General features: G+C 42.7%; 40 protein-coding genes and 4 tRNA genes. 29 read left to right on the top strand and 15 right to left on the bottom strand.

From position 1 onward, the window contains the following. Window positions 1–143: 143 nt before the first annotated feature. From bglX to QWZ17_RS02340, 8 genes are all read left to right on the top strand, one after another. Entirely contained in the window at window positions 144–2,453 is a 2,310-nt protein-coding gene (bglX, locus tag QWZ17_RS02375; RefSeq protein ID WP_290303274.1) for a beta-glucosidase BglX, read from the top strand. Window positions 2,454–3,369: 916 nt separating this feature from the next. Next, window positions 3,370–6,621 carry a SusC/RagA family TonB-linked outer membrane protein gene (locus QWZ17_RS02370; RefSeq protein ID WP_290303273.1) on the top strand — a complete coding sequence of 1,084 codons (3,252 nt, stop codon included), beginning with the start codon at window positions 3,370–3,372 and terminating at the stop codon, window positions 6,619–6,621. A 26-nt stretch (window positions 6,622–6,647) separates the two neighbouring features. Further along, window positions 6,648–8,423, top strand: coding sequence for a RagB/SusD family nutrient uptake outer membrane protein (locus QWZ17_RS02365; RefSeq protein ID WP_290303272.1), 1,776 nt, complete (start codon window positions 6,648–6,650; stop codon window positions 8,421–8,423). A gap of 82 nt (window positions 8,424–8,505) precedes the next feature. Then, window positions 8,506–12,123: a VCBS repeat-containing protein gene (locus QWZ17_RS02360; RefSeq protein ID WP_290303271.1), complete on the top strand. Its 3,618-nt coding sequence runs from the start codon at window positions 8,506–8,508 to the stop codon at window positions 12,121–12,123. A 10-nt stretch (window positions 12,124–12,133) separates the two neighbouring features. After that, entirely contained in the window at window positions 12,134–13,453 is a 1,320-nt protein-coding gene (locus tag QWZ17_RS02355) for a vanadium-dependent haloperoxidase (protein ID WP_290303270.1), read from the top strand. Window positions 13,454–13,467: 14 nt separating this feature from the next. Beyond that, window positions 13,468–15,024 carry an FG-GAP repeat domain-containing protein gene (locus tag QWZ17_RS02350; protein ID WP_290303269.1) on the top strand — a complete coding sequence of 519 codons (1,557 nt, stop codon included), beginning with the start codon at window positions 13,468–13,470 and terminating at the stop codon, window positions 15,022–15,024. Window positions 15,025–15,363: 339 nt separating this feature from the next. After that, on the top strand, window positions 15,364–16,923 hold the full coding sequence (locus tag QWZ17_RS02345; protein WP_290303268.1) for an FG-GAP repeat domain-containing protein: 1,560 nt from the start codon (window positions 15,364–15,366) through the stop codon (window positions 16,921–16,923). A 160-nt stretch (window positions 16,924–17,083) separates the two neighbouring features. Beyond that, window positions 17,084–19,876: a glycoside hydrolase family 2 protein gene (locus QWZ17_RS02340; RefSeq protein WP_290303267.1), complete on the top strand. Its 2,793-nt coding sequence runs from the start codon at window positions 17,084–17,086 to the stop codon at window positions 19,874–19,876. A gap of 223 nt (window positions 19,877–20,099) precedes the next feature. Here the strand turns inward: QWZ17_RS02340 and QWZ17_RS02335 are convergent, their stop codons facing one another. Next, entirely contained in the window at window positions 20,100–21,167 is a 1,068-nt protein-coding gene (locus tag QWZ17_RS02335; RefSeq protein ID WP_290303266.1) for an agmatine deiminase family protein, read from the bottom strand. A gap of 117 nt (window positions 21,168–21,284) precedes the next feature. Further along, on the bottom strand, window positions 21,285–22,154 hold the full coding sequence (locus QWZ17_RS02330; protein WP_290303265.1) for a carbon-nitrogen hydrolase: 870 nt from the start codon (window positions 22,152–22,154) through the stop codon (window positions 21,285–21,287). Between the two features lie 204 nt (window positions 22,155–22,358). Here QWZ17_RS02330 and QWZ17_RS02325 point away from each other — a divergent pair, with 204 nt between their 5' ends. The 4 genes from QWZ17_RS02325 (at window position 22,359) to QWZ17_RS02310 (ending at window position 27,709) form a co-directional block, all read left to right on the top strand. Next, window positions 22,359–23,303 (top strand): lysylphosphatidylglycerol synthase transmembrane domain-containing protein, encoded by a 945-nt coding sequence (locus tag QWZ17_RS02325; protein ID WP_290303264.1) that lies wholly within the window; start codon window positions 22,359–22,361, stop codon window positions 23,301–23,303. A 60-nt stretch (window positions 23,304–23,363) separates the two neighbouring features. Continuing rightward, window positions 23,364–25,136, top strand: a complete 1,773-nt coding sequence (locus QWZ17_RS02320; protein ID WP_290303263.1) for an aromatic amino acid hydroxylase — start codon at window positions 23,364–23,366, stop codon at window positions 25,134–25,136. A gap of 347 nt (window positions 25,137–25,483) precedes the next feature. Next, window positions 25,484–26,188, top strand: coding sequence for an SDR family oxidoreductase (locus QWZ17_RS02315; RefSeq protein ID WP_290303262.1), 705 nt, complete (start codon window positions 25,484–25,486; stop codon window positions 26,186–26,188). A 66-nt stretch (window positions 26,189–26,254) separates the two neighbouring features. Beyond that, complete coding sequence (locus tag QWZ17_RS02310) at window positions 26,255–27,709, top strand: PAS domain S-box protein (protein ID WP_290303261.1); 1,455 nt, start codon at window positions 26,255–26,257, stop codon at window positions 27,707–27,709. A 9-nt stretch (window positions 27,710–27,718) separates the two neighbouring features. Here QWZ17_RS02310 and QWZ17_RS02305 read toward each other — a convergent pair whose 3' ends face one another. Continuing rightward, window positions 27,719–29,452: an ATP-binding protein gene (locus QWZ17_RS02305; RefSeq protein ID WP_290303260.1), complete on the bottom strand. Its 1,734-nt coding sequence runs from the start codon at window positions 29,450–29,452 to the stop codon at window positions 27,719–27,721. Window positions 29,453–29,673: 221 nt separating this feature from the next. On the opposite strand from QWZ17_RS02305, the gene katG reads away from it, so the two are divergent. Beyond that, window positions 29,674–31,914, top strand: a complete 2,241-nt coding sequence (katG, locus tag QWZ17_RS02300) for a catalase/peroxidase HPI (protein WP_290303259.1) — start codon at window positions 29,674–29,676, stop codon at window positions 31,912–31,914. Window positions 31,915–31,986: 72 nt separating this feature from the next. Here katG and QWZ17_RS02295 read toward each other — a convergent pair whose 3' ends face one another. The 3 genes from QWZ17_RS02295 to QWZ17_RS02285 form a co-directional block, all read right to left on the bottom strand. Continuing rightward, on the bottom strand, window positions 31,987–32,427 hold the full coding sequence (locus tag QWZ17_RS02295) for a DUF1016 domain-containing protein (RefSeq protein ID WP_290303257.1): 441 nt from the start codon (window positions 32,425–32,427) through the stop codon (window positions 31,987–31,989). Further along, the gene (locus QWZ17_RS02290) at window positions 32,412–33,056 is read right to left on the bottom strand and encodes a DUF1016 N-terminal domain-containing protein (protein ID WP_290303256.1); all 645 of its coding nucleotides are present in this window, start codon (window positions 33,054–33,056) and stop codon (window positions 32,412–32,414) included. The genes QWZ17_RS02295 and QWZ17_RS02290 overlap by 16 nt, the downstream gene beginning before the upstream one ends. Window positions 33,057–33,277: 221 nt before the next feature. After that, window positions 33,278–33,616 (bottom strand): single-stranded DNA-binding protein, encoded by a 339-nt coding sequence (locus QWZ17_RS02285; RefSeq protein ID WP_290303255.1) that lies wholly within the window; start codon window positions 33,614–33,616, stop codon window positions 33,278–33,280. A 152-nt stretch (window positions 33,617–33,768) separates the two neighbouring features. On the opposite strand from QWZ17_RS02285, the gene QWZ17_RS02280 reads away from it, so the two are divergent. Further along, window positions 33,769–34,146, top strand: coding sequence for a hypothetical protein (locus QWZ17_RS02280; protein ID WP_290303254.1), 378 nt, complete (start codon window positions 33,769–33,771; stop codon window positions 34,144–34,146). 33 nt (window positions 34,147–34,179) lie between these two features. Here the strand turns inward: QWZ17_RS02280 and QWZ17_RS02275 are convergent, their stop codons facing one another. After that, entirely contained in the window at window positions 34,180–34,542 is a 363-nt protein-coding gene (locus QWZ17_RS02275) for a hypothetical protein (protein WP_290303253.1), read from the bottom strand. 127 nt (window positions 34,543–34,669) lie between these two features. Between QWZ17_RS02275 and QWZ17_RS02270 the strand changes: the two genes are divergently transcribed. The 6 genes from QWZ17_RS02270 (at window position 34,670) to QWZ17_RS02245 (ending at window position 41,580) form a co-directional block, all read left to right on the top strand. Continuing rightward, window positions 34,670–34,885 (top strand): addiction module protein, encoded by a 216-nt coding sequence (locus QWZ17_RS02270; protein ID WP_290303252.1) that lies wholly within the window; start codon window positions 34,670–34,672, stop codon window positions 34,883–34,885. After that, window positions 34,878–35,168: a type II toxin-antitoxin system RelE/ParE family toxin gene (locus tag QWZ17_RS02265; RefSeq protein WP_290303251.1), complete on the top strand. Its 291-nt coding sequence runs from the start codon at window positions 34,878–34,880 to the stop codon at window positions 35,166–35,168. The genes QWZ17_RS02270 and QWZ17_RS02265 overlap by 8 nt, the downstream gene beginning before the upstream one ends. Window positions 35,169–35,437: 269 nt before the next feature. Further along, window positions 35,438–37,351, top strand: a complete 1,914-nt coding sequence (locus QWZ17_RS02260) for a S9 family peptidase (RefSeq protein WP_290303250.1) — start codon at window positions 35,438–35,440, stop codon at window positions 37,349–37,351. A gap of 332 nt (window positions 37,352–37,683) precedes the next feature. Further along, window positions 37,684–39,213, top strand: coding sequence for a glutamine-hydrolyzing GMP synthase (gene guaA / locus QWZ17_RS02255; protein ID WP_290303249.1), 1,530 nt, complete (start codon window positions 37,684–37,686; stop codon window positions 39,211–39,213). Then, window positions 39,170–40,414, top strand: coding sequence for an ABC transporter substrate-binding protein (locus QWZ17_RS02250; RefSeq protein ID WP_290303248.1), 1,245 nt, complete (start codon window positions 39,170–39,172; stop codon window positions 40,412–40,414). The genes guaA and QWZ17_RS02250 overlap by 44 nt, the downstream gene beginning before the upstream one ends. Further along, entirely contained in the window at window positions 40,411–41,580 is a 1,170-nt protein-coding gene (locus tag QWZ17_RS02245; RefSeq protein ID WP_290303247.1) for an RsmB/NOP family class I SAM-dependent RNA methyltransferase, read from the top strand. The genes QWZ17_RS02250 and QWZ17_RS02245 overlap by 4 nt, the downstream gene beginning before the upstream one ends. Window positions 41,581–41,680: 100 nt before the next feature. Here the strand turns inward: QWZ17_RS02245 and QWZ17_RS02240 are convergent, their stop codons facing one another. Genes QWZ17_RS02240 through QWZ17_RS02230 form a run of 3 tightly spaced genes read right to left on the bottom strand, consistent with a single transcriptional unit; the run spans window position 41,681 to window position 43,436 of the window. Further along, window positions 41,681–42,016: a hypothetical protein gene (locus QWZ17_RS02240; protein ID WP_290303246.1), complete on the bottom strand. Its 336-nt coding sequence runs from the start codon at window positions 42,014–42,016 to the stop codon at window positions 41,681–41,683. Further along, window positions 42,013–42,597, bottom strand: a complete 585-nt coding sequence (locus tag QWZ17_RS02235; RefSeq protein WP_290303245.1) for a hypothetical protein — start codon at window positions 42,595–42,597, stop codon at window positions 42,013–42,015. Before QWZ17_RS02235 ends, QWZ17_RS02240 begins: the two co-directional genes overlap by 4 nt. 53 nt (window positions 42,598–42,650) lie before the next feature. Next, a complete protein-coding gene (locus tag QWZ17_RS02230) occupies window positions 42,651–43,436 on the bottom strand; it encodes an SGNH/GDSL hydrolase family protein (protein WP_290303244.1) in 786 nt (261 codons plus the stop codon). Window positions 43,437–43,781: 345 nt separating this feature from the next. Here QWZ17_RS02230 and QWZ17_RS02225 point away from each other — a divergent pair, with 345 nt between their 5' ends. The 4 genes from QWZ17_RS02225 to QWZ17_RS02210 all read left to right on the top strand — a co-directional run bounded on the left by QWZ17_RS02225 (window position 43,782) and on the right by QWZ17_RS02210 (window position 50,933). Continuing rightward, window positions 43,782–44,369, top strand: a complete 588-nt coding sequence (locus QWZ17_RS02225; protein ID WP_290303243.1) for a sigma-70 family RNA polymerase sigma factor — start codon at window positions 43,782–43,784, stop codon at window positions 44,367–44,369. A gap of 442 nt (window positions 44,370–44,811) precedes the next feature. Then, window positions 44,812–45,798 (top strand): FecR family protein, encoded by a 987-nt coding sequence (locus QWZ17_RS02220; protein ID WP_290303242.1) that lies wholly within the window; start codon window positions 44,812–44,814, stop codon window positions 45,796–45,798. A 146-nt stretch (window positions 45,799–45,944) separates the two neighbouring features. Further along, window positions 45,945–49,295 carry a SusC/RagA family TonB-linked outer membrane protein gene (locus tag QWZ17_RS02215; RefSeq protein WP_290303241.1) on the top strand — a complete coding sequence of 1,117 codons (3,351 nt, stop codon included), beginning with the start codon at window positions 45,945–45,947 and terminating at the stop codon, window positions 49,293–49,295. Between the two features lie 24 nt (window positions 49,296–49,319). Continuing rightward, the gene (locus QWZ17_RS02210; protein ID WP_290303240.1) at window positions 49,320–50,933 is read left to right on the top strand and encodes a SusD/RagB family nutrient-binding outer membrane lipoprotein; all 1,614 of its coding nucleotides are present in this window, start codon (window positions 49,320–49,322) and stop codon (window positions 50,931–50,933) included. Between the two features lie 575 nt (window positions 50,934–51,508). Here QWZ17_RS02210 and QWZ17_RS02205 read toward each other — a convergent pair. The 5 genes from QWZ17_RS02205 to QWZ17_RS02185 form a co-directional block, all read right to left on the bottom strand. Then, a complete protein-coding gene (locus QWZ17_RS02205) occupies window positions 51,509–51,778 on the bottom strand; it encodes a hypothetical protein (RefSeq protein WP_290303239.1) in 270 nt (89 codons plus the stop codon). A gap of 58 nt (window positions 51,779–51,836) precedes the next feature. After that, complete coding sequence (locus tag QWZ17_RS02200; RefSeq protein WP_290303238.1) at window positions 51,837–52,772, bottom strand: alpha/beta hydrolase; 936 nt, start codon at window positions 52,770–52,772, stop codon at window positions 51,837–51,839. 64 nt (window positions 52,773–52,836) lie between these two features. Continuing rightward, window positions 52,837–53,337, bottom strand: coding sequence for a peptide-methionine (S)-S-oxide reductase (locus QWZ17_RS02195; RefSeq protein ID WP_290303237.1), 501 nt, complete (start codon window positions 53,335–53,337; stop codon window positions 52,837–52,839). 93 nt (window positions 53,338–53,430) lie between these two features. After that, window positions 53,431–53,514 (bottom strand) — tRNA-Leu (locus QWZ17_RS02190). A 144-nt stretch (window positions 53,515–53,658) separates the two neighbouring features. Next, window positions 53,659–53,742: transfer RNA gene (locus tag QWZ17_RS02185), tRNA-Leu, on the bottom strand. A 139-nt stretch (window positions 53,743–53,881) separates the two neighbouring features. On the opposite strand from QWZ17_RS02185, the gene QWZ17_RS02180 reads away from it, so the two are divergent. The 5 genes from QWZ17_RS02180 to QWZ17_RS02160 all read left to right on the top strand — a co-directional run bounded on the left by QWZ17_RS02180 (window position 53,882) and on the right by QWZ17_RS02160 (window position 57,396). Next, window positions 53,882–54,889, top strand: a complete 1,008-nt coding sequence (locus QWZ17_RS02180; protein ID WP_290303235.1) for a WD40/YVTN/BNR-like repeat-containing protein — start codon at window positions 53,882–53,884, stop codon at window positions 54,887–54,889. A gap of 133 nt (window positions 54,890–55,022) precedes the next feature. Further along, window positions 55,023–55,095, top strand: a tRNA-Lys gene (locus tag QWZ17_RS02175). 95 nt (window positions 55,096–55,190) lie between these two features. Continuing rightward, a tRNA-Lys gene (locus QWZ17_RS02170) sits at window positions 55,191–55,263 on the top strand. 278 nt (window positions 55,264–55,541) lie between these two features. Beyond that, window positions 55,542–56,840, top strand: coding sequence for a site-specific integrase (locus tag QWZ17_RS02165; RefSeq protein WP_290303234.1), 1,299 nt, complete (start codon window positions 55,542–55,544; stop codon window positions 56,838–56,840). A 25-nt stretch (window positions 56,841–56,865) separates the two neighbouring features. Then, the gene (locus QWZ17_RS02160; RefSeq protein WP_290303232.1) at window positions 56,866–57,396 is read left to right on the top strand and encodes an ORF6N domain-containing protein; all 531 of its coding nucleotides are present in this window, start codon (window positions 56,866–56,868) and stop codon (window positions 57,394–57,396) included. The last annotated feature ends 275 nt before the right edge of the window (window positions 57,397–57,671 follow it).

The raw sequence follows: 57,671 nt of genomic DNA, 5'->3' as shown, positions 1-57,671 counted from the left end.
ACTAAATACACAATTGTAATGTTGTTGTAACCTAACCAATTAAAGCGATAATTTTTTAATTAAGCAATTATTTAAAGGCGAATGACGCTTTTTTAGAGGGCTATTTTTTGCCAAACACTATTTATACTATATAAATTAAAAAAATGAACAAGTATTTTTCAACTCAGCTTTTTGCCAGGGTTATCCCACTTTGTGTGGTGTTGCTGCCATTTAGTAAGGTATCGGCACAAAATAAAACCGAAAATGCCAAAATGAATGTTTTTGTGAGCGGTCTACTAAAAAAGATGACTCTCGACGAAAAAATTGGCCAGCTAAACCTGGTAACTATCGGCGCCCCAACAACAGGCTCGGTGGTAAATAAAGGTGTGGCGGAAAAAATTAATAAAGGAGCCATTGGCGGTGTGTTTGGTATCTGGGGTGCAAAAAATACCAAAGAAGTGCAGGAAGCCGCGGTTAAAAACTCGCGTTTACATATCCCGCTTATTTTTGGCTTGGATGTAATTCACGGTCACCGTACTATTTTTCCTATTCCGTTGGGCATGTCGGCAACGTGGGATATGGACTTGATCAAACAATCGGCCCATATTGCAGCTAAAGAAGCGACTGCCGAAGGTTTAAGTTGGGTGTTTTCGCCAATGGTTGATATTGCCCGCGACCCACGCTGGGGCCGCATCTCTGAAGGATCGGGCGAAGACCCATGGTATGGCAGCCAGGTTGCTAAAGCCATGGTGCAGGGTTACCAGGGGGCAAGCATGAAAAATGCCGATGCTGTAATGGCCTGCGTAAAACACTTTGCTTTATATGGCGGTGCCGAGGCCGGTCGTGAGTATAACACGGTTGATATGAGCCGTATTAAAATGTACCAGGATTACCTGCCACCTTATAAAGCCGCGGTTGATGCAGGTGCCGGTAGTTTCATGAGTTCATTTAATACCGTTGATGGCGTACCCGCTACAGCCAACCAATGGCTGTTGACAGATCTGTTACGCAAGCAATGGGGTTTTAATGGTTTCGTAGTATCTGATTATACAGCCGTTAACGAAATGCAGGCGCACGGTTTAGGCGATTTGCAAACCGTATCGGCCCTGGCCCTGAAAGCAGGCCTCGATATGGATATGGTTGGCGAAGGCTTTTTAACCACCTTGAAAAAATCACTAAAAGAAGGTAAAATAACCCAGGCCCAAATTGACCAGGCTTGCCGTCGTGTGCTGGAAGCCAAATACAAATTAGGCTTGTTTGCCGATCCTTATAAATCAATGGATGTTGCCCGCGAAGAAACAGATGTTTTATCTGTAGCTAACCGGAGTGCCGCCCGCGAAATTACCAAACACTCATTTGTGTTGTTAAAAAACGATGCGCAAACTTTGCCACTCAAGAAAACAGGTTTAAGCATCGCCTTGGTTGGTCCGCTGGCCGATAATCACCGCGATATGCTGGGCACCTGGGTAGTTGCCGGCGACTGGGAAAAATCGGTAAGTGTTTTAGAAGGTATTAAAAACGTTGTTGGAAACGGCGTTACTGTTAACTACGCCAAAGGATCAAACATCACTGAGGATACCGAATTTATTAAAAGGCTGAACTTTGGTCCGGGTATGATTTCTATCGATCCAAAATCAGCCGATGAGCTATTGAAGGAAGCTGTAGAGGCTGCAAAAAAATCTGATGTGATTGTTGCCGTAGTAGGGGAGTCGCAAAGTATGTCGGGCGAATCATCAAGCCGCTCTGATATCAGCATTCCCGAACCACAGGAAAATATGCTGAAAGAGTTATCAAAATTAGGCAAGCCATTAGTTGTTGTGTTATTTAACGGTCGCCCGCTTACCCTAACCTGGGAAAACGGCCACGCCAACGCTATTTTGGACGTTTGGGCACCGGGTACCGAGGCGGGTAACGCCATTGCCGATGTTTTATTTGGCGAGTATAACCCGGCAGGTAAAATTACCGCGACATTCCCACGCAGCGTAGGTCAGATACCTATTTATTATAACCATAAAAACACTGGCCGTCCGTATAGCAGTGGTCCAACTAAATTTAAATCAAACTATCTGGATATTTCAAATGATCCGCTTTATCCGTTTGGTTATGGTTTAAGTTACACAACATTTAGCTACAGTGGTGTAAAGCTTAGCAAAACCAAGTTAAAAGGTAATGAAACGCTTACCGCTACGGTAACCGTAACCAATACCGGCAAATACGCGGGCGAAGAAGTGGTGCAGCAATACATCAGCGATCCTGTTGCCAGCATAAGCCGTTCTGTTAAGGAATTGAAAAATTATAAGAAAATAAACCTGCAACCGGGCGAAGCCAAAGAAGTAACTTTTGCCATTACGCCAGAGCAGTTGAAATTTTACAACAGCCAGCTAAAATATGATTGGGAACCGGGCGAATTTGTGGTACAAATTGGTACAAATTCAAGTGATACTCATTCGGCATCTTTATGGTGGAGTAAATAAAATATAAAAGCCTTATATGTTTATAAATAATATATGATGTGAAATTGTGCCGCCATAATTGCGGTAATCAGCAAAGTGCTATGCATGTTAAATGCATAGCGCTTTTTTTGCTTTAAAGCCATTTTTATGACGAATATGTCAGGGCGTTTTCTACGTTATAAATGTAGTTTAAACATTTATTATTGTTGTTTATAAATGTTTAAACTACATTTATAAGTACTTAAAATAATAAATGTTATGATGACATTATTGTAAAAACATGATGATATTTTAACACTTTTTGATCTTTTACTTTGTAATATTTTAATGGCATCAACTCAACAAAAAAATGAAAGCTTTAAAGGCACTTGCTTTAAATATTAATGTCGAGGAACATTCCGGATGATATATATGCGCCAACAGCGCAAAATTAACTTTATAAAATTTTTAAATAAGTAGGGGTTTTGTTAATGATTTATTAATATAACATCTGCAATTTGTGATTTTACTGCCCTAAAATGTTTTATAAATAATTAATTTGTAAATCTATATTTTTCACTTGTGTAACTAATACACTCTAACTACATTAGTTCCATAGCCAATATAAATTTCTGGAACACCAGAAACCGAACAAATTCTGATAGTATTATAACATTTTGATCATGTAGCCCTTGTTTAAGGAACATGAAAGGAGCGTAACGGGATAAATTAAAATTGTTGCAGGAAGTTCATATATGATAAAACTTTTACACTCAAACATTTTAAAATCTTCATTATTTACAGGGCCACTTTTTGTGCGCCGGCCTGATGGTTTTTTTGTTCTCACCAAAAAAATCGTCGCAAGGCTTGTTATAGTCCAGTTAAAAACTTAGCGAAGCACTAACCTTTAGAACCAAGATCTTAAATCAAATATATTAATCAACTAAATCTCAATCTCATGTTTAAAAGTTTACTCCTAAAAGGAAGATTCCTTGGCGTGCTACTATGCTGCCTGGTTTCTTCATTGGTAGTTACAGCCCAAACAAAGTACAAGGGTAAAGTTATCGGCAGCGATGACAAATTGCCTATCATTGGTGCGTCGGTACGTATCAATGGTTCTACTACGGGCGCTGTAACTGATGTTAACGGCGAATTCAGCCTTAGCTTAAGCGCCGGCCAAACGCTGGTAGTATCTTACATCGGCTATCAAACCGCCGAAGTAAAAGTTGGTAGCAATACCAACATGACAATCACCCTGATTGCCGGTAACAATGCTCTGAACGAAGTTGTGGTAACGGGTTATACCTCGCAACGTAAAAAGGACATTACCGGTTCGGTAGCTGTAGTTAACGTGGCCAGTTTAAAAACTGTTCCATCTGGTAACACCGCATCTTTATTACAAGGTCAGGCTGCCGGTGTAACAGTAATTAACTCTGGTAACCCAGGTGGTAGTGCTACGGTTAACGTGCGTGGTGTAGGTTCTATCTACAACACACAGCCGTTAGTGGTTATCGATGGTGTTCAAGGCTCGTTAAATGATATCAGCCCTAACGATATCGAATCTATCCAGGTACTGAAAGATGCTGGTTCTGCTGCCATATATGGTGTACGTGGTTCAAACGGTGTTGTGGTTGTTACTACTAAAAAAGGTAAAACAGGCAGCGCGGTAGTTACTTATGATGCATATTACGGTACACAACGCCCATTAGCTGATGGTTTTAAATTGGCCGATTCAAAAACTTATGTTGAAGCAATTTATGAATCATACAAAAATACACCTAAAGCCGATGGTACCGGTAACTTGTTGAATGGTAATGCTCAGTATGACCCAAACAACACAGGCACATGGACTGTTCCTGATTATTTAACTCCGCAAGGCGCTAAAGCAGGTGCTCCAAATACAGATCCTTCAACTTACGTTTTAAATCCTTACATTACTGACAACCAGATCACCAAGGCAAATAAACAAGGTACTGATTGGTTTCACGAGGTATTTAAGCCGGCTCCAATTCAAAGCCACAACGTTACTGCCAGCGGTGGTAGCGAAAAATCAACGTACTTAATGTCGGTTAACTACTTTAACCAACAAGGTACGCTTATTGACACTTACGATAAACGTTATTCGGTAAGGGCTAACACTTTGTTTGCTATTGGTAATCATATCCGTGTAGGTGAAAATGCTTATATTTTTTACAAAAGAAATCCTAACGTTAGCAACAACCAAAACGAAGGTAACGCGATATCATACATTTACCGCGAACCACCGGTTATCCCTGTATATGATATAGCCGGCAATTTTGCAGGTACAAGATCAGGTGCTTTGGGTAACTCAAGTAACCCGGTAGCTGTTCAGGAACGCAGCAAAAATAACAGGAATAACAACTGGGATATTAATGGTAACATTTTTGCCGAAGTTGATTTCCTTAAACATTTTACTATTCGTACAAGCTTTGGTGGTACTGTAGATAACTACTACTACTACTATTACACCGTACCAGCTTACGAAAACTCAGAAGGTAACACTTCTACCAATGGTTTTACCGAAGTTGCAGGTTACAATAGCCAGTACACCTGGACAAACACCTTAAACTATAACCAACAGTTTGGAAAACATAGCGTTAAGTTTTTGGCCGGTACTGAGGCTGTTACTACTTACCGTCGTGGCATCCGCGCAGGTGGTGGTAACTATAACATCTCTTTTGACCCTAACTACGTAACTGTAGCAAACGGTGCAAACCCACCAAGCAATGGTGTCGATCAGCTTTTTGATGCAGGTCTGCAATCATTCTTCGGCCGTTTAGATTACAACTTTAACGATAAATATTTGTTAAGTGGTACTATTCGTCGTGACGGTTCTTCATACTTTGCACCTGGCCACCAATGGGGTACTTTCCCATCAGTAACTGCCGGTTGGAGGGTTTCAAAAGAAAGCTTCATGAAAGATATCAGTTGGTTAAATGACTTTAAGATTCGTGCAGGTTACGGCTCATTAGGTTCACTGTCTGGTATTGAAACTCGTTTGAGCAATGCATATAACCTTTATGCACAATCAAACGGTAACGCTAACTACGATATCAATGGCACAGGTAACACAACAGTTACAGGTTTATACAAAACTCAATTAGGTAACTTAGCTACTACCTGGGAAACTGACAAAATCAAAAACATTGGTTTTGATGCAACCATCTTAAACAACAAGTTAGATTTATCTTTCGAGTATTTCCAAAAATCAGTTACCGGTTTATTATTCCCATCAACAGATCCTTCTTTAGCGCTTGCAACAGTTGCAGTACCAAACCTTCCATATGTTAACGGTGGTAACATTCAAAACAATGGTGTGGAGTTAACAGCTAATTACCATGGTAATGTTGGCAGCGAATTCAAATACGATTTAGGTTTGAATGTAAGCCATTACTCCAACCTTGTAAAAGATTTAAATGGTATTAAATATCAGGACAGAAATAGTAATGGTTCAACTCGTTTGCAAAATTTTGTAAGGTTACAACCAGGTCAGCCGGTAGGTGAGTTCTACGGGTACCAAGTTATCGGTTTATACAAAGATGCTGCAGATATTGCCGCTTCACCAACCGATGGTAACGCGAAACCAGGGTTGTTTAAATACGCGGATATTAACCACGATGGTAAAATAGATGCAAACGATAAAACCTTTATTGGTAACCCTAACCCTAAATTTACCGGTGGTTTTACATTAAACATGAGCTATAAAAACTTTGACTTTAATGCATTCCTTTACGGTTCATTTGGTGGCAAAGTGTTTAACTACGTTAAATACTGGACTTACTTCCCACAAGTATTTACAGGTAACGTAAGTGCCGACATTTTAGGCCCTAAAGTATGGAAACCAGGTGCTGATAATACCAATGCAACTATCCCGGTTTTAACCCGTACAGCAAATGCTGATAATACTGGTCAGCCAAACTCATGGTACGTTGAAAGTGGCACTTATGTAAGGTTGAAATCATTAACTTTGGGTTATACTATTCCAAATTCACAAATCAAAAGCTTAGGTATCAAAAAATTAAGGTTCTACTTCCTGGCCAACAACTTGTTCACCATTACCAAATACAGTGGTTTGGATCCTGAGTTGCAACCATCAAGCACAACTGATAATACCAGTACCGGAATTGATTTTGGTAACTACCCAGCTAACCAAAAAATATACAACATTGGTGTTAACGCCACTTTTTAATGCAAACATATTTTTAAATAAAAGTTATGAAAAAATTACAAAAAAAACTGATCATACCGTTGGCACTATTATTAGTGTGCCTGGTATATGCATGTCATAAAGACATGTTGAACAGGCCAATTTTGCAAAGTTTAAGCCCGGCAATTGTGGCCAACAAAACCGGTGTTGAAAGTTTATTGATTGGCGATTACTCTTTATTAGATGGTGTAGGTGGTATTGGTGGCGGTATTGATGCTGCCGGTTCAAACTGGCTGTTTGGTAGTGTTGCCGCTGGTGATGCTTACAAAGGTTCTGAACCATCAGACGGTGGTAACGATGCTTTGCCTGTAGGTAACTTTAACGAAACTACATCAAACCCATACATCACATCAAAATACACTTTATGCTTTGATGGTGTTGTACGTGCGAATGACGTATTACGTACCTTGAAATTAGCAAAAGATATCTCTGCTGATGACGCTAAACAGATTACCGGCGAGGCTCGTTTCTTAAGAGGTTACTACTACTTTGAATTAAAAAAGATGTACAACATGATTCCTTATGTTGATGAAACTGTTACCGATGGTAACCAGCCAAACGATAAGGATATCTGGCCAAATATCGAAGCTGATTTACAGGCTGGTGTTGATAACATGCCTGCTAAAACCGGCAGCAAAGGCCGTGCAAACAAATGGATTGCCGAAGCATATCTTGCTAAAGCCTACATGTTTGAGCATAAATACGCACAAGCTAAAGCTAAATTTGATGATTTTATCGCTAACGGTGTACGCCCTGAAGATGGCGCTACTCACTACGCTTTAAATACAAACTTCCAGAAAAACTTTAGCCCTCAGGCTGGTCAGAAAAACGGTGTTGAATCTGTATTTGCTGCACAAGCTTCAGTTAATGATAACTCTGGCGGTAACAACGGTAACACCGGCGACGAGTTGAACTTCCCATACAATAGCGGTCCTGGTGCCTGCTGCGGTTGGTTTAACCCATCACAGTCATTAGGTAACTCATTTAAAACAGATGCAAACGGTTTGCCATTGTTTACCACTTATAACACCGGTAAACTGGTAAGTGGTAAAACTGATCCTTACACTGGTACGGTTGATCCACGTATTGATATCACTATGGGCCGTCCTGGTATTCCTTATCTTGATTGGGGCAATCCTCCTGCAAGCTGGATTCGTGACCCTACAGATGGTGTTTTCAACCCACGTAAAAACGTTTATTCATCAGCAGAAAAAGGCACAAACTCAAGCACTGAAAACTACTGGGCTGCAAACGAGGTTACTTCAAATAACGTAAACCTAATGCGTTTTGCTGACGTGCTTTTAATGGCTGCTGAGGCAGAAGTTGAAGTTGGTAGCACAGATCAGGCTTTAGCGTATGTTAACATGGTACGTAACCGTGCTGCAAATACTACCTGGTGGGTTTATAAAGGCTCTGCTTATGATCCGTCAAAATCTGAGTACACTACTAAAACTACTCCTGCTGATAACTACCTTGTAAAACCCTACCCTGCAGGTGCATTTGCCGATAAAGCTTATGCCCGTACCGCTATCCATTTTGAAAGGAAATTGGAGTTAGGTATGGAAGGTCAGCGTTTCTTTGACTTACAGCGTTGGGACCAGGGAACTGGCAGCATGGCTGATGAGATCAATGCTTTCTTTGCTTATGATGTTAACATCAATAACCAATTGAGCGGCGCTAAATTTACAAAAGGCAGAAACGAGTATTACCCAATACCACAAGCCCAAATTGATCTTTCTGCATCAACAGGTGCTGGTAAATTAAAACAAAACCCTGGTTATTAATTTTTGATAACCCGTTCAATTATTATAATTTAGGTGGAGGTAATTACCTCCACCTTTTTTATTAGCCAACTGTACCAAATTAATGAAGAATATCTACGTTTTAAGCGGCCTGTTCATTTGTTTACTATCGGCGTGCAAAAAATCTACCCTGTTTGAGCAAATTCCTTCATCACAATCGGGTATCACATTTAGTAATACTATTGTTGAAGATGATAAGATCAACCCCCTTACCAAACTCAACCTTTATAATGGTGGTGGTGTAGGCATAGGCGATTTTAATAACGACGGTTTACAGGATATTTACTTTGTGGGCAACCAGGTATCAAACAAATTATACCTTAACAAAGGCGATTTTAAATTTGAAGATGTTACTGATAAAGCAGGCGTTGGCGGCCGGGGAGGCTGGGGCAGGGGCGTAGCTGTTGTGGATATTAACAACGATGGGCTTGCCGATATTTATGTATGTAATACCCTGCTTGATGACTCGGTTAAAAGAACCAACCTGCTTTATGTAAACCAGGGCGTAGGTAAGGATGGTGTTCCGGTGTTTAAGGAAATGGCTAAAGAGTATGGCCTGGATATTAAGATCCACTCTACCATGGCTTCATTTTTTGACTATGATAACGATGGTGACCTGGATATGTACTTAACTGTAAACGAGGCTGTGGCCAGTGATAACCAAAGTACCTTTAGGCCGGTTATTAAAGATGGTAGCCATCATAGCACAGGCAGGCTTTACCGTAACGATTGGGACCCTAAATTAAAACACCCGGTATTTACCAATGTATCTAAACAAGCGGGTATAGGCATTGAGGGCTACGGGCATGCGGCAACTATTGTAGATATTAATAAAGATGGCTTTAAAGACATTTATGTAACCAACGATTTTATCCCCGATAACATCCTGTATGTTAATAATGGTGACGGCACTTTTACCGACAGATCAAAAGAGTATTTTAAGCATACGTCTTTCAGCGCCATGGGACAGGATTTTGAAGATGTGAACAACGATGGCCTGGTAGATGCCTTTGAGGTAGATATGAACCCCGAGGATAATTACCGCAAAAAGATGTTCATGCCCTCAAATAATTACCAGATTTTTCAAAACTTTGATCATTACGGGCAACAATACCAATATACCCGTAATACTTTACAAATTAACCAGGGCCCGCGCAAAGGTCAGAATGATTCTCTAGGTGCCCCAATTTTTGCCGAAACCGCTTTTTTAAGTGGTGTTGGCCAAACCGACTGGAGCTGGGGACCTTTACTAACCGATTTTGATAACGACGGACTTCGCGATTTGGTAGTAACCAACGGTTACCCGCGCGACGTTACCGATCATGATTTTATCGTCTTTCGTAATTCGGCATTCGCGGTGGCATCCAGTAAGCAAATTCTGGACCAGGTGCCTATCGTAAAAATTCCAAACTACGCCTTTAAAAACACCGACGGGCTTCAGTTTGCCGATGTATCTAAAGAATGGGGCTTAAGCGCTCCCTCATTTTCAAACGGCGCGGCGTACGCCGATTTAAATAATGATGGCGCTATGGATATGATTATCAATAACATTGACGATCAGCCTTTCATCTACAAAAATACCGCCCGCGAAAAAGACAAAACCAACAACAACTATTTGCATATCCAATTCCATGGCGGGGCACAAAACCCAGGTGGTATTGGCGCGTTTGCAAATATTTATTACAACCACGGCAAACAGCAGGTTTATGAAAACTCGCCTTACAGGGGATATTTATCAACCATTCAAAATATAGCCCACTTTGGTTTGGGCAACATAACCAATTTAGATTCGGTGGTTATAAGTTGGGCAAACGGTAAAAAGCAGGTTTTAACCAATGTTAAAACCAACCAAACCCTTAACGTAAAAATAACCGACGCGCACACGCCATATTCCTTTAAACAGCCTGCGTTTAATAATACATCGTTATTTAAAGAAGTGACCCAATCGGCGGGGATCAGCTACAAGCACCAGGAACATGACTATATCGACTTTAATGTTCAAAAATTAATTCCGCATAAATTATCGCAATACACCCCGGCGGTAGCTGTGGGCGATGTTGATGGTAATGGCTTTGATGATATGGTAATTGGTGGTACTACCCGTTACCCGGCACAGTTATTATTGCAACAACCCAATGGTAAATTTATTCAGCGCGATTTGTTGCCGCAAGCAAAAGCAGAAGCTACGCAGAACGGGCCAATGGATATGGGATCATACGGTCAGCCTAAAATAAGGCTGAAAGATGAGGGCCTGTTGTTGTTTGACGCCGATGGCGACGGTCATCTTGATTTATATATAGCCAGCGGCGGTAATGAAAGCGAGCCGGGATCAAGCAACTACCAGGATAGGTTTTATATTAATGATGGTAAAGGCAACTTTAAGCTACAGCCCGATGCTTTGCCTAAAAACCTAACCAGTAAACTTTGCGTAAAGGCTGCTGATTATAACCGGGATGGTAAGCTGGATTTGTTTGTATCTGGTCGTGTTGATCCATGGAATTATCCTAAACCGGTATCGAGCTTTGTGCTACGTAACGATAGTAAAAACGGCGTAATTAAATTTACCGATGTATCGGCTTCGGTGGCTTCGGCCCTAAAAGATATGGGCCTGGTGTGCGATGCCACCTTTACCGATTTTAACAACGATGGCTGGCCCGACCTGGTAATCACCGGCGAGTGGATGCCCGTCACCTTCCTTGAAAATGATAAAGGCACATTTAAAAACGTAACGCCCAAAACAGGCATACAGGATAAATTAGGCTGGTGGAACACCATTGCCGCCGGCGATTTTGATCACGATGGCGATATCGACTATATTGTAGGTAACACCGGGCTGAACACTTTTTATAAAGCATCAGATCAATACCCTATTTATATAACCGCTAAGGATTTTGATAACAATGGCAGTTATGACGCTATTCCTTCCGTTTTTCTGAAAGATCAGGAAGGTGTTAAACAGGAGTTTCCGGCATTTGGGCGCGATGACATGATTAAGCAAATTATTGGCACCAGGGTGAGGTATCAGAATTACCGCTCGTTTGCAACGGCCACCATGGATTCTGTTGTGACGCCTAAAATGCGTGAAGGTGCCATAAGGTTAAAGGCAAATTACCTGCAATCGTGCTATTTGCGTAATGATGGCGGCGGTAAATTTACAGCTATCCCCTTACCAATTGACGCGCAAATGTCTGAACTATGCGGCATCACTGTTGATGATTTTGATGGTGATGGAAATTTAGATGTAGCCCTTAACGGTAATGATTACGGCACCGAAGTAGCAACCGGCCGCTATGATGCTTTTAACGGTTTGCTACTTAAAGGCGATGGTAAAGGAGGCTTTAAACCTATGAGTATTTTACAAAGCGGTTTGTTTATTCCCGGCGATGGCAAGGCTTTGGTGAAATTAAGAGGAGCCAAGGGGGGCTACTTGTTGGCAGCTACGCAAAACCGCGATGCCATGAAGCTATTTGAATTGAGGCGGGCTGTAAAAACGGTTAGCTTACAACCTTTAGATGCTTTTGCTACCATTAAATATAAAGATGGAAAAACCACAAAAGAGGAATTTTATAATGGAAGTTCTTTCTTGTCGCAATCAGGTAGATTTTTTAATATTGAAAGCAATATGGCATCGGTAACCATAACCGATAGCTTTGGCCACCAACGAACCGTACAGCTTAACTAATTATTTGTATATGAGGTATTTTAAAATATTTGTAGCCCTTCCGTGTTTATTGATGTTGTACGGATGTACGCAAAAAACAAAAACAGCATTACCTAAGGATACCGATGTATTGCATGAAAATGTTGATCAGCTAACCCAGGTAATTATATATGACGTTTTTACGCCACCAGTGGCCAGTCGCATTTACGGTTATACCGCGCTGGCTCAATATGAGGTTGTACGTTATAGCAACCCCGATTATAATTCTATTGCCGCTCAGTTAAAAGGCTTTGGCAAGCCACCCGAACCTAAAAAAGGGCTGCAATACAATTATACTTTGGCGGCTACCAAAGCTTTTTTTACAGTGGCACATAAGGTTACATTTTCTGTAGATACCTTACAGAAGTATGAAGACAAGGTATATGCCGCTTATAAAGATAACCTTGACGATTCTACCTACGCCCGCTCAATAGCTTTTGGTACCCAGATGGGTAAATTTATATTGAAGCGCGCCATGGTTGATAACTATCCGCAAACCCGTGGCAAACCCCGTTTTTTAGGTAACGACGCGCCGGGCCAATGGCGGCCAACCGCTCCCGATTATTTGGATGGTGTAGAGTTTTGCTGGGGTACTATGCACACCTTCGCGGTTGATACATCTACCCAGTTTAAATTGCCGCCGCCAACACCATATAGCGAGGATAAAAACAGCGAGTTTTTCAAAGCAACCCAGGCCGTTTATGATTTAAGTAAACATATAACCCCAGAGCAGGTAACCATAGCCCGCTTTTGGGATGATAACCCTTTTGTAATTCAGCACAGCGGGCATTTGATGTTTGCCAACAAAAAAATTACCCCGGGTGGGCATTGGATTGGCATAGCCGCTATCGCCTGTAAGCAAACGCATGCAGATGTGGCTAAAACGGCCCAGACCTACGCTTTAACATCAATAGCACTGTTTGACGCGTTTATTTGCGGCTGGCAGGTTAAGTACGAAACCAACTACATAAGACCGGTTACTGTAATTAATGATAAAATTGATCACGATTGGTTGCCTATGCTGCAAACACCTCCATTCCCCGAGTATCCAAGCGGGCATAGCGATATCAGCGCCGCATCGGCAGTAATATTAACCCATTTGTTTGGCGATAACTTTGCTTATGAGGATACCAGCGATTATAAATACATCGGCATGAAACGCCATTTTGATTCGTTCCTGAAAGCATCTGATGAAACCTCAATAAGCAGATTTTACGGAGGCATTCATTACATCAACAGTGTAAACCAGGGCGCGGTTCAGGGCCGCCAGGTTGGTGAATACATCTGGAAGAAATTAAAACTTAAAAAATAAGGGCTATAAGCTATATGAATTTTAAAAAAAGTTATCGTGTTACTGCTTACCTGCTTTTATTTTCGGCTACGTTAGCGGGCGTTACCCTTGTTAACGGATGCAAGCCTAAACCCAAGCCCTATGTTTTAACGGGGAATGTAAAGGTTGATGGCGAGTACCTGGTTAAAACAAAATGTACCCGCTGCCATGATCTTGCTCCTGTTAACTCATTAACCAAAGGTGTTTGGGAAAATCACGTTTTGGTTGATATGGCACCCATGGTACATATATCAACCTATGGAGGCTCGTACTTTAAAAATAACCCTAATGATACTACCGGTGTAACTATTGCCGAGTGGTTTACTATAGTTGATTATTACAAAAAACTTGCACCCGATACGCTAACCCCTGCCAAAAAACCAAGTCCGCTAATTGAAGATTGGGCTGGTTTTACGTTAAAAAAGCCAGCGCCGGTTAGTTATACCAGTTTTACAACCATGGTAGCTTACAACCCAGTTAATCATAAATTGTACAGCGCCGATGCCGAAAATGAAAAGTTATTAAGTTGGGATGCTAATCTCAAATCAGATTCGCTGGGGTCGTTCCCGTCGGCAGGTTTTGGGGTAAGTTTTGATAAGGACGAGCAAGGTCATAACCGTGGCTTTTTTGCCAGCATAGGCAGAATTGAACGGGTTGACTTCCCTAACGGAAAAATAGTGAAGGTTGACCTTGACGCTAAAGATATTAATGCCTCACAAACCTACATCGCATCTGATTTACAAAGACCGGTACAAACCGTGATAGCTGATTTTAATAAGGACAAGCTGACCGACGTAGTAGTTTGCAGTGAGGGTATAAAAAAGGGTGGCGTTTACCTGCTTAAGCAAAATAAGGATCATACTTACGAGCAATCGACCATTTTAAATAAACGTGGCGCGGTGCAGGCCGTAACCGGCGATTTTAATAAAGATGGCTGGCCCGATATTATGGTGTTAACCGGCAGCGGCGATGAAGGACTTTGGCTGTTAACTAACGATCAGAAAGGTGGTTTTACTACCCGCAAGTTGATAAGCTTTCCGCCAACTAACAGCTCAACCAGCTTTCAACTGGCTGATATGGACCACGATGGCAAGCCGGATTTGGTATACACCTGCGGTTATAACTATCATGATTCGCGCATATTGAAGCCGTACCACGGTTTGTACATTTACACCAATACCGGCGACTGGAATTTTAAGCAAAGCTATTTTTATCCCATAAATGGTGCTACCAAAGCTATCGCTGCCGATTTTAATGGCGATGGTAACCTTGATATTGCTACCATTGCCTTTTTTGCCGATATGCAAAACACCCCACAGGAGGAGTTTATTTATTTTGAGCACACCAAGGGACTTGATTTTAAAGCGCATGCTGTACCGGTAAGCCAATACGGCCGATGGATGTGTATGGAAGTTGCCGATATTAATAATGACGGACAACCCGATATTGTGTTAGGTAACTATGCCAACGGGTTTAAATTTATTCATGATTTAAAACCACAATGGGATTTGCATTTACCACTCGTTGTGTTGGAGAATCATATGAAGAAGTAGGGGGAGCTATTTTATTGCCATTATTAAAATCGGTGGAATGGCGTAGATTGTATAGCGTAGAAGACTCACCCGGCGAGGCTACACCCGCCACACTCTCTTCACTTCGGTGGAAAGAGGGGTTTGAACGCTGGATATTAGAAGGATGTGATAAAATATAAACTTTTCAAACCCCTCTTTCCGGCGAAGCCGAAGAGAGGGTGGCCAGCGCAGCGTAGCCGGGTGAGTCTTCGCCAGCGTTTCGTCTACCACGTGCAAGCCGAATTTGCTCTGCATAGCTTGAGAGGCATGTAATGTATCTCTACATAAAAAATAAAAAAAGCCTTAAACAGCTACGTGCGTATGAAAAAACAAAAAAGGCTTTCATCAAATAATATCTGCCTATTGCTGGTATTCGTATTTACTATAGTACTGGCTTTTAACAGCTGTAGTGACAGTGGTTTATCATCAGATGACGAAAAATACCTTGCCGAAGGACAAGTGTTAGTAAAAAAACATTGCGCAAGTTGCCACCAGGCTCCCGATCCTTCTTTACTTGATAAAACTACCTGGGATAAAAGTATCCTGCCGGCTATGGCACCTAAGCTCGGTATCAGATCTTTTATGGACTCATATATCGCGCGTACAGGTTCGGCAATCAGCTTAAATGACTGGTATAAAATTGTAGTTTACTATAAATACTACGCGCCCGATAAGCTAACTATCCCCAAACCAGAAGCGGTTAAGGATTGGGCTATCTTCCGTGTGCAACGTCCGCCGCATGTAGATACTACAGGCATGCCATCTATGACTACTATGGTTGGTTTTAACACCAATGATAAGCACATTTATAGCGGCAGCGGCAAAAGCGGTTTGTATCGCTGGGATAAGGATTTAAACTCAACTCTGGTTAAAAAGTTCCCCTCGGCCATTGCGGATGTTAACTTTTTTAAAACTGATGCTAACCCCAATGAAGCTACAATTACCTGTATTGGTGTATTGCCTCCTAATGATTTGCTGAAGGGCAAGCTGATTAATATTAATCTGGATAGCAAATCAAAAAGTAAAGATTCGGTACTGGTTACCGATAGTTTGCCCCGCCCGGTAAAAAGCGCTTATGCCGATTTTAATAAGGACGGCTTGATGGATTATGTGAGCTGCGGTTTTGGAAATAACCGGGGCGGTTTGTTCCTGGTGCAGCAACAGGCAAATCACAAGTTCATCAAAAAAAACATCAGGGCTATTCCCGGTCCAACACAGGTTTACGTTGACGATTATAATCATGATGGCTGGCCCGATATCATGTGTTTGTTTGCCCAGGGCGATGAAGGCGTATGGTTGTTTCTGAATGATAAAAAGGGCGGTTTTGACGCTCAAAATATTCTGCGCTTTCCGCCGGTATATGGTACCAGCAGTTTCCAGGTAGTTGATTTTAATCACGATGGCAAGCCTGATATTTTATACACCTGTGGCGATAATGACGACTACTCACCCATATTAAAACCTTACCACGGGGTATACATTTTTACCAACCAGGGTAACTGGAAATTTAAACAAACTTACTTTTATCATATCAACGGCTGCTCCAAAGCGGTAGCCGCCGATTTTGACCACGATGGTGACTTGGATTTAGCTGTCATCGCTTTCTTTCCCGATTTTAAAAATCACCCTGCCGAAGGTTTTACCTATCATGAACAAACCGGCCCCGGCAAATTCAAGGTACACGAAATTCCGGTAAACCAATACGGCCGTTGGATTTCGATGGATGTGGCCGATGTTGACCAGGATGGCAACCTCGATATTATTTTAGGCAATTTTTCCATTGGTGGCAAAGGCCTCATTAACCAAAAGGGGTATAAACCCAATTGGGATTTATTTGAACCCATCATTGTGTTAAAAAATACACTCTCAAAACGCCCTTAAAAGCGTGTTTTGTAACATTTGTATAACAAAATGATAAATTAGTACAGTCCCCTTTGAGCCTTTGTTAAGTAGTTTTACTCCTGTTATTTATTGCCGGATGCCGTATAATTTCCTTATTTAAAAGGTATGCCCTATGCTATCCGGCTAAAAAATCCTTTTGATGAAAAAAACTATTTATGCGGCGTTAAGCGCCCTGGCTATCGGGATAATACCGGCCTCTTTAATGGCGCAGTCGGGCACGGTGAAACAGGTTAAGCTCACTAATTTTGATTTGCAATCTTCGTCGCTGGTAACCGCTACCGGTGCCGAACTTTCTTCTGATAAATACCATTCGCCGGTGTATTGGTTTCCGGTTAAGGTGCCTTCAACTGTGCTGACCGGTTTGGTAGCTAATAAGATCTATCCCGATCCGTACCAGGGCTTAAATAATATGCTGATCCCGGATGCATCGGACCAGTTTAATAAAGAATATAACCTGGAGCAATACAGCCATTTGCCTAATGACCCAAATCCATGGAAAAAGCCTTACTGGTATCGCACCACTTTTAAAGTAGCGGCTGCCGACAAAGGCAAACAATTTCAGTTGATATTTAAGGGTATCAACTACCGCGCGGCAGTATATTTAAATGGTAAACAAATTGCCGATAGCACGCAGATGGCGGGCATGTTTGCCGAGCATAACCTTGATGTAAGCAATGCCATCAACGCTGGTGGTGAAAACGCGCTGGCCGTTAAAATATATCCTTTAGATTATCCCGGTTATCCGGCTAAGGAGCAATTGCAGGCGTTAGGTCCGTTTTATGAAAACGGTGGCCCTACGGGGGATATCGGCAAAAACGTAACCATGCTGTGTTCTGCGGGATGGGATTGGATTCCGCCGGTGCGCGATCGTAACATGGGTATCTGGCAACCGGTGTATTTGCGTACTACAGGAGCGGTAACCATTGGCCGGCCAAAACTGGTAACCACTTTGCCAAACCTGCCCGATACCAGTACGGCTAAACTATCTTTAAAGCTTACGCTATCAAACAATACATCTGTTGCAAATACGGGCAAGCTTACCATCAGCATAAAGCCCGAAAACTTTACAGGTTTGCCGGTGCAGTTTACGCAAGCCGTTTCGGTTGCGGCGAACTCTGGTAAAACTGTTGATTTAAATGCCGATCAGATCAATCAGCTGGTTATTCATCAGCCTAAATTATGGTGGCCCAATGGTTACGGTAAAGCCAATTTATACCGCATACGCCTGCAATATGCCGATGCTAAAGGCATAAGCGACGACACTACTTTTGTTTTTGGGGTGCGCATGGTATCATCAAAAGCCGAAAAAGTGAATGGCTTTGTTCGCAGGCAATTTTACGTGAACGGCAAACTGGTACACCTGGTAGGTGGTGCATGGGTTCCGGATATGATGGTGAACCGCGATTCGGCCAGGTATGATTACGAAATGCACTTATGCCGCAATGCCAACGTTAACCTGGTACGGATTTGGGGTGGAGGGGTAACAGAGCCCGACGCGTTTTGGAACGCCGCTGATAAATATGGACAGATGGTATGGTCCGATTTTTGGATTACCGGCGATACCCAGGGCGAGTTTAAAGGCTCGCCGGACTGGCCTTTGGAAGGCAGCGTATTTGTTAAAAACGTAGAGAGTACTATTTACCGCATCCGTAACCATCCAAGTTTATTGGTGTGGACAGGTGGTAATGAAGGCCATGCCCGTAAAGAACTGTACGACAAGATGCGCAATGATATTATTGAGTTAGATGGCACCCGTCCGTTTATCCCAAGTTCATCGGGTTTTGCTAAGCTGCCCGAAGGTTGGAAAGGCTCATGGCCGGATGATATGCCATCGGGCGTATACAGCGGTGGCCCGTATGCCTGGAAAGATCCTAAAGAATATTACAAACTGGCCGATTTAGCGCACGATTGGGTGTTTAAGGATGAAACCGGCTTGCCATCGCAACCGCCATATACCACGCTGCCTAAAATAATCCCTAACCTTACCTGGGACAAAAGTTTGCCTTTCCCGCTTAACAATAGCTGGGGGTATCATGATGCCGCCACAGGGGCCGGTCAGTATGATAAGTATTACGAGGAAATGGTTAAACGTTATGGCGCGCCAAGCAGCATTGTCAATTTCTCTGATAAAATGCAGTTCCTGAACTATATTGGCTACCAGGGAATTTTTGAGGCCGATGGCCATAAACTGAACGAAACCGGCGGTGTAATGCTCTGGAAGCTGAACGCAGCGTTGCCAAGCGTAATATGGCAGATTTACGATTGGTACCTGGAGCCAAACGCGGGCTATTACAGTATGCAAAACGCTTGCGAGCCGGTACATATCCAGTATAATTACGATAATTCGAGCGTGGCTATTATTAACCGTACCCATCACGCAACAGGCAGCTTAACCGCTACTGTCGATGTTTTTGATATTGATAGCAAGCTTATCAAATCTATTAAGTTAGATCATGTGGGTTTGGCCACAAACGGAGTACAGGAAATTATGCAATTGAAGGATGTGTTAGCAGGTACACAAGGCGTAAGTTTTGTAATCCTCAACCTGAAAACGACAACCGGCAAAGCGGTATCTCATAACGCATACTGGCTATCGGCAACGGATGAATTTAAAACACTGAACGACATGAAACATGCCCAGGTAAGTGCCCAAATTATCAAAACCGAGAAAGGCGCTGTAGAAAGCAAGTGGACTGTTCAATTCACCAACACATCAAACAAAGTAGCGTTTTTTGTACGCCCCCAACTCATGAAAAATGGCGAAGAAATTATGCCAAGCTACTGGACAGGCAACTATTTTACCTTGGGCCCGCACGAAAGCACAACCGTATCGGTAACTGCCCCGGCAGCCAAATTGGGTAACGTGACCCCAACCATCTTATTGGAAGGCTGGAATTTGGACAAGCAAGTTGTTACGTTAGCTGCAAAATAGAGTAATGATTTATGGATAAAAGATAAAGGACTCTTTGGAAAAAGGACAAAGGACTTTTAGACAAAGGACTATTTCAGGATAGGACATCTCGGCAACCTAAATGCGGACCACAAGGCAGAGCCTTGCGGCAGCTGAGCAGCGGAAAATAAGAAACGCCCGGAATTTTGCCGGGCGTTTGGTTTATATATTTAAATAATAAGGAACTAAATCAAAAGCTCCCCCTTTAGGGGGCTGGGGGGCTCGGCTCCTGCTGGCTCAAACAATGGAAGCTACCCAATCCCCAGATAATATCTGTTGAATCGATCCCTACCACCTCGCGGTCAGGAAAACATTGCTGGATGATCTGTAAAGCTTTATCATCATTTACAGATCGGTAAGTAGGCACCACTACAGCCGAATTTGCAATGTAGAAATTGGCGTATGAAGCCGGCAGGCGGGTATCTTCATAAATCACAGCCTCGGGCATGGGTAGTTCAACAACGTTTAGCTGTTTGCCGTTAAGCAGGCGCATGGTTTTAAGGGCTTCCAGGTTCTCTTGCAATAGGTGGTAATTATCATCGTTTTTGTTCTCTTCGACAACGGTTACAACGGTATCCTCGTTTACAAAACGGGTAATATCATCAATGTGGCCGTCGGTGTCGTCACCAACAATGCCATCGCCTAACCATAAAATTTGTTCGGCGCCGTAAAAGTTACGCAGGTAGCCTTCAATCTGATCCTGGTTAAGGTGCGGGTTGCGGTTTTTGTTGAGCAGGCAGGCGGTGGTGGTCAAAATAGTGCCTTTGCCGTTAAAATCGACAGAGCCACCTTCCATTACAATGCCCGGATTAAATACAGGCAAACCAAAATGATTGCCGATTTTGGTAGGGATCACATCATCTAAATCGAACGGCGGATATTTACCACCCCAGGCGTTGTAGCCCCAGTCAACAATGGCTTTTTGTTTAGTATCCGCATTAATCAAAAACGCCGGACCATGATCACGACACCAGGCATCATTGGTAGCAAATTCAAAAATCTCGATTTTGCTCATATCCACAGCCGCATTTTGCAGCTGAAAAGCAACCGAGGCCTTCATCGCTGCATCAACAACATTGATGCGTACTAATTCACCCTTGGTTAACACTTTGATAAATTCAATGTATCCAGGGTAAATCAAATCGATTTTACCCGGCCATGAAGCTTCCTTGTGAGGCCATGAAAGCCAGGTGGCAGTATGATTAGCCCATTCGGCAGGGAATGAAAACCCTTGCTGCGCCGGGAATATGTTAGTAGAAATGTTTTGGCTCATAATGGTAATTGGTATAAAGCACCCGTCATTGCGAGGAACGAAGCAATCCCAAACTGTACAGAGCGGCTCTGCTTATCGGGGATTGCTTCGTTCCTCGCAATGACGCGGCAAGTTGGTTTAGTCTTCGTCCAATAAACGCTTAGTAATTGGCTGATATGAATCAATCCTCCTGTCCCTTAAAAACGGCCAGTGGCTGCGGTAGTAATCAGATTTATCTAAATCCAGTTCCTGTACTACCACTTCTTCCTCATCATGCGAGGTTTGGTGAATAATTGCGCCGAACGGATTGGCGAAGAATGAACCGCCCCAAAATTTAACGCCGGCTTCTTCGCCTACACGGTTAACGCTTACTACGTGGATGCCATTGGCAACCGCGTGTGAACGCTGAATGGTTTGCCATGCATTGTATTGTTCAATATTGGTAGCCTCGTCCTGGGTGGTAGCCCAGCCGATGGCAGTTGGATAAAACAGGATATCGGCACCCATCAACGCGGTAATGCGGGCTGCCTCTGGGTACCATTGATCCCAGCAGATCAACACACCTAACCCGCCGTATTTGGTATTGAATACTTTGTACCCTAAATCGCCGGGGGTGAAATAGAATTTTTCGTAAAAACCCGGATCATCCGGTATGTGCATTTTACGGTATTTGCCAAGGTAGCTACCATCAGCATCTAATACAGCAGTGGTATTGTGATAAACGCCTTGGGCGCGTTTTTCAAACAACGAAGCGATGATCACCACGTTTAACTCGGCGGCAAGTTTTGATAGTTCATCTGTTGACGGACCAGGGATGGCTTCGGCCAGTTTAAAATTGTCGTAGTCTTCCACATCGCAAAAATAAAGCGAGGTAAATAGTTCCTGTAAACAAACTACCTGCGCGCCTTTGGCTGCCGCTTCCCTTACTTTAACAATAGCCTTTTGCAGGTTCTGCTGCTTATCTGCAGTACAGGTCATTTGCACAATGCCAACTTTTACTTTACTCATACCATTTAAAATTTGCGCAAAAATAACAATTCTGATTTTATGATTGTACCCATTATGATATGATTACACTGATTTGATTTGCCGGTTACACAAGCTACATTTTGCCTGCTTATCTTTACTGTTTAAACAATGTTACACGGCTGTTGTTGCAGTACTTTAAAAAACGGTGGATGTGTGCCATCAAATAATTAGCTTTGCGCCCAAATGACAGAAGAAGAAATAATTGACGAAGGCACCGAGCATAAAACCTGGAAAGGCAAGCTTTGGAGCGTAGTTAAAATTATCCTGATAGTTGTAGTTACCGGCGGGTTGCTGTATTGGGTATTTAGTAAAGTACCCTTCGCCAAATTTAAAGACCGCCTGATACACGCCAACAAAGCCTGGGTTGCCGCTGCTGTGTTATGCTATTTTGGGTCGATGTTGTTTTCGGCATGGAGGTTATTGAGTTTCTTTAAATCGATAGGTTTACGGCTCGATTATCGCTTTAACCTTCGTCTTTACTTTTTGGGGCTGTGTTACAACGTGCTGCTACCCGGCGGTATAGGTGGCGACGGCTATAAAATTTACCTGCTGCACAAAAACTATAAACTACCTGCCAAAAAAGTTTTCTGGGCTATCTTATTTGATAGGTTGAGTGGTTTTTGGGCCATTGGCTTAATCACTGTTGTGCTTATTATTCTCATTCCTCATATCTCAGACCTGGTTGGCCTGCGTGTTCCGGTGGCTTTATTGGTTGTAGGTTCTATTGTTTATTACACGGTAGCCCGTAAGTTTTTCAGGGAATACACGCATAACTTTTTTGCTGCGCATTTAAAAGCCATCGGCGTACAGGGGATGCAGTTGCTTTGCATAGTATGTTTGCTGCTGGCACAGGATTTTAGCGGCAAATTTGCACCATATCTGTTATCGTTCCTGATATCGGCACTGGCTTCTATTATTCCGTTTAGCTTAGGTGGCGGCGGGGTTAGGGATGCCATTTTTGTAAACCTGGCCAAACCATTTCACCTCACTGCGGATATGGCTGTTTACCTTAGTTTTACGTTTTACCTCATTTCTATAGTGGTGGCGTTGTTAGGCGTTTACTACGTTTTCCGTACCGATAGATTGCAGGCTGGCCTACCCGATATTGAGGAAACGCCCGAAAATTAAAGTTTGCCGGTAAACCTAATTGGCTAATTTTACGTTGTGTTTTAAACCAATTAAACGTAAATGAGCTTTAATGATTTTAATAATCCGCAGGTTGCGGCCTTGCCCGGTCATTTAAAACAATTTATAGTCGACCAGCATTACGAGCATTATACCCCTATAGATCATGCCGTTTGGCGTTATGTAATGCGTCAAAATTATAGTTATCTTAAAGATGTTGCCTATTACCCATACATTCCCGGCCTAACCAAAGCCGGTCTTACTATCGAACGCATTCCCAATTTGCAGGAAATGAACAATGCCCTGGCAAAAATTGGCTGGGGGGCTGTTACGGTTGATGGCTTTATACCACCTGCCGCTTTTATGGAATACCAGGCTTATCGGGTGTTGGTTATCGCGGCCGATATTCGGCAGTCGCGCCATATAGAGTATACGCCTGCACCGGATATCATTCATGAATCTGCCGGGCACGCACCCATTATCGCGGATAAAGATTACCACGAATATTTGAGTTATTTTGGATCGATAGGGGCAAAGGCTATGTTCTCGGCCCAGGATTTTGAATTGTATGAAGCTATCAGGGCGCTATCGATATTAAAAGAAATGCCCGATGCTGATCCAGAAGAAATAAAAAAAGCAGATGAATTGGTAGCTTTTAGGCAGGAGAATATGGGCGAGCCGTCTGAAATGGCCCTGCTGAGCCGCCTGCATTGGTGGACGGTAGAGTATGGTTTGATCGGTACTTTAGAAAACCCAAAGATCTACGGTGCCGGCTTGCTCTCATCCATAGGCGAAAGTGCCAGCTGCATGATGACAGAAGTAAAAAAGATTGGATACACTATCGACGCGGTTAATTACAGTTACGATATCACCAAAACCCAGCCCCAGCTTTTTGTAACCCCGACTTTTCAAAACCTGATAGATGTACTGGAAGAGTTTGCCAATACCATGTCATTCAGAAAGGGTGGTGCTTATGGCCTGGGCAAAGCATTGGAGAGTAAAAATACCTGCACCGTGGTTTATAGCTCGGGTTTGCAGGTATCGGGCACTGTTACCGATTTTAAGGTAGATGCTGCAGGCAACCCATATTTTATTAAAACAACAGGTGGTACGGCTTTGGCTTATAACAATAAACAGTTAAAGGGACACGATAAAAACTATCATAAAGACGGCTTTAGCTCACCTGTAGGTAAGCTTAAAGGCGAAATTGTTTTAGAAGTACTTAGTGCCGATGAACTTACCGGCATGGGCATCATGGTAGGCAACAATGTCGAATTAAATTTTGAAAGCGGCATTACGGTTAAAGGCAAAGTGAAAGCTATCCTTGCATTCGAAGGGAAAACGCAATTGATCACTTTTGTTGATTGTACAATTACAGATAGGCAGGGCAACATTTTGTTTGATCCATCCTGGGGTGTTTACGATATGGCTGTGGGTGAAAGCATCACTTCTGTATTTTGCGGTGCGGCCGATAAGGAAGCATTTGAAGAAGTTGTTTATAAATCAAAAACGGCCACCCATCATGTGGAGTATGATGTTAAAAGCAAAGAACTGCATAAATTATATCAGCAGGTGCGCGATTGCCGCCAAAAACAAGGCGATTACGGCTTTTTAGGAAACGTTTGGCAGCGCCTGCAACAGGACCATCACGATGACTGGCTTTGCGCCATGGAAATATTAGAACTGTTGGAACACGAAGAAATAGAGCCGGCACTTTCAACAGAGATTAGAAACTTCCTTCAACAAAAATCAAAAGATCAGCCCGAGCTTAAAAAATTGATTGCCGATGGTTTTTATTTGATAAGTCATCCCGTTGAGCAAAAATTGGTATTTTAGGCACCCAATAACTATTCCATATATTTCACTGGGGTATTAGAAATCCGGTGGCTATTAAATTGGATATAACGTAAATTGTCTTGCGTAGAAGACTCACCCGGCGAGGCTACGCCCGCCACCCTCTCTTCGGCTTCGCCGGAAAGAGGGGTTTGAACGGTGGATGTTGTACGCAGATGAAGGTTAGCAGATTTTCAAGCCCCTCTTTCCACCGCAGGTGAAGAGAGGGTGGCCAGCGCAGCGTAGCCGGGTGAGTCTTCGCCAGCGTTCAAAGCCAGTGTTTGTGTGGATTTACAAAACATTATGGGACATAGTTTATAAAATATTTATCCCGTTACAGGTCTCAACTTATGAACATCATTATAACAGGCGCCAGCAGCGGCGTAGGATTTGAAGCTGTAATTGAACTGATATTATCGGGCAAGCATAAAGTGATCGCGTTGGCGCGATCACAGGACAAACTGGAGCGTTTGCTTGAAATAGCAGGCGGGTTAAACCCCGATTGCCAGTTATACGCGCTTAAGTTTGATATTGTACATGATGATTATGAAGGCTTGCTTCAGTTTATAGAAGCAAACTTTGATAATCGTACAGATATTTTGATCAACAACGCCGGCGTATTAGTTAACAAGCCTTTTACTGAATTGCTGGAAGCCGATTTTGTAGAGATGTTGCAAAGCAACTTCATAGGGCATGTGCGCATTATACAAGCCTTGTTGCCTTTAATTCCAGCAGGTGGGCATATCCTGAATATTGGCAGCATGGGCGGTTTCCAGGGTAGTGCCAAGTTCCCGGGATTAGCCGCTTACTCGGCAAGTAAATCGGCATTACACACTTTAACAGAGTGTTTGGCGCAGGAACTTGTGGAGCAGGATATTAAAGTAAATTGCCTGGCTTTAGGATCGGCGCAAACAGAAATGTTGGAGAAAGCTTTTCCGGGTTATCAATCGCCGGTATTGGCTTTTGAAATGGGCAAGTACATTGCCGATTTCGCGCTTACCGGGCATAAATTCTTTAACGGGAAGGTTTTGCCTGTAGCGGTAAGTACTCCTTAAAATAATATTAGGTTATTGCAAAAAATGTATAACTTAGTTATATGTAATACGCCATAATAACCTGATATGGATACCAGATTCACATCGCTTTTTACACATTCAAAAGATATATTTTTTGTGATGGATATGAACGGGGTGATATTGCACACCAATCCCTCGTTTCAAAACCTCTTTAATTATACCGAAGCCGAGTTGGCCGGTATCAATATTGCCGATATTTGCCACCCCGCTGATAAAGAACGCAGGGACGAATCAATTGGCAGCCTTATGGCCAATAAAAAGCTTGTTGGGTATCAAAGCAGGGTAAAGGCAAAAGATGGCTGCTACTACAGCGTAACCTGGTCAATCATCTTAAACGGCGATAATCTGATTTATTCAACAGGTAACCCGCGGATGGATATGCCCGCGCCATCATCATCGGCAAATGACGAAATTGTACAGCACACCATTCAAAGTCTTAACGAGGGCTTCATAGTGCTTGATGAGAACTGGCAAATCAAAGCTTTTAATCCCGCTTTTCAGGCGCTTACCAATTTAAATTCCGATGTACTTGAGCAGATAGGTTTTAATAATATTGAGAGCCTGGGTTTAATTCCTGATGTGATATGCGAATTTGAGAGATCGCTTAAAGCCAAAAAATCAACACAGGTACAATATTTAAATATTCGCACAAATGCCTGGCTGCGCATTAATGTGTATCCTTATCATAATCAACTGGCAGTTTTTATAAGGGATATTACCGAAATAAAGATCCAGGAATGGGTTTTAGGGTTGGAAAAAAAGGTATTGGAATTAAGCGCGACTACGCAATACTCATTGGCCCAAACTACAAACGAACTGCTTAAAGGTATAGAGGATATTTTTCCGGATATGATCTGTTCGGTTTTGGAGGTTAACGATGCACAGGAAACATTACATAACCTTGCCGCTCCCCGTTTGCCCAAAGCCTATTGCGATCAGTTGGAAGGCTTGCCAGTTGGGCCCGACCACGGCTCATGCGGTAAAGCCGTTTATCATCGCGAACAGGTAATTGTAAACGATATTGAGCATGATCCTGTTTGGGCCATTTATGCCGATATGGTAAGGCCGTTTGGGCTCAAAGCCTGTTGGTCAACCCCGGTGATCAGTTCAAAAGGCACTAAGGTATTGGCTGTTTTTGGCATTTATTATACCAGTAAGCGCGAGCCCACCAATGATGAATTACAGATAATAGATCGTACTGTTAATATTTTACGGGTTTTAATTGAAAGCAAAAAGTACGAAGAAAATATATTGGAGCAAAATAACCGCCTACACTCTATTGCCAATATCAGCTCGCATGAATTGAGGCGACCGGTAGCCACAATTCTTGGCCTGGTAAACCTGTTCGACCGGGATGATATGCTGAACCCCCTCAACCACGAGATTATTACCCACCTGGATACTTCTGCACTGGAATTGGACGATGTAATTCACAATATTGTTGAAAAAACAATTTACATGAAGGCGAGTACCGTGACCGTAGAGGAGTTAAAAGACTAAAGCAGATTATTACGAGTTTACCGGTATACTAAACCAAAAGCTACTGCCTTTTCCCAATTCGCTGTTAACGCCTATTTCACCCTCGTGTTGTTTAATGATTTCGGCGCTGATGTACAAACCTAACCCCAGGCCCGACGATTGGAAATCTGATGTTTCTACACGGTAATAACGTTCAAATACATGATCCAGTTGGTTTGCCGCAATGCCCGGGCCTTTATCTGTAACGGTTACTTTAGCAGTGTTGTCGGTTTTTGCTATCGTAACCAGGATCTCTTTTGAAAGCGGCGCATACTTAACTGCATTGTTTACAAAGTTGGCTAAAACCTGGTCAATCTGATGTTCGTCGGCAAATACCTCTATGTTATCATCGCCATTTATAATTACCTTAAACTGATCGGCCAACCGCATTTCATTACAGTAGGCTACTAAGGCGCTTTTAAGATTAAATGCCGATTTATTTAATTTTAGCCGGTTTTGGCTTATCCTGCTCAGGTTAAGCAAATCCTCCACAAGCGCGCTTATTTTGTACATACTCCTACTTGATTGTTTGATAAGCTTAGGAATAAGGGGCGAGGCGGGCTCGTTAACCAATCTTTCCAGTAATTGAAGAGCCCCCTTTAAACTTGTTATAGGCGTTTTTAATTCATGACTGGCTATGCTGATAAAATCATCCTTTTGCTGTTGCAATTCTTTTAACTGGTTAATTTCTGTAGCGGTGGCAATCCACATTTCTGTTTCTCCACTATCGTTTTTTACAGGCACTATCCGCGTTAAATGCCAGCGGTATATGCCGTCGTAACTTTTAAACCTGTTTTCAATCTCGCCGCTATCTTTTAAGCCCGCTTGCACATCTCTGAATTTGCTTATCGTGGCATCAATATCATCGGGGTGCAGTATAGCTTCCCAGCCGTAACCTTTGCTGTTTTCAAAATTCAGCCCGGTATAATTGTGCCAGCTTTTATTAAAAAATGTAGCTTCTGTCTTGTCACTGATGGTCCAGGCCATGTGCGATATGGTTTCAAACATGGTGCGGAAACGAGTTTCGCTATCGGCCAGCGCTTTGGTGCGGGTTAATATCCTGTCTTCCAGTTCGGCATTCAAATCCTGCAGGTTTTGGCGCGATTGCTCAAGCAAGCTATTGCTTAATGAAAGATGCTCGTTGGTAACAGCAAATTCTTCGTTGATACATGCTAACTCTTCATTCGCGCTTTGCAAATCATCATTTGATCTTTTTAATTCTTCGTTTATGCTTTCCAGTTCTTCATTCATGGCCGCCAGTTCCTCGCTCAGGGCCAGTTCTTTTTCTCTTGCTTCCGCTAAAGCTAACCGGTTTAATTCACGCTCGGTAACATCACGTCCCATACTCAATAAATACTCCACATTACCGTTGCTGTCAAAAATTGGCATAATTTCGGTTTGTGCCCATCCGCGTATAGGCGGCGCGTCTTTAACCGGGAGTTCAAAATATAGCAGGGGCAATTTAACCTGCCTTTTTTCTTCTATTACCGTCATGAAACCTTTTCTCAACAGTTCCAGTTGCTCTTCGCTGTTTTTATCCCATGATTTGAAGGCATCGAAGGTGTCTTTCCCAATCAATTGATCTGGCGGCGTTGGCGACGCTTTTTTGCGTTGCTCGTTCATGGCTATAATAGTGAAATGAGGCGCATTGGGTTTAATAATAGTAATAGGAAAAGCAACCTGGTTAAAGACAGCTTCAAACATGTGCATCTGTTCGGGGTTCATAGGTAAGTATTGGTAGGCTTTGCTTTCAAATATACTATTTGTATTGGCAATTGAAGGTTGCCGGCAAGCACATATGACACTTTAAACAGCTAAACTTGCAATACACAAATATGGCTGTGCTTTAATTTTAATGTCACAAATAACAAATGCCAAAAACTTAACTTGCTATCTCCGTTTAGATTTCCTTAATTTTAAGGATAAACTTATGAACGCTATAAATTATGGAAAACCACAAAGATCACAGCAAACTCAGTGATGTTAACAGTGCCAGCGCGGCGAAATGCCCCTTTTTAAATGGTTCATTAAAACAAAGCGCGGGTGAGGGTACCCGCAACCGCGATTGGTGGCCAAACCAATTAAAATTGAACATTCTTCGTCAAAACTCTTCATTATCTAATCCTATGGATGAGGGGTTTAATTATGCCGAAGAATTTAAAAGTCTTGATTTGTCAGCCGTGAAAAAAGATCTTTTTGAGCTGATGACCGATTCGCAGGAATGGTGGCCGGCCGATTATGGTCATTATGGCCCGTTCTTTATCCGCATGGCGTGGCATAGCGCCGGTACTTACCGGGTATCTGATGGCCGTGGTGGCGCGGGTTTTGGCACCCAGCGTTTTGCGCCCTTAAACAGTTGGCCCGATAATGCTAATTTGGATAAAGCCCGCCAGTTACTTTGGCCTATCAAACAAAAATATGGTAAAAAAATATCCTGGGCCGATTTGATGATCCTTACCGGCAATTGCGCATTGGAATCAATGGGTTTACAACCTTTTGGTTTTGGCGGGGGCAGGGCCGATGTGTGGGAGCCAGCCGAGGATGTATACTGGGGTTCTGAAAAAGAATGGCTAGCCGATACCCGCTATACACCAGAGCGTGAACTGGAAAACCCGCTTGCCGCTGTGCAAATGGGCTTGATATACGTAAACCCCGAAGGCCCCAACGGCAACCCCGATCCACTGGCCTCTGCCCGGGATATCCGTGAAACATTTGGCCGTATGGCGATGAATGATGAAGAAACAGTCGCGCTTATTGCCGGTGGCCACACCTTTGGCAAAACCCACGGTGCTGCCGATCCCGGCCAGTATGTTGGCAAAGAGCCCGCCGGTGCAGGTATTGAGGAGCAAGGCCTGGGCTGGAAAAACTCATACGGTACAGGCAACGCGGGCTACACCATTACCAGCGGATTGGAAGGTGCCTGGACACAAACCCCTACACAATGGAGCAACAGCTTTTTTGATAACCTGTTTGGTTACGAATGGGAGTTAACCAAAGGATCGGGTGGGGCACACCAGTGGAAACCTAAAGATGATGCTGGCGCCGGCACTATACCAGATGCGCACGATTCTGAAAAGAAACACGCGCCGTTTATGCTTACCTCTGATATGGCTTTGCGCATAGATCCGGCCTATGAGAAAATCTCCAGGCATTTTCATGAAAACCCGGCCGAGTTTGCCGATGCCTTTTCACGTGCCTGGTTTAAGCTTACCCACCGCGATATGGGCCCCCGTGCCCGTTATCTTGGTCCGGATGTACCAGCAGAAGTATTGATTTGGCAAGACCCTATTCCGGCGGTTACACATCAACTGATTGATGATAGCGATATTGCCGCGCTGAAAGGTAAAATATTAGATTCGGGCCTTACCGTATCTGAATTGGTATCAACAGCCTGGGCATCTGCCTCAACTTTCCGCGGTTCTGATAAACGGGGTGGTGCTAATGGCGCACGTGTGCGTTTGGCCCCGCAAAAAGATTGGGAAGTAAATAACCCGGCGCAACTTGCTAAGGTTTTATCAGTGTTAGAGGGGATTCAAGAAGGCTTTAACACAACGCAAACCACAGGAAAAAGTGTTTCCATTGCCGACCTGATTGTTTTAGGAGGATCGGTAGGTATAGAAAAAGCTGCCAAGAATGCCGGCCATGATATTACTGTGCCGTTTACGCCCGGTCGTGCCGATGCCAGCCAGGAAGAAACCGATGTAGAATCATTTGAATACATGGAACCGGCAGCCGATGGTTTCCGCAATTATTTAAAAGCACACCATACGGCACCAGCCGAAGCTTTACTGATTGATAAAGCCCAACTATTAACACTCACCGCGCCGGAATTAACTGTGCTGATTGGTGGTTTGCGAGTGTTGAATACCAATTTCGATGGATCGCAGCATGGTGTATTCACCAAACAAACCGGAGCTTTGACTAACGACTTTTTTGTAAATCAACTGGATATCTCAACCACCTGGAAGGCAACCTCAGATGCCGGAAAAATATTTACCGGATCGGACAGGAGCAGCGGCGAGATCAAATGGACCGGCACTCGTGTTGATCTTATTTTCGGTTCAAACTCAGAACTTAGGGCTATTGGCGAAGTATATGCAAGCGCTGATGCCAAAGACAAATTTGTTCGTGATTTCGTAGCCGCATGGACCAAGGTGATGAACCTGGACAGGTTTGATTTAGTATAAACGTTTTGAATTTTGATATGAAGAGGTGGCCCGGATGATGGGCCACCTCTTTGTTTATCGTAAGGCTTTCTGCTAATTTAAATTGTGTTTTAATTCGTTTTCTATTTCTTCGATGGTTGGTAAACTTGATCGCAGGTTAGTAGGTAATGATCGCGTTAATTCAAACTCCGAAATGCCGATAGGTTTACTCATGTCGCGTAAAGCGTACTCTGCCATCACTTTGTTTTTTGTTTGACAAAGAATTAAGCCAATAGTTGGTTTGTCGGTTGGATGTTTTAACAAGTCGTCTAAGGCCGAACAATAGAAATTCATCTTCCCTGCATATTCGGGTTTAAAGTCGCCCCGCTTTAAATCAATAACCACAAAGCATCGCATTTTAAGATGGTAGAATAAAAGATCGAGGTAAAAATCCTGATCGCTAACGGCCAATTTATATTGCCGGCCTACAAAGGCAAAGCCAGCGCCTAACTCCAACAGAAACTTTTGTACGTGTTTAACTAATTCTGTTTCCAATTCACGTTCGTAAATGATTGAGCTATTGTGATGAAATCAAAAATGTATGGATCTTTAAGCGTTTCCTTTACCAGATCGGATTGTGTAGGAGGCAGCGTATTAGAAAAGTTATTAATAGCCTCTCCTTGCCGCAGATGAAGATTGCTCTTTATCATTAATGAAAGCACATCCCGGCTCCAGCCATTTGAAATGGTTTGATTGATATACCAAAGGCGCACTTTAATGTCTTTAATTTTTTGCATCAGCAAAATATTATGTCCCCATGGAATTTGTGAAACAAGATGTTTCACAAATTCGCTCCCCGAATGATTGACGGTTTCTAATTGTGAAACGGCTTGTTTCACAATTGAGTTTTGAGTGCTGTATTCCTTGTAAAACTGAACCATAAATAGCAGGTTCCGTTCAGAAAATCCTTTAACATCAGGAAGCTCATTTTTAATATCATTGGCTAACCTTGCGACAACGGTTGAGCCCCAACCCTTTTCATTTTGAATTTTCTTTATCGCTTTGCCAACTTCCCAATAAAGCCGAATCATTTCTGCATTAACCGAAAGGGCGGCTTTAACCTGGGCCTTGCGGATTTTTGACTTTACATCAGTCAATAAAGATTGATAATCCTTAATTTCCATAAATACAAAATGATGTTTTCCAGTATGAGAAGCAGGGGGCAAACTCAATGAGTTTTTATTAGCTTTAATACTCGCAATTCCACCCGCTATTTTTCTTCCTCTTTATTCACCGGCGCTATAAACCACCGGCCCGAAACCTTTTTTACTTCTTTAGCCTTTTCTTCATCAATGCCTGCACTGGCAGTTTCGGGCTCGGTGGCTGTTGCGGCTGCTTTTGCTCTTCAGCCTTTAGTGCCTACTTTTAAAAAGTCGTTTACTACAATTTCTGATACGTAGCGTTTGATGCCTTCTTTATCGGTATAGCTGCGGTTGGTGAGTTTGCCTTCTACGGCTACTTCGTCGCCTTTTTTGAGCAGGTCTTCGGCGAGCTTGGCGGCGGTATTCCAAAAAATAAGGCTGTGCCATGTGGTATCCGTTATTTTTTCACCTTTATCGTTTTTGTAGCTTTCGTTGGTGGCTATGGATAGGCGTACCATCTTTTTGTTGGTGTCGAATACTTTAACTTCGGGGTCCATACCTAAGTTGCCTACCAGGCGCACGCTGTTTCTTAATGTGTTCATCGTTTTATGTTTTTAATGTTTGTTATTTGTTTGAGTTAACGATACAAAGGTGTGGCTAAGCCGAAAAATTAACCGGGTAATAACCGTTTACAGTCGATAGTATCCGTTTGTAAGCGTTTGCAAACGGATAAAATATTGTTTAACTTTAAATCATGAATCCTGAAAGAACCTGTTTGGATTGCGGCGAACCATTACATGGGCGTGCCGATAAAAAATTTTGTAACGACCTATGCCGAAACAACTACAACAACCAGCTTAACAGCAACAGCTATAACCTGGTACGTAACATAAACAATATATTGCGCCGCAACCGCCGTGTATTGGAGGAACTAAACCCAACCGGCAAAACCAAAACCACCCGCAAAAAACTGGCAGCAAAAGGGTTCGATTTTGATTATATCACCAGCGTTTATCAAACCAAAGCTGGAGCAGTGTATCTCTATTGCTATGAATATGGCTACTTGTTTTTAGAAGGGGATGAGGTTCTGTTGGTGAAAAAGGACGAAAGCAAAGTAGTGTCAAGTAATTAGTATCTGGTATTAAGATTTTGAATACATTGGGGCTTAGCTGCGAAGGTAGTTTTTATATTCATCCTGTATTATCCCGGCAGATAAATAACGACTTATTGACGCTGCATAAGTAGCGTCCGCAAATTCTAAAGCGTAGGCAGCAGAATCGAAAGTGTTTATAATGACTGGTTCATCGGGATTTAATGGCGAAAATTCGTAGATGTCAAAGAAGTTTTCATTCCCATCGTCAAAACATTGTACATAGCTTAGACTGTATGTCATGTTTTTTTCCCTATCTATTCTTAGCCATTTTAGTACGGTATAGCCGTCATGTTTTTCATGCGTTAGCCATTGCTCAACGGATTTGCCAAGTTTTAAAAGTGATAATAGCTGCTCTTCGGTTAAATACTTGATCATACTTTATTGATTGCCTTTGCTCTAAATTAATAATGTAATCGTAGATTTTATTTTCTGAACCGGGATTAAGCAGATTTTTGGATTTTTCAATTTTTGGACATTAGCTAAATAAAGATTAAATTTGGTTATGGAGACGTTGACAATCGACATTCAAAACGAACAGGAAAAAAAAGTGCTTCTGGCTTTTTTAGATAGCTTGAACTATCGATACCATGCTGACAATGATTACCAATTAACCGATGAGCAGGAAAAAGAAATGGTTAAGCGTAAAGAGGATTTTTTAGCCGGTAAAACTACATCCCGCCCGTGGAGTGAGATCAGGAAAAAGTACGAAGGTGTTTGAGATTGAATTGCTTTTAGCAGCTGAAGATGAACTTTCTGAAGCTTACGATTGGTATCAGGAACAACTTCCGGATTTAGGTGACAAATTTTACAAGGAGATCGACCATTATTTATACCTGATATATCAAAATCCATTTCATTTCCCCGTCAAATATAAATCAGAACTACGGGCCGCTTCTTTAAACAAATTTCCCTTTATTATCATCTATTGGGTTGATGAAGTTAATCGCAAAACATTTGTAACTTCTATTTTTCATACAAGCAGGAAGCCTAAACATTCTTGATCAGACAAGCGCGTTAGGGATTGACGCGGATACCGGCCGGGCGAAGGCAAAAGGGCGGGGGGCGCGATTAATGCCTGTGCAGTATGAGCAAAAAGCCCGGGCCGCAGGCAACGCCATTGGTTTAATTCAAAATTCAAAAGTAAAAATTCAAAAAGCTTTTCTGTGGCAGAACTAAACGCTGATCAAAAGCCTTTTTCGGCGTATGGCTTGATAGTTATTCTCTATCTAATTTTCTCTTAACTTTATAGCTTCATTAACATCTTTCCAAAATGAAGAAACCATATTTTGTTTTAATATTTCTGTTAATTTCGGGCATGGCATCGGCACAAAATTTAACTCCTGAGCTTTTATTGAAAATTGGTCGTGTAAGCGGCAAGGGCATTTCTAAAGATGGTAAGTATGTGATTTTTTCGGTAGGGGTACCCAACATAGCCGAAAATAAAATAGATAGTAAAACGTATCGCATCGCCATTACCGGCGGGCGCGCTACGGCCATTACCAACGCTGATGAGTTACTGGCGGATACCAAAATATCGCCGGATGGAAAGTATAGGATTAGTAGCAAAGAAGTGAAAGTAAAAAAGGTGGCGGGGAGTGATTTTTACCCGCTCCTTAAAAAGAGTGAGGCTGTTATTTACGATAGCCTGAACTACCGCCACTGGGATACCTGGGAGGATGGCAAGTTTGGGCACGTGATGCTATCGCACATGATTAAAGGCAAGCCTGGCAAGCATCAAAAAGATTTAATGCCTGATGAGCCGTATGATTGTCCGCTAAAGCCCGATGGTGGCGATGAAGGCTACGTTTGGAGTAGCGATAGCAAAAAGGTGGTATATAGCTGTAAAAAGAAATTTGGCACCGCTTACGCTGTTAGTACCAACACCAATTTATATGCCTATGACATTGCCACCGGTGAAACTACAAACTTAACTGCCAATAACGAGGGCTACGATTTGCAACCCAGCTTTAACCAGCACAACCAAATGGCATGGCTGCAAATGAAGCGCGATGGTTACGAGAGCGATAAACAGGATTTGGTAGTTGCCGATGGGGATGTTAAAATAAACCTAACCGCGCAGCGGGATGATATTCATGTTGCCGGCTATAAATGGGCCGAGGATGGCAAAGGCCTGTTTTTTACCGCGCCAATTAATGGTACCGAGCAATTGTTTCATGTTACCTACCCCGGCCTTACCAAAATGTTGCCCGTAATAACCCAGGTTACCAGCGGTGATTTTGATATTAACGATATAATTGGTCAAAAGGGCAATACGCTAATTGTTACCCGTAGCGACTTTAACCATGCCAACGAATTGTACACCGTGAATATTACCAATGGTGCCATGAAACAGTTAAGCCACGTGAATGATGATTTATATGCCAAAACAGGTATGAGCATCACAGAGCGCCGTATGGTAAAAACCGTGGATGGTAAGGATATGCTGGTATGGGTGGTGTATCCGCCGGGGTTTGATAAAACTAAGAAGTATCCGGCGCTGTTGTTTTGTGAGGGCGGTCCGCAGAGTGCTTTAACACAGTTTTATTCTTTCAGGTGGAACTTACAGCTGATGGCCGCGAACGGGTATATTGTTGTGGCACCCAACCGCAGAGGGATGCCCGGCCATGGTACGCAATGGAACGAGGAGATCAGCAAAGATCATGGCGGCCTGGCCATGCAGGATTACCTGAGCGCCGTGGATAATATGAGCCAGGAGCCTTTTGTTGATAAAGCCCGCTTTGGCTGCGTAGGCGCAAGCTACGGCGGCTATTCGGTTTATATGTTAGCAGGCATGCATCAAAAGCGCTTTAAAACCTTTATAGCGCACGATGGTATTTTTGATTTCAGAAGCATGTACGGTACTACCGAAGAGGTCTGGTTTCCTAACTGGGATTACGGTGGTCCATACTGGGATAAAAACAATGCCGCGGCTCAAAAATCATATAAAGAGTTTTCGCCAAGTAATTTTGTGGCCAACTGGGATACCCCGATATTGATTTATCATGGCGAAAAAGATTTCCGCGTACCGTTGGAACAAGGCTTGCAGGCATTCCAGGCAGCCCAACTGCAAGGCATCAAAAGCCGTCTAATTGTAATGCACAACGAAAACCATTGGGTGCTACACCCGCAAAACGCCCTGGTATGGCAGCACGAGTTTTTTAAATGGCTGAAGGAAACACTTTGATTAGTAGTTTAATCAGTAGTAAGTAGTTAGTATCAAGTAGTAAGATTTTTTGATGTGCAGATGTGGGATTATTTGAGGATTTGATAATTTGAAGATTTGAAAATGTTTTTTGTCTGAACCGGAATTTGTCGAATTATTGGAATTTTTTGAATTGAAATTCTGGTAATTCTTTAATTCTGAAAATTCTGGTTCAGACGAATTCCGGTTCAGATAAACTTCAGGTTCAAACAAAAAGAAAATTCTGCCAATTCTTTAATTCTGAAAATTCTGATTCAGACAAAAAAATCCGAAATCGAAATTCCGAAATCCGAAATCAAATCCTATCTTTGCCCATGCAAGAAAAAATCCTCATTCTTGACTTTGGTTCGCAATTCACCCAGCTTATAGCGCGCCGTGTCAGGGAGCTCAATATTTACTGTGAGATCCACCCGTTTAATAACTATCCCGAAATTGACAGCACTGTAAAAGGTATCATCCTATCCGGCAGTCCTTATTCTGTAAGGCAGGAAGATGCGCCGCGGTTTGATTTCGAAAAGTTTCATACCACTCGTCCTATTTTAGGTGTTTGTTATGGTGCACAGTATGTTGCGCATTTCCATGGCGGCGAGGTATTGGCATCGAGCACACGTGAGTATGGCCGTGCCAATTTAGATTTTGTTAATCGCGAAAATCCGCTGTTTAAAAATATTCCGGAGAACTCACAGGTGTGGATGTCGCACGGTGATACCATCGCCAGCATTGGCGATAACTTCGAGATTATTGCCAGTACAGATAGCGTTAAAGTTGCGGCTTACCAGGTAACCGGTACCCAAACTTACGGTATCCAGTTTCACCCCGAAGTAACCCACAGTACTGATGGCAAGCAACTATTAGAAAACTTTTTGGTTGATATTTGCGGCTGCAAACAGGATTGGACCCCCGACTCGTTCATTGAAACCACCATCGCCGCTTTAAAAGAAAAGCTTGGCGATGATAAAGTAGTGTTAGGTTTATCTGGTGGTGTTGATTCATCGGTAGCTGCGGTGTTGTTACACCATGCCATAGGTGCCAACCTGCACTGTATTTTTGTTGATAACGGCCTTTTGCGCAAAGATGAATACGAGCAGGTGCTTGATTCATACAAACACATGGGCTTAAATATAAAAGGTATCGATGCCAAGCAACGTTTTTACGACGCACTTGCCGGCTTAACCGATCCTGAAAAGAAACGTAAGGCTATTGGCCGCGTATTCATTGAAGTATTTGATGATGCCGCTCACGAGGTTAAAGATGTAAAATGGCTTGGCCAGGGTACTATTTACCCCGATGTTATCGAATCTGTTTCTGTTAAAGGACCATCGGCTACTATTAAATCGCACCATAACGTTGGCGGTTTACCCGATTTTATGAAGCTTAAAGTGGTTGAGCCGCTTAACACTTTGTTTAAGGATGAAGTTAGGCGTGTAGGCAAGGCTTTAGGTATCGATCCTAATATTTTAGGACGTCACCCTTTCCCGGGTCCGGGTCTGGCTATCAGGATTTTAGGTGATGTAACCCCGCAAAAAGTAGCTATATTGCAGGAAGCTGATGCAATTTATATCAACAATTTACGGTCATACGGTGTTTACGATAAAGTTTGGCAAGCCGGCGCTATATTTTTGCCGGTACAATCGGTAGGGGTAATGGGCGATGAGCGTACTTACGATAATGTGATTTGCTTACGTGCAGTGGAATCGCTGGACGGTATGACCGCCGATTGGTGCCATTTACCATATGATTTGCTTGCTAAAATCAGTAACGAGATCATCAACAACGTAAAAGGAATTAACCGGGTAGTATATGATATCAGCTCAAAACCGCCTGCTACCATTGAGTGGGAATAAATGGTTATGGTTTTTTATAACGGTATTGGTACTGGCTGCATGTTCTCCAAAACTGCAGCCGGTAGCACCCGTAAAAAAGCCGGTTGAAAAAGTACCCGAAAAACCCAAAGTTGCCGAGAAACCGGTAAAACCAGCGGAAGTAAAGCCTTTAACTATCGCCATGATCCTGCCTTTGGGTTTAGATCATTTAAGGCCGGGATCAAAATATACCTCGCCCGGTTTAAATAAGGCCAATTTAAGTGTGGAGTATTATCAGGGCTTTAAATTAGCGCTTGATTCTTTAACCGCTGATGGTGCAAACTTTAAACTCCGTTTATACGATTCAAAAGACGAGGCTTCTCAATCGCATAGTTTAAGTCTTAACCCCAATATTAAAAACAGTGATTTGATTGTTGGTCCGGTTTTTCCGGATGGCATCAAAGTGTTTTCTGCCGGGCTTAACACTAAGTCGCCATTGGTATCGCCCCTTTCGCCGGCATCGCCTGCAACTATTAACAGTGATAATTTAATTACGGTGATGCCTCCGCTGGAGTATCACGGATGGGGTGCGGCGCAGTACATTAATGATAAGTTAAAACCCAAAAAGATCTTTATCCTACGGTCGGGCTTTAGCCAGGAGCAGGATTATGTGCGCGGTTTTAAAAACGCTACGGATAGCTTAAGCAAAAAGAAAACCAAAGTGGTTATCGCCACCATTAGCAAAGGGCAACTGGCCGCTTTACTTCCGCAGTTGTCAAAAACGCAAGCTAACGTGTTTGTGGTGGCTGCTACCGATCAGGTTTTTCTGAACGTGATTTTAAAGTCATTAGATACCCTGAACAGGCATTACCCGGTTGTATTGTTTGGGCACCCAAGCTGGGAAAAATTTAGTTTTTTAAAGGTTGATATTTTACAGCGACTGAAAACCCACATTACATCGGCCGATCAGATTGATTATAAATCCGACGCCAGCGTGGAGTTTGTGCGTGTTTATCACCGGGTGTACCACATTGAACCAACTGATTTTGCTTTTAAAGGATTTGATGAAGGAATGTATTTTGGGAAGCAATTAATGGATGCTAATTTTGCAGCATTGGATAAGGCAGATTTTACAGGTTTACACAACAATTTCCACTTTGTAAAAAAAGCGGGTTTAGGTTGGATAAACACGCATGTAAATGTGCTTATGTATAGTAACTTTGAGTTAAAACCCGTAGAATGAAGGCTATAAATCAGCTTAAAACGTTTCAGCGAATAATAGGTGAATACCCGGTTGATACGCCACTAAGCAAATTTTTACCTGGCTTTTACAGGCAAAACAAGCAAATGGGCTCAACCGATAGGCGGGTGGCCAACAGGTTAATATACAGTTACTTTCGCCTTGGGCAAGCTTTGCCCAACCTGGCTACGGATGAACGCCTTAACGTTGCCGAGTTCTTGTGCAACACCAATACCAATTCGTTTTTACAACACTTTAAGCCCGAGTGGGCTGCCTGTATTCATTTTAATATTGATGATAAACTGGCGCTGGTAAAAACGGCTTACCCCGCATTTAAACTGGAAGATGTTTTCCCGTGGACTAACCAGATCTCTGAAGGTATTGACAAAGACGCTTTCCTGAAATCTTTTTTTTGCCAGCCCGATCTGTTTATTCGCGTACGTAATGGCTACGATCATTTGGTAAAAGCCGAACTGAACAAAGCCGAAGTTATATTTAAGGACGAAGGCAACGGCTGTTACTCGCTACCCAACGGCACCCGCTTAGAAACCATTTTCCCTAAACAAAACTGGTTCGAGATACAGGATTTGTCATCGCAGCAAACCGGCGATTTTTTCAGGCCGCAACGCTGGGATAGCTGGTGGGATGCTTGTGCCGCATCGGGCGGTAAATCGCTGTTGTTACACGAGGATGAACCTAATATCAAATTGGTAGTATCAGATATCCGCGAATCGGTATTGGCTAACCTCGACGAACGCTTTCAATTGGCCGGCCTTACCAAATACCAAAAAAAGGTGCTTGACCTTACAACCAATGTAGATCAGACCCTGCACGATTATCAGTTCGACGGCATTATCCTTGATGCCCCTTGCAGCGGCTCTGGCACCTGGGGCCGTACGCCCGAGATGATTGCCCAGTTTATGCCCCCCAAAATTGAGTTTTTTCAGCGCCTGCAAAAAAGCATTGCCCAAAACGTAGTAAAATATCTTAAACCGGGCAAGCCGCTTATTTACATCACCTGTTCGGCATTTAAAGGCGAGAACGAGGACGTGGTTGATTACCTGGTAAAAGAACTTGGTTTAAAGCTGGAAGAAAGCAAAGTGCTTAAGGGTTATGAGCATAAAGCGGATACGATGTTTGTGGCGAGGCTGAGCCCCCCGGCCCCCTAAAGGGGGAGTTTTTGAGTTTGGGTTTGTTAAATTTCTTAGCTCCCGCGAGCTTTCAGCTCGTGGCGATCATGGTTGCAGCTTTAAGCTGCCTTATGGAAAATTACAATTTTTTTCCGTCTTTGAAGAAAATTGCCGCGGCAATTCCGCCCGCAATCAAGCCAATAGGTATATAGACATGCCCCGGAATTAATATAGCCGATGCAATAGCTAAAAATATACCTATCCCAATTTTTAACAAGGCAAGATTGTAAAAAGGCTTATGCTCTTGCTTAATTTCAACTATCTTTTGGACGGTTAAGTTGGTAAGCACTTGTTTTATAAGTTCCTCGGGTATGCCCTCTTTCTCCAGTCGGGCACGAATAACCTCGTTATCGTAGCCCCGGTGCTTAAGTCGCGATGCGAGTAAATAGGCCTTGTTTTTAAGTTCGTCGTTCATATGATACTTTCAATATGCTTTTTTATATGTTTGAGAGATGTTGCTTTGCCTTTAAAGCTATCCACGATCTTAACGTTTAAAATGAGTTGCATAACTACTTCCTCGCCTAAGTACCCTGCCAATGCAAAATGTACAGCTGCGTAACGCGTGTTTTCGTTACCGTCAACCCCATCAATTTTAATATCGATATCAAAGGTCCCGTCATCAAAAAGGTAAAGAATATATTCCCAGTTAGTACTGTTTACCCGGATCGTTTTATCCCATTCATTTTTCATATCCCAAATGCCTTTCCAATCTTTCACTGGTTTAAATGCCAGAAAATGCCATCCGTTGCAAATAGGGGCTAAGTCAATTATTTGTTGGGTTAATGGGAGTTGATTAATGTCAAGGCCCGGCGAAATGACCAGAAAGTAGTCATTGTTTTCCCACGGGCCAATTTCCCATGCACTTACTCCTAATTCAGTAATACGCGCGTTTAATAGAGAAATTAAGTTTTCATTAGTTGGATGTTTTAACAAGTCGTCAGCCACAGATTGGAACCAAATCCAAAACGAATTTATTTTATCAATATTGGTCTTCATTGTGGGGGGATTATAAAGTGAGGTTTCCAATTATTTACAGATAGTACCCCTCTCTAAAACTTCCTAAATATCTCCACCAAACTCTTCGCGATAATGGCATCGCCGCTATCAGAAGGGTGCAAACCATCATAGGTTAATGCCATGGCCTCTTTAGGATATGGATGATCATCTGTTTTGTTAAAAGGCACATCAATAAAATCAGGGTATTTATAATCGGTGTATTGGCCGGTAGTCGGGGCTTTCAGGCGTTTAAATTTTACCAGTTTATCTAACGTTAAAGCTTTGTTATGATAAAGGTTATCAACCGGGATGTGCTCATACTGACCGATGGAGTCTATCGCTGCGCAAACGGCTTGTAAGGTTTGTCCATTTTTGGGACGGTAGGAGCCATAGGCTGTATTGTTTTTATCAAACAGGTAAACAAAATCTACACGTTGCATAGGTGCTACAAGCACAATTTTGGCTTCGGGGTTTAAAGCGCGTAGTTTGTTGATGATAACGCGGAACGAGCCGTAAATGGTGGCGTTGCCCGTGTTATTTTTATAATTTTCAAACGTGCCTATTGGCCTGCCCTGCCACCAATCGTTAGTGCCTAAAAAAACGCTGTAAATATCTGCCCTGGTTAGGCCTAAGCTATCTATCTTGTTGGCTATACCGCCGGATGTCCAGCCGTTATAGCCTTTGTTGATGTAATGGATATAAGGTAATTTCTCGGTTACCTGGGTAAGATAACCTTTGTTTAGGCGATAATCGGTTTCGTTGAGGTGGTCGTTAAGATAGGTGATGGAATCACCGATGGCAACCCATGTTAAATCTTTATGTTTAAAGGATGTTAACATGCAAATTACGAGCAAAAGAAACGGTGTTTTTTTCATAGAGTTGAAGCGCATTTTCATTTGTTATTTTACACTTAAAAGGTACGGTTTTGACGGCGTTTCGGGATAAAACCCAAAGCGTTTTTTTGGGCGTTGTTTTTTCTTATGGAGACACGTTATATGTGTCACATGAAAAAATTACTATTGAAATAGCAGGATATTATCCTAATCTTACTGATAATTAACATTATAACTACAAAAAGCCCGGCTTTTTATTTGTAACAAAACCCGCTATTATTAAAAATTTAACACTATGCTTCTCTTTTCTGTATTATTTTTATATAAATTTAGCATTAAATTTAAAAAGTTGTGAATGCTGTAACGGTAGATGATAACGGCCTGGCTATTCTGCTAAAGAATGGTGATGCTACCGCATTTACCGAAATTTACAACTGCTACTGGGATAAGCTGTACTATATTGCTTATAAGCTACTTAAAGATACCAATGCCGCCGAGGAGATTGTGCAGGATGTATTTTTAAACCTCTGGAAAAATAAAGAGGGGCTTGAAATACAATCGCTTACCAGCTACCTGGCCGCCATGACCCGCTACAGTGTTTTTCACTACCTGGCCAAAGAAAAAAAGAGCCGCGTTAAAGAAGAAAAGCTGGGTCAGATCAATGAAGGGGCGGTTGCCGATTTTAATGTGGATCATAAAATATTGTTGCAGATAGTAACCGAACTATCCAACAAATTGCCCGAAAAATGCCGCCTGGTTTTCCAATACAATAAACTGCATGATCAGCCGCTGTCCGAAGTTGCCCGCAACCTCAATATTTCCCAAAAAACCGCCGAAGGTCATTTGACCAAAGCCCTCCGGGTGATTCGCGACAGTTTAGGTGCTACGCCTGGAGAGTTTTTGTTGCTGATGATAGCGGTGATGATGTCAAAGAAGTAAAGCGTTTAAGACTCACCCGGCTACGCTTCGCTGGCCACCCTCTCTTCGCTTCGCGGAAAGAGGGGTTTGAACATTTATTAACTTTCTTCTATATACAATATTTAATCGTCCTTTGTCCGAACTCTCCGGATTGGCATAATCTATTTGATTTGCGTGCGTGAAACGAATAGGGCTGTTTTAGTATCGAAAACCCGATGATTTTTAAACAACTGTTTGTTTGTCAGTATTTTGTAGTGGAATCAAAACTTTTCAAACCCCTCTTTCCGGCGAAGCCGAAGAGAGGGTGGCGGGCGCAGCCTCGCCGGGTGAGTCTTCTACGTTTCACAACCGTCAACCATACATTATTCTGCCAAAATAAATTTTACAATTTATTTTAATTACCACCAAGGGTAATTGCCTATAAGTATACTCTATACTTATAAATACACGAAATTATATCCATATGGATAAGGACCAGGTTAAGTTATTGGCAAAAAAATACATGGAAGGCACCGCTTCGGCAGAGGAGCAGGCATTGCTTAACCAATGGTATGATGCCGTTCATCAGCATGAAGATGAACCATTGCTTGTTGATAACCACCAATCGGCAGAGGAAGTAAAGCAACGCATTTTTGATAGCCTGCAGCAAAAGCTGCAAATAGAGTCTGCTACAGGCCATACACGTAAAACTAAGTATGTTGTACTTAAACGTTTAACCCAGGTGGCTGCCGCCGCGGCGGTTGTGGCCATTGGCTTTTTTGTTTTTAAACCAGCCGATAAGCCTATTGCTCCTAAGGTGGCGCAAAACCAGGTGGTTAATGTACCTGTAAACCGGGTGCTGCACATTACGCTTCCCGATGGATCGAGGGTATGGCTTAAGGCCGCTTCCGTTTTCAGGTATCCTAAAAGTTTTGATGGTAAAACCCGTTTGGTTGAGCTGGTTGAAGGGCGCGCCTTTTTTGATATTAAGCACCAGAGCGATCATCCGTTTGTGGTAAAAACCAAAAATCTGGATGTAAATGTACTGGGTACCTCTTTTGATGTAAGCAGTTATAAAAAGGAGGGCAAAACCCGGGTAAGCGTGGTTACAGGCAAGGTGGGCATCACGATGCCCGACAGCAAAGATAAAAAAGCTATTTTCCTGCTGCCAAGGCAAGCTATAGTATTAAACTATGCTACGCATCATGTGGTGAAAGAAATCGTAAATCAGCCTGTTACCGCATGGTGTAAAAACAATACTGTATTTGAACAGGAAAAACTGGAAAACGTATTTAAAGCCCTGGAGAAGGAATACAATACCACTATCACTATAGAAAATAAGAAACTGCTTGACGAGCGCATATCCATTGTTGTGGGCAGCCAGCATTTAGATTCCATTATACAGGTACTCAGTTATACTAAACATTTTAAATATCAAATTGCCAATGATAGCACAGTAGTGATCAAATAACCACCAACCCATATTTCCTTTTTAGCAGCTAAGGAGGAAAAAAAACCGGGGACATGATGCCCCCGGAATTTTGTTTAGCCACTGCATACATGCTTGAGACCCATAGGCAGCCGGCTTTAGTTTAACTCATTAAACCATACACAAATATGATAAATTTTTACGGCAAACCATTGCCCATACTTAGAAAATGCATGCGCATTTCAACAATTATAATAGGCATCCAGGTGTGTTGCTCTTCTATCCTGATGGCCACGGGCATAAAGGCCCAGGAAATGAACCTTAACCTTGTAAATGCAAGCGTAAAACAGGTTTTTAAACGGATTGAACAACAGGCAAAAGTATCGTTCGTTTATGACGATCAGATCCTTAACAATTTGCCGGCACTTACCCTCAACGTAAAAAATACACAACTGCCCCTGGTTTTAAAACAACTGCAGGATAAAACCCAGCTGCAGTTTAAAATTGTAGGCAATTATATTGGCGTAGCGCAAAACCTGGCGCAAATTCCGCAGCTTGCACCTGGTCAGGCCGAAAATAATGCTGTAAGTATAAAAATTGGCGGTACCGTGCGCGATGCTACAGGCCAGCCTATTATAGGTGTTAACGTTACCGTAAAAGGTACCAAAACAGGTACGCAAACCAATGTGAACGGTAAATTTACCATCGATGTCAATATTGGCGATGTGTTGGTGTTTAACTACTTAGGTTATGTGCATAAAGAGGTAACCATCAACTCGCCCGAGGCTTTATCGGTTGTATTGGCCGAAGATTCGCAGCAATTGGGCGAGGTTGTGGTAACCGCCCTGGGTATCAAAAAAGAGCGTAAAGCTTTAGGTTACTCGGTAACCGAGGTTAAAGGCGATGAACTTACCCAGGCCCGTGAGCCAAACGTGATCAACTCGCTTGAAGGCAAAGTAGCCGGCTTAAACGTAAGCCCTACAGCCGGTGGTCCGGGTTCTTCATCAAACGTAATTATCCGTGGTGTATCCAGCTTATCGCAAACTACCCAGCCATTATATGTAATTAATGGTGTGCCTATGGAAAACTCGCCAAACTCGGCAATGGGCAGCCAGTATGATAACCAGCCGGATTTGGGCGATGCCGTAGGTAACCTAAACCCAGATGACATCGAAACCATATCTGTACTGAAAGGTGCCGCGGCATCGGCATTGTACGGCTACCGTGGTAAAGCGGGTGTTATATTAATTACCACCAAAAGCGGTAAAGACAGCGGTATTGAGTTTAACTCAAACTTTGTTACCGAAAATGTTATCAACCCAACCAACTGGCAATATGTTTATGGTAATGGTGCCAATGGCGTTAAACCAGCTACCAAAAATGATGCTTTCCAGGCAGGTCAGTCAAGCTGGGGTGGTAAGTTAGATGGATCGAGCGTAATCCAGTTTGATGGCGTATCGCGCCCTTACACTGCATATAAAGATAACCTCACCAACTTTTTCCGCAGTGGTACATCGGCAACAAACACTATTGCTTTTAACAAAAGCTTTACAGGTGGTTCGGTACGTTTTTCTGCAAGCGATTTGCATAACGATGCCATCACCCCAAATTCTGGCTTAAACAGGCAAACATTTAACTTAACAGGTAACTATAACATTACCAAAAACTTAAGTTTAGATGTGCGCAATAACTATATTTTAGAGCAAGCCCATAACAGGCCGTTCCTGAGCGATGGACCAGGTAACTCCAACTACAACGTTACCTTTTTGCCAACCAGCTTAGATGTACGCACCCTTAAAAAAGCTACTAATGCTGATGGTACCGAATACGGTTACTCGGCAAACGCTTATGCTACTAACCCATACTTCGCGGCCGAAAAGTTCATTAACAATACCACCCGCGAACGTTTAATATCATCGGCAAGCTTACGCTATAATTTTGATAGCGGCTATTTCATTCAAGGCCGTGCAGGCAGGGATGCTTATAACGATAGGTATACCGCGGTAGTGCCAACAGGTACAGCATATCGTCCAACCGGTTCTATCACCGAAAACACTACCAATTTTTACGATATCAATGCCGACGTATTATTGGGCAAAACCTTCAAAATAAAAGATTTTACCATTGCCCCTAACATTGGCGGTAGCTACAGGCATACCAAATCAGAACTTTTTGGTCTTAATGGCAGCAACTTCGCGGTACCTTACGTTTATGTAATCACCAACGCGCAGCAGCAATCAACCCCAACCTATACGCCGTCTGATCAAAAAGTACAATCAATTTATGGTACTTTGGAGTTAGATTATAAAACCTACCTGTACATCACCGGATCGGTACGTAACGACTGGTTTAGCACGCTGGCTACTCCGGGCACTACCAACCCGTTAAACAAAGTATATCCATCGATAACAGGCTCATTTGTATTCTCGGAATTATGGCAACCAAGCTGGTTAAGCTTTGGTAAAGTACGTGCAGGTTATGCAAAAGTTGGCCAGGCTACAAATCCTTACCAAACACAATTGGCCTATGGTTTTAACAGCGCTTCGCTTAACGGTAACCAATTGGGTATTATATCAAACTTAAATATACCAAACAGTGGCCTGGTTGCTTCAATAGCTACCGAGCTTGAAATTGGTACCGAGTTACGTTTGTTTAAAGATCGCTTAAGTTTAGATGTTACCTGGTATAACAAAAATTCAAAAGACGAGATTGTTTATGCTCCTGCATCAGTAACATCTGGTTATGGCGGCGCGGTATTAAACTACGGCCAGTTGCGCAACCGTGGTGTTGAAGCCCTGATAGGCGGCTACCCGGTTAAAACCAGGGACTTTAGCTGGAATGCATCATTAAACGGATCAATCAATAATAACACCGTGGTATCATTAGCTGCCGGCCAAACATCGGCCCCGGTATCTACCTCACGCAGTGGTGTTGGTTTTACCCAAAACATAGTAGGTAAACCAATTGACCAGATCATGGCATTTGATTACAAACGTGATGCTACCGGCGCTATTGTTAAAGATGCTTCGGGCGTGCCTGTACAGGGCGATCTGAAAGCTTACGGATCTGCCTACGGCAAATGGACTGCCGGCTTTACCAACACTTTTACCTACAAAAGGTTAAATTTCTCGTTCCTGATTGATGGTAAATTTGGCGGCAAAATATTCTCGGCTACCGATTATTATGGTTATGTATTGGGCTTACACCAGGCAACATTGGTTAACCGCGATGCTTTGGGCAACCAGGCTTCGGCTTACTATGGTACACTGGCCAATAACGTATCGAGCCTGTTTGTACAGGATGCCAGCTTTATCAAATTCCGCCAGGCAACGCTTGGGTATTCATTCCCGGGTAAAATGTTTAACAACGTAATTAAAGGCGCTACACTTAGCCTGGTTGGCCGTAACCTGTTTTACATCCACAAGAAAACAGACAACATCGACCCCGAATCGACCTATAGCTTAAACGCTGCCGGTTTGGAGCTTGGTGGTGTACCGCCAACCCGTACGTTTGGTTTAAACCTGAGTGTTAAATTATAATCAACAATTACTAATCTTATTAAGATGAAAAAAATATATAAATACCCGGCAGTGATGCTTGTGGCGCTGTTGATTTGTTCGGCAGGGTGCAGAAAGGATTTCGAAAAAACCAATACCAACCCATCTACCTATAACCAGAGTACCTTTAACCCTAACTATGTATTAACCAGCGCGCAGCTGGGCTATACCGGTAGTACCGATTTTAGCTACGATACCTGGCGCGGAAATTTAATTTACTGCTCAACCATGATGCAGGGCTTCAGTACCGTTATTGGTTACTGGGCCGGCGATAAATACATGCTTAACGCGGGCTACACCGCCGCTTACTGGGGCTTTTCGGCTGGTACACCTACCGGCGGCGACGGTGCCTACCCAGAGCAGGTGCGCCCTATTGTTGATGTAGTACAATCAACAGATGGTAAACCGGCTTACGCCAACCTGCACCAGATTGCCCGCATTATGCGCGCCCTGATATTTGAACGCATTACCGATTTATATGGCGATGTGCCTTACTCACAGGCAGGCTTAGGTTATTACGATAAAAACTATTTCCCTAAGTACGATTCGCAGCAATCCATTTATACCGATATGCTGAAGGAAGTAACCGCGGCTACCGCTGCATTAAACCCAAGTGGTGATATTCCTACCGGTGATGTAATGTACCACGGCGATATTGCCAAATGGCAGCGCTTTGGCAACACTTTAATTTTACGTTTAGCTATGCGTTTAAGCAAGGTTGACCCGGCTACAGCCAAAACCTACGTTACCCAGGTGCTTGGTAAAACCATGAGCAGCAATGCAGATAATGCTTATATTTTAGGCGATGCATCTGGCGGTCGTACAACTATTAACCGTAACAGCCAGATCCTTTTGGGCGATGGTGGGCAGGAAAACTTTTATGTACGCTGGTCAAAAACTTTTATCGACCTGCTTAAAAACAGCAACGACCCACGTTTAAGCGCCGTAGCGGTAACCAACCTGTATGTTGATGACGCTACCAAAAATCAAAACCCTAACGCCAACTCAAGCGCGGCAGTGCAAAAAGGTATGCCAAACGGTAAAGATCTTAGCGCTTCGCCAACGCTGGCTATCTACTCAGATCCAAGCTTTAGCGGTTTTACCAATTACTCATCGCCAGCACCGGCGCTGATTAAAAGAAACGGACCAACATTCGTACTAACTTATGCCGAATCTGAATTGTTATTAGCAGATGCAGCCGAGCGTTTTGGCATAGCAGGCAGCGCGGCTACCCATTATCATGATGGCGTTAAAGCAGCTATAACCTATTTGAGCCAGTATGATGCCGCTGCAACCGTAAGTGATGCCGCTGCAGAAACTTACCTTACCGCACACCCATACAACCAGGCCGATGGTTTAAACCAGATTAATACTCAATACTGGTTGTTGAGTAACACCATGCTTGATTTTTACGAATCATGGGCCAACTGGCGCAGGTCGGGCTACCCGGTATTAACCCCGGTAAACTACCCTGGTAATGCTACAAACGCTACCATACCACGCCGTTTCCCTTACCCGGTTATTGAGGCAGGTACCAACACCATCAATTATAATGCGGCACACAACGCCGTACCAGGTGGCGATTTGTTAACCTCTCGCGTTTGGTGGGATAAACAATAATAAGTTCATTATACAATTAAAAAAGCTGCCTCCGACAAGGCAGCTTTTTTTGTTGATACGCGATATTTGCGTCTCCTGCATGCAAATTTACCACATAAATTGGTTTTGCAAATTTGGACAGTTTAGCAGCAGATGAAATTTACTGCGTTTTTAAGAAGCTGTTTAAAAATGAATAAGGAAAACTACTATATCCCCAACGTCATTATAAGGTACAAAGCAATCCCCGACTGTTCAGGGCGGATTTGCTTAGTCGATCTGTCTTTTTGGGGATTGCTTCGTTCCTACCCATGACGTTTTGTAAAAAAAGTTTGTCATCCTGAGGAACGAAGGATCTTCTTCGCCATGCTAATTGCAGACTTTTATAGCGAAGAAGATTCTTCGTTCCTCAGAATGACAGGGTGTAGAAGGTAGTTCTTACGTCATCCCCACCTTCAAAGTCCGCCGGATTTTATAACTCGCAATGACGGCTTTATGTCTTTTTAACCGGCTGCTACAAAAAAGAATAACCAAAGGATATATTGAGAGATAAAGCCTCACAAAAAAGCCTCCTGGCGATAACCGGGAGGCTTAAATATTTATGGACGCGGAGGCGTTGGCAAATGCAGCGGATTTGGCGGTGCAGGTGGGCGTGGCGGTAGTTTAATATGGAATCTTCTGTGTCTGCTTACTCGCCTGTGGCGTCTTCTGAATGGATTGGGTGGCGCAGGCGGGCGTGGCGGCGGTGGCGGAAGCCTGATCTGCGTAACAGAAGCAGGGGCAGCTACCAATTCTGCGGCATCGGCTTGTATGCTGTCAAAGCCAATTACGGCTAAGGCGGCAAGGGTGATAATTTTGGTTAATTTCATGATGTATAGTTCAATTTTAAGAGATTCATATGCAATAACTTTAAAATGCGATAATTGTTTACTCCGGCTTCTTAAATAATATGTCGTAATAAAAATCGGCGGCGAATTGCGCGGCCTGCAACCATCGTTTTTGCGTTGGTTTGCCTGCATCAAAAAACGGATTAAAGTGGCGCTGCAATTCGTGCCCAAAACCATCAAATACTTTAACGGCGTTGGGGATATGCAGGGAGTCGGCTGTTTTGTGGATAGTTATGCTGCCGTACATACCAGTATCCACTCTTACCGGGTTTAGTATCCTATCATGCGACCCGTAGGCGCTTACAATGGGTACTTTGGCATTTTTAAGCCAGCGAAAATCCAATATACCGCCCCAAAAGTTAATGATGCCGGCAATTTTGGCCTTATCATCGGGCTTCAAAAGCGCGGTTGAATCCACCACGCCTGTACGGCGCGATAGCTCGGCATTACTGCTGTAGGCAGCCTGCAACGCTATAATGCCACCGGCCGAGTTACCCGCCAGTATTATTTTATTGGGATCGATGCCGTATTCTGCGTGATGTTCTTTGAAATAATTTACCGCCATTTTAGCATCCTGCACGGCGTAGTAGCAGCTTTTTTGCAACTCATCAAAATGAAAAACCGGGTTCTTTTTGCTAAGGCGATAATTGATGGCCGCGCAAACGTAGCCGCGTTCGGCAAAATCCTTGCTCCAGATCTTGATACCCTTAGCTGTTTTTGAGCCGTATTTAAAACCACCGCCATGCATCCATATAATGAGTGGGCGGGCTGCGGAATGATCGCCCTTGGGTTGGTAAAGATCAAACAGGTAGGAAACTTTATCGTCGGCTGTAGCTTTTGAATTGTAACTGAGATCAGATTTGACTTCAACATTAGGAAAAACATGATCCTTATATTGATGAACTGCCGGGCTTTGTGCCTTTGCAAATGGTATGCTGAACAGGAAAATAAGTATGATAGATGCTGATTTATACATGCGTAGTGTTTGTTGTATATACGTTACAACTAACCTTAACAGATGTTTGGAAATAGACAAGAGCTTAAAGGTGTGCCAGCTTTTTTTGATCGGTCAGTTCGGGAAATCGTTTTAGCAAATCTTTTAGTTTTGGATTCACTATATTCCTGCAAAACGGTTTAGCACTATCCTTGTAGTAATAATTGAGGTATTGTTCGTCATTGAGTTTAAAAGATTGAAAGGGAATTACTGTAGTAACAATCGATTTGGTAAATTCCTTTTGCAATTGTGTTATCGCAGCTTTCGCGATCATTTCCTGGTCGTCATCAAAAATATAAATTGCAGACCGGTACTTTGCCCGCATACTATGCATGGAAGTACAGCTATGTGTGTATAAATGAACCGCGATAAGCATCGGCAAGGAAATAATATCTTCATCATAGGCAACAATTACCGCTTCCGAAAATGAAGAGGCATCGCCATTTGACGCGATCCAGCCCTGATCTACCTGTAGCACGCCTTTTAATGATAAAAATATTGCTTCTGTACACCAGTGGCAACTACCGCCAAAGCCAATTTTGCTCATATGATTATTGCTGAATATATAGCACAACTAACCTTACAAGATGTTTGTGTTAGTTACGACCAAAAGACGGGAAAGATTTTGATGGTTTTTGTGTGCCCAGAACGAGATTCGAACTCGTACATCCTTACGAATGCCACCCCCTCAAGATGGTGCGTCTACCAATTTCGCCACCTGGGCATTTTTTAGATTTGAGATGTTAGATTTGAGATATGAGAAAAAAGAATCTATATCTTAAGCTTAATCCCGATAAGAGATCTTGAAATGTGAGGCGAGAAAACAATCTCAAATCTCACATCTCAATTCTCAAATCTTTAACCGGCGTGCCCGAAGAGAGACTCGAACTCTCAAGAGACAATTCTCAACGGCTTCTGAGACCGCAACGTTTACCAATTTCGCCATCCGGGCGTGTTATTTTATTAACAAGCGTGCAAATATAAACGTTTCTGCCAAATAGCAATCTAATAAATATAAAAATTGGGCATTAGTTGTTAATTGTCTCAGTATGGGTTAATTTAGAATTTACTTAATTATTGTTACTCAATTCATGAAACGTATTTACCGGCTTATTTTCAGTGTTTTAATGTTTTTTCCTTTTGTTTTAAAAGCGCAAACCATAACCATTTTGCAACAGGATAAACCTACCAGTATTCGCGGATTATCAGTTGTGAATGATAAAACAGCCTGGATCAGCGGCAGCAAAGGCCATATTGCAGTTACCAATGATGGCGGTAAAACCTGGGATTGGCAGCAAGTGAAAGGTTATGAAAAGGCCGATTTCAGGGATATTGAAGCATTTAATGATAAAGAAGCCGTAATTATGAGCTCCGGCACGCCGGCCCTGGTTTTAAAAACTATTGATGGTGGTAAAAGCTGGCAGGAAAAACTGCGTAAAACGGATAGCATTTACTTTTTTGATGCCATGGATTTTGCCGACGCTAAGCACGGTTATATTTTAGGCGACCCGATAAAGAACAAATTTCTGCTGATGGAAACCAAAGACGCCGGCGAAACCTGGGCAGAAATGCAAAACGCGCCCTATGCCATACCCGGCGAAGCTGCTTTTGCAGCAAGTGGTACCTGCCTAAGGGTTAATAAAGATTTAGGTGTTGTAATAGCGAGTGGAGGCACAGTAGCCCGTTTTTTACAACTGTGCAACTGCGATAATCCTCAATGGCAAACAAAACCTTTCCCTATTGCGCAAGGTGCGGGTAGCAAGGGTTCCTTTTCCATATCGGATGACTTGATGGTTGCCGTAGGAGGGAACTACTCCAAAGATAAAATAGCCGACTCGGTGATTTGCCGATACGATAAAAAGACGGCTAAATACGAGGTTTTACCTGCGGGCGCTACCGGGTTTCAATCATGCGTTGAGCGGGTTTGGGACAGGGTTTATTTATCAACAGGGACATCGGGCAGCAGCATATCAACAGAGCTTGGTAAGTCCTGGCGCAAGATTGATGCTACCAGTTTTAACGTTTGCCGTAAAGCAAAACACGGAAAACTTGTTTTGTTGGCAGGCGACCGGGGTAAAATAGCCATATTTAAAATATAGTTTATTGGCAATTAATAGCTTAACAAATACTTTACAATTAATTGCAAAAAGCACTTGCATGGTATTGTAAATCGCCCTATATTTGCACCACTTTAAACGGAAGCGCTAACAGTAGCGAAAAAGTTTAAAGAATGATTCCGTAGCTCAGCTGGTAGAGCATAACACTTTTAATGTTGGGGTCCTGGGTTCGAATCCCAGCGGGATCACGAAAAGCCTTTGAAAGAAGGCTTTTCTTTTTACAAATAACAAATGAATCTCTTGAAAACAGAGCCGGCAACAATGCCAGTAAAGTTTAAAGAATGATTCCGTAGCTCAGCTGGTAGAGCATAACACTTTTAATGTTGGGGTCCTGGGTTCGAATCCCAGCGGGATCACAAAGACCTGAAAGACGGTCACTGATTAAAGCTAAAAGGCGCATGAAAATGCGCCTTTTCTGTTTAAAATGCATTTTTGGCCACTCTGCAGAAAAAATAAACAAATCATTTCAAATCATTTCAGATCAAACCAACTGGTGCCCTATTTGAATTGGGCACCAGTCTGTTTATCTTTAGGGCACCAGTTCGGCAATCAAAGTATTGTACGACAATGGTTTATGGCAACAATTGAGTTTTCGGAGTCCCGCTAAACAAATTGTTCACCAAAGTTCATTGAAATGAAAAACCATCAGAAATTAACGTTGCTATTCTGGCACCGTAAATCTAAAGCAGACGCTAAGGGATATGCGCCTGTTATTTGCAGAATCAGTATCGAGGGTGAAGAACCCGAAGAACTTGCCATCGGCAGGAAAGTCCACATCAACAATTGGGACATTGAAAACAAAATTGCTAAAGGCAGCAGTTTAGAGAAAAAGACGAATTTAAAGATCAGCGAAGTTGCGGTGGATCTTAACAGGGAGTTTACAATACTCCAAGCCGGGTATGACCACATTACTCCCTTAATGGTTAAGAATGTTTACAACGGTTTACCGCCAAAATTAAGCAAAGGATTGCCTAAGCCGGAAGCTAAAATAATACCTACCCTGCTTCAGGTTACTGACCTGCATATCTCCAACTTCAAAAAGATGGTAGATAAAAAGCTGAGATCAGGAGAAACCTTAAAACAATGGAACGCGACACGAAAGAAGATTGAGGAATTTTTAGTTACACATTTTAGAATAAAGGATATGGATTTGGAGGCGATTGATTATTCCTTCGCCGTTAAATTCTATAATTATTTAACTATCGACCGGGAAAAGGTTTTGGGAGAAGCGGCGGCTAAGAAACAGATAAAGAATACCAAGGAGATATTAACGTTTGCTGAAACAAGTACGTGGATTCTCAAAAACCCAATCATTAAGTTTAAATGCGGAGGTGATGAAACAGATATTCCGCCATTGGAATATTTCGAAGTAGAGCGAATTTGGAATAAGGAAATAACTATACAAAGGCTTGCTGAAGTTCGTGATGCGTTTATTTTTCAATGCTTCACAGGCTTCGCATTTCAGGACGTATTTGCGTTAACTACTGAAAATATAATCCGGGTAGGCATTATAGGTGAACGTTGGTTAATTAAAGACAGAGGTAAAACCGGAGTGAGTGAGACAGTACCTATCCTGCCAATTATAGACGAACTTATCGAAAAATACAAGTACCACCTCTGCCGTAAGGACAAAGGCTTACTGATTCCTGTAAACAGTAACGCGCGATACAATGGTTACCTAAAAGAGCTCGCGGTGATCTGTGGTATCAACCGGGAATTGAACACTCACCTGGCAAGGCACACGTTTGCAGATATCATGTTAAATATTATGGAGTTTTCGCTGGAGGAAGTGAGTAAGATGCTTGGTCACAAGACCACGAGGACCACTCAGAGATATGCGAAGGTGAAAAGAAATAAGATCAGTAAAACCCTGGCGCGGGTTAAAGGAATTGTGTTTACCGCCGACGGGCAATTGAGGAAAATTGCCTGCTAAGTCATCTTATTAATAATAGAGAGCCATGAAAGATCAAATTATACCTGATGAAGTTATCACAAATAAGATCTACGTAATACGGGGACAAAAAGTAATGTTAGACAGAGATTTAGCCCAATTATATGGAACGGAAACGAAAAAACTAAAGCAACAAGTAAAACGCAATATGAATAGGTTTCCAGCCCACTATATGTTTGAGCTATCAAATGAAGAAAATGAAATCTTAAGGTCACAAAATGTGACCTTAAGACATGGTGAGCATTCAAAATATCTACCGTATGTTTTTACTGAACACGGGATTTTAATGTTATCCAATGTATTAAAAAGTGAATATGCCGTTGCCGTTAGCATACGTATTATAGATATTTTTGTGAAACTTAGAGAAACGTTTGCGGATCAAACAGAAATATGGTTACAAATAGAACGAATCAAGGGCAAACTGGATAACCAGGACAAGAGCATGGAAATTGTATTTCGTTATCTTGATGAACTTTCGGATCGTATCCCAAAGCAACCGGAAATTAGCCCGAGAAAAAGAATTGGCTACAAACCGTAGGATCAATAGCAAATTGGAGGGGAATGTATTAGCTTAAGTTGCGGTATTCTGCAAACAACCATTCTATATGATCGGATAGTGCTTGCCTGACAACGACCTCGTCATCCCCCTCCTTTACCTGTAATCCATTTTCTGACAAAACAATTTCACGGTTGTCACTAAGCTCCATCGCCAGATCAGCGAAGGTATTAGATTGTATATTATGGAGATGTTGACCACCCTGTTCCGGGCCAAATTGACCACTGGGTTAGCTGACTTTTGAGTTGCAGCAAATG

Source organism: Mucilaginibacter flavus, assembly GCF_030409315.1.
GTDB lineage: Bacteria > Bacteroidota > Bacteroidia > Sphingobacteriales > Sphingobacteriaceae > Mucilaginibacter > Mucilaginibacter flavus.
Note: the sequence above shows the minus strand (reverse complement) of the source record. Positions and strands in the feature narration are given on the sequence as shown.

Coding starts and splice junctions, on each gene's coding strand:
- bglX (WP_290303274.1), top strand. CDS start 144: ATGAACAAGTATTTTTCAACTCAGCTTTTTGCCAGGGTTATCCCACTT.
- QWZ17_RS02370 (WP_290303273.1), top strand. CDS start 3,370: ATGTTTAAAAGTTTACTCCTAAAAGGAAGATTCCTTGGCGTGCTACTA.
- QWZ17_RS02365 (WP_290303272.1), top strand. CDS start 6,648: ATGAAAAAATTACAAAAAAAACTGATCATACCGTTGGCACTATTATTA.
- QWZ17_RS02360 (WP_290303271.1), top strand. CDS start 8,506: ATGAAGAATATCTACGTTTTAAGCGGCCTGTTCATTTGTTTACTATCG.
- QWZ17_RS02355 (WP_290303270.1), top strand. CDS start 12,134: ATGAGGTATTTTAAAATATTTGTAGCCCTTCCGTGTTTATTGATGTTG.
- QWZ17_RS02350 (WP_290303269.1), top strand. CDS start 13,468: ATGAATTTTAAAAAAAGTTATCGTGTTACTGCTTACCTGCTTTTATTT.
- QWZ17_RS02345 (WP_290303268.1), top strand. CDS start 15,364: ATGAAAAAACAAAAAAGGCTTTCATCAAATAATATCTGCCTATTGCTG.
- QWZ17_RS02340 (WP_290303267.1), top strand. CDS start 17,084: ATGAAAAAAACTATTTATGCGGCGTTAAGCGCCCTGGCTATCGGGATA.
- QWZ17_RS02335 (WP_290303266.1), bottom strand. CDS start 21,167: ATGAGCCAAAACATTTCTACTAACATATTCCCGGCGCAGCAAGGGTTT.
- QWZ17_RS02330 (WP_290303265.1), bottom strand. CDS start 22,154: ATGAGTAAAGTAAAAGTTGGCATTGTGCAAATGACCTGTACTGCAGAT.
- QWZ17_RS02325 (WP_290303264.1), top strand. CDS start 22,359: ATGACAGAAGAAGAAATAATTGACGAAGGCACCGAGCATAAAACCTGG.
- QWZ17_RS02320 (WP_290303263.1), top strand. CDS start 23,364: ATGAGCTTTAATGATTTTAATAATCCGCAGGTTGCGGCCTTGCCCGGT.
- QWZ17_RS02315 (WP_290303262.1), top strand. CDS start 25,484: ATGAACATCATTATAACAGGCGCCAGCAGCGGCGTAGGATTTGAAGCT.
- QWZ17_RS02310 (WP_290303261.1), top strand. CDS start 26,255: ATGGATACCAGATTCACATCGCTTTTTACACATTCAAAAGATATATTT.
- QWZ17_RS02305 (WP_290303260.1), bottom strand. CDS start 29,452: ATGAACCCCGAACAGATGCACATGTTTGAAGCTGTCTTTAACCAGGTT.
- katG (WP_290303259.1), top strand. CDS start 29,674: ATGGAAAACCACAAAGATCACAGCAAACTCAGTGATGTTAACAGTGCC.
- QWZ17_RS02290 (WP_290303256.1), bottom strand. CDS start 33,056: ATGGAAATTAAGGATTATCAATCTTTATTGACTGATGTAAAGTCAAAA.
- QWZ17_RS02285 (WP_290303255.1), bottom strand. CDS start 33,616: ATGAACACATTAAGAAACAGCGTGCGCCTGGTAGGCAACTTAGGTATG.
- QWZ17_RS02280 (WP_290303254.1), top strand. CDS start 33,769: ATGAATCCTGAAAGAACCTGTTTGGATTGCGGCGAACCATTACATGGG.
- QWZ17_RS02275 (WP_290303253.1), bottom strand. CDS start 34,542: ATGATCAAGTATTTAACCGAAGAGCAGCTATTATCACTTTTAAAACTT.
- QWZ17_RS02270 (WP_290303252.1), top strand. CDS start 34,670: ATGGAGACGTTGACAATCGACATTCAAAACGAACAGGAAAAAAAAGTG.
- QWZ17_RS02260 (WP_290303250.1), top strand. CDS start 35,438: ATGAAGAAACCATATTTTGTTTTAATATTTCTGTTAATTTCGGGCATG.
- guaA (WP_290303249.1), top strand. CDS start 37,684: ATGCAAGAAAAAATCCTCATTCTTGACTTTGGTTCGCAATTCACCCAG.
- QWZ17_RS02250 (WP_290303248.1), top strand. CDS start 39,170: ATGATATCAGCTCAAAACCGCCTGCTACCATTGAGTGGGAATAAATGG.
- QWZ17_RS02245 (WP_290303247.1), top strand. CDS start 40,411: ATGAAGGCTATAAATCAGCTTAAAACGTTTCAGCGAATAATAGGTGAA.
- QWZ17_RS02240 (WP_290303246.1), bottom strand. CDS start 42,016: ATGAACGACGAACTTAAAAACAAGGCCTATTTACTCGCATCGCGACTT.
- QWZ17_RS02235 (WP_290303245.1), bottom strand. CDS start 42,597: ATGAAGACCAATATTGATAAAATAAATTCGTTTTGGATTTGGTTCCAA.
- QWZ17_RS02230 (WP_290303244.1), bottom strand. CDS start 43,436: ATGTTAACATCCTTTAAACATAAAGATTTAACATGGGTTGCCATCGGT.
- QWZ17_RS02220 (WP_290303242.1), top strand. CDS start 44,812: ATGGATAAGGACCAGGTTAAGTTATTGGCAAAAAAATACATGGAAGGC.
- QWZ17_RS02215 (WP_290303241.1), top strand. CDS start 45,945: ATGATAAATTTTTACGGCAAACCATTGCCCATACTTAGAAAATGCATG.
- QWZ17_RS02210 (WP_290303240.1), top strand. CDS start 49,320: ATGAAAAAAATATATAAATACCCGGCAGTGATGCTTGTGGCGCTGTTG.
- QWZ17_RS02205 (WP_290303239.1), bottom strand. CDS start 51,778: ATGAAATTAACCAAAATTATCACCCTTGCCGCCTTAGCCGTAATTGGC.
- QWZ17_RS02200 (WP_290303238.1), bottom strand. CDS start 52,772: ATGTATAAATCAGCATCTATCATACTTATTTTCCTGTTCAGCATACCA.
- QWZ17_RS02195 (WP_290303237.1), bottom strand. CDS start 53,337: ATGAGCAAAATTGGCTTTGGCGGTAGTTGCCACTGGTGTACAGAAGCA.
- QWZ17_RS02180 (WP_290303235.1), top strand. CDS start 53,882: ATGAAACGTATTTACCGGCTTATTTTCAGTGTTTTAATGTTTTTTCCT.
- QWZ17_RS02165 (WP_290303234.1), top strand. CDS start 55,542: ATGAAAAACCATCAGAAATTAACGTTGCTATTCTGGCACCGTAAATCT.
- QWZ17_RS02160 (WP_290303232.1), top strand. CDS start 56,866: ATGAAAGATCAAATTATACCTGATGAAGTTATCACAAATAAGATCTAC.